The organism is Microbulbifer sp. ARAS458-1, assembly GCF_045348205.1.
Lineage (GTDB): Bacteria > Pseudomonadota > Gammaproteobacteria > Pseudomonadales > Cellvibrionaceae > Microbulbifer.
This window is the reverse complement of the sequence record NZ_CP155838.1, coordinates 2,535,157-2,592,827: the sequence shown is the minus strand read 5'-3', so window position 1 is coordinate 2,592,827 and position 57,671 is coordinate 2,535,157. Positions and strand designations below refer to the sequence as shown.

The following is a 57,671-nucleotide window of genomic DNA, read 5'->3' as shown; positions in this document are numbered from 1 at the left end:
GAAATACCCGGCCATGGGGTTACCGGTATCTTCGGGCCATCGGGCTCAGGAAAAACCACGCTTCTGCGCTGTATCGCCGGCCTGCAGCCCTGTGAAAATGCCAGTCTTTTGGTGAACGGCACCTGCTGGCAGTCACCGGATAGCCGCGACAGCAGGCTTGCGGTTCACCGGCGTCCACTGGGATATGTATTTCAGCAACCCAGCCTCTTCCCACACCTCACCGCCGAAGGCAATCTGTCATTCGCCCGCAAGCGTGCCGCGCAGACGGTCACCGACCAAGAATTCGATGAAATCGTGGCACTGATGGGGATAGCACCATTACTTTCCCAACGACCAGATGCCCTGTCTGGCGGTGAGCAGCAACGGGTTGCCATTGCCCGCGCACTACTGGTAAAACCCGAGCTTCTGCTGATGGATGAGCCGCTTGCGGCACTGGATCAGGCCCGCAAGCGGGAAATTTTGCCTTACCTGGAAAAGCTGCATCGCTCCCTCGACATACCCATTCTCTATGTCAGTCACTCCATCGAGGAAATTGCCCGTCTTGCCGACCACTTACTGCTTCTGGAGAACGGCCGAATCCAGTGCGCGGGTGCGGCCACCGAATTGCTGTCGCGCACGGATTTCCCGGTGCAGGTAGGCGATGACCTGGGGGTATTGCTGGGTGCAGAAGTCATGGACCGAAACCCTGAGTGGAATTTGATGCGCGCAAGATTTGGAGGCGGCGAGCTGTGGCTACGAGACAGTGGTGAGTCCGTTGGTGAGCAGCTTCGCGTTCGAATCCTCGCGCGGGATGTAAGCCTGACCCTGGAGGAAGATCAGCAATCCAGCATCCTGAACCGGCTACCAATGTGTGTGGATGAAGTATCCGCAGATTCAGACCCGGCGATGGTGTTGGTGCGACTGCGCCCCCGCAACATAACGGGCAGTGAAAAGCATTCCTGTGTTATTGCGCGGATTACCCGGCGATCATCTCACCTGCTTGAACTTGAAAAAGGCACTGCCGTGTGGGCCCAGATCAAATCTGTGGCGATCGTACGTTGAGCAAGACGTAACTGCCGAACACAAAAAAGGCCGGGCTGCTTTCGCGATGCCCGGCCAAAGGTTTACAGACTTAACATCGGTCTACGCGGGTTCTGAGCGTCGCTCGGCGCGCTCCGCTTCGATCCCGAGCTTACCGACAAAATTTTCGCCTTCGGTGCTCGCCACCGTTTTGCCGAACAACTTCTGTACCACAACAAAAAATAGCGGGATAAAGAATATACCCAGCAGTGTGCCCACAATCATGCCACCGAGCACGCCGGTACCGATGGCCTGCTGCGCACCCGAGCCCGCGCCGGACGCAATTGCCAACGGCAACACACCAAGACCAAAGGCCAGCGAGGTCATAATGATCGGGCGCAGACGGTCGCGTACCGCCGCCATTGTGGCTTCAATCAGCTCCATACCGGCTTCCAGGTTCTGCTTGGCAAATTCCACGATCAAAATAGCGTTTTTACTGGTAAGCCCCACGGTCGTGAGCATCGCCACCTGAAAATAGATATCGCGTTCGAAACCGCGCAGGTTACTGGCGACGATCGCACCGAGAATACCCAATGGCGCCACCAGCAGCACGGCGGTGGGCACCGTCCAGCTTTCGTAGAGTGCCGCCAGGCACAGGAATACGATCAATACCGACAGCGCGTACAACAACGTGGTCTGCGACCCGGCCTGCTGCTCCTGATAAGACAGTGCGGTCCATTCAAGGCCGAAGCCTTCCGGCAACTGGCTGACCAGACGCTCCATCTCTGCCATGGCGTCACCGGAGCTCACCCCAGGTGCACCCTGCCCCTGAATCTGCACAGCGGGCACGCCGTTATAGCGTTCAAGACGCGGCGAACCGTAATCCCAGTCAAACGTCGCGAAGGAAGACACCGGGACCATCTCACCGTTACTGTTGCGCACTGACCATAGACGGAAGTCTTCCGGGTTCATACGGAACGGCGCATCGGCCTGTATGTACACGCGCTTGATCCGGCCGCGATCGATAAAATCATCGATATATTGGCCACCCCAGGCAACCCCAAGGGTGTTGTTGATATCACCAATGGACACGCCGAGCGACGCCGCTTTGGCATTGTTAACCTTCAACTTGAATTGGGGCGTATCTTCCTGACCATTCGGGCGCACACCGGCCAGCAGAGGACTCTGGGCAGCCATACCCAGCAGCTGGTTGCGGGCATTGATCAGCGCCTCATGCCCCTGGTTCGCGTTATCCTTCAGATACATGGCGAAGCCGGCCGAGGTGCCCAATTCCGGCAAAGCGGGTGGAGAGAACGCATAGGCAATGGCGTCCTTGATCTGACTCAGGGCACCCATACCGCGCATGGCGACGGCACCAGCCTGCTCCGATTCCTCCTCACGCTCGTCCCAGTCCTTCAGTTTGATAAACGCCATGGCGTTATTCTGGCCACTTCCGGCAAAGCTGAAGCCCTGCACCGAGAAAACAGATTCAACCAGATCGGACTCATTATCGAGAAAATGGTTTTCCAATTTCTCAACCGATTCCATAGTGCGTTCCTGGGTCGCGCCCACCGGTGTCTGTACCAGTGAGAAAAGCACACCCTGGTCTTCTTCCGGCAGGAAGGAACTCGGCGAGCGAACAAACAGAAACACCATCAACGCGCTCAGTAGTGCGAAGATCACCATGAAGCGCCCACTGCGAGCAAGAATGCCCCGCACACCGCGCTGATAGGATGCCGCGCTGCGATCGAAGTTGCGGTTAAACCAGCCGAAGAAGCCCTTTTTGGTACCGTGGTCACCGGGCTTCAACATGGTGGCGCAGAGCGCTGGGGTAAGTACGATGGCGACGATGACCGAGAAGGTCATGGCGGCGACAATCGTGGCAGAGAACTGGCGATAAATAATACCCGTCGAGCCATCCATAAACGCCATGGGTACGAATACCGCGGACAACACAACACCAATGCCGATCAGAGCACCGGTAATCTGTTTCATGGATTTCTTGGTGGCTTCCTTCGCCGACAGCTTTTCTTCGTGCATCACACGTTCGACGTTTTCCACCACCACGATGGCGTCATCGACCAGCAGGCCGATCGCCAGCACCATCGCAAACATGGTGAGCATATTCACCGAGAAACCGAGTACCGACAGAACGCCAAAAGTACCCAGCAGCACGACGGGAACCGCGATCGTGGGAATAATGGTAGCGCGCAGGTTCTGCAGGAACAGCAACATCACCAGGAACACCAGAATAACCGCCTCAACCAGTGTCTGGATAACACCCTTGATAGACACCTCAACAAACGGCGTGGTGTCGAAAGGAATAACCGTCTTCAGGCCCGTGGGGAAATTCGGCTCCAGTTCTGCCAGCTTTTGCTTTACCGCTTCGGCTGTTTCCAGCGCATTGGCACCGGTCGCCAGGGAGATGGCCACACCGGTAGCGGGCGCGCGGTTGTAGCGGGTCAGGAAGTCGTAGCTTTCGGTACCCATTTCAACCCGCGCGACATCCCCCAGGCGCAATACCGATCCATCGGAGTTTGCCCGCAACACGACATTGCGAAACTCTTCCGGTGTCTGCATGCGGCTTTGCGCGGTGATACTTGCGGTGAGTTGCTGCCCCTCTACTGCCGGTGTCCCACCCAGGCTACCAATCGCAACTTGCGAGTTCTGGTTTTGTACCGAGGCGATGATGTCCGTAGGTGTCAGTTTATAAGCATCCAACTTGTTCGGGTCCAGCCAGATGCGCATGGCGTATTTGGACCCAAACACCTGAATGCTGCCCACACCAGGCACCCGGCTGAGGGGGTCTACCAGATTGGATACCACATAATCGGCGATATCCTCTTTCTTCATACTGCCGTCAGTGGACACGAAACCCGCCACCATCAGGAAGCCCGCCCGGCCCTTGCCGACGGTGAGCCCCTGCCGCTGTACGATTTCCGGCAACAGCGGCATCGCCAGCTGCAGCTTGTTCTGAACCTGTACCTGGGCAATATCTGGGTCGGTACCATTGGCAAACGTCAGAGTCACTTCCGCAGTACCAATAGACTGACTGGTAGCCGACATGTACAGAAGGCCATCAAGGCCTTTCATGTTCTGCTCGATTACCTGAGTCACCGAGTCTTCGATGACTTTCGCCGAGGCACCGGGATAGGCACCAGTAATGGAGACCACCGGTGGCGCAATATCCGGGTATCGCTCTACCGGCAATTTACTGATCGCGAGACTGCCAAACAGCATCACGACGATGGCGATCACCCAGGCAAAAATCGGGCGATCGATAAAGAAACCTGCCATTTCAATTACCCCTTGCTGGCGTCGTTCTGCGGCTTACCTGCAGTTTCATTTTTGGGCGCCGGCAGATCCACCGGTGCGGGGGCTGCCGCCTCTCCCGGATTTACCACCACCCCCGGGCGGATTTTCTGCAGACCTTCGACGATCACCCGATCACCGGCCTTCAAACCACTCTCCACCAACCAGTTGCTGCCAACGGTCTGGGAAACCTGAACCGGACGCACTTCCACAGTGTTGCCTTCGCCGACCACCATGGCAGTGGTATTACCCTTCGGATCCCGCGCAATACCCTGCTGTGGAACCAGTACCGCGTTGTCGCGCTGACCACTACCTACCGATGCGCGCACGTACATGCCGGGCAACAGCAGGTTATCCGGGTTCGGCACCACTACCCGCAGGCGCACGCTGCCGGTGCTCGGGTCCACACTCACTTCAGAGAATGCGAGTTTTCCAGCGTGGGGATAGGGACTGCCGTCTTCCAGCAGAATGGTTACGGGCAGGTCGTCGGTTTCCTGCATACTGCCCGTGGCCAGTGCCTTGCGTAGATTCAGCAATTCGCTGACCGACTGGGTGAGATCCACATAAATCGGGTCCAGCTGCTGGATTGTTGCCAACGGTGCCGCCTGATTGGTTGTCACCAGTGCGCCCTGAGTCACTGAGGAAATCCCGATGCGGCCGCTTATCGGTGCACTGATACGGGCAAAATCCAGCATCACCTTGGCGCGCTGAACCGCGGCTTTCGCCGATGCGACATCTGCTCTCGCCTGTTGCAGTGCAGCAATGGCGGAGTCGTTGTCCTGCTTGCTCACTGCACCGGTCTTTACCAGTTCTTGGGTGCGATCTGCCTGCAGCTTCGAGACACTCAGTGTGGCCTGGGCACGCTCCAGAGAGGCTTTGGCACTGTCATAATCCGCCTGGTAGCGGGCATCATCCAGCTGATACAGAGCACTGCCGGCTTCCACCAGCCCTCCTTCCTTGAACAGCTGATCCTTGACGATGCCATCCACCTGGGGACGAACTTCCGCCACCTTGAAGGCACTGGTGCGACCGGGAAGCTGTCGGGTCAATGTGACTGGCTGCGTATCCAGCGTGACGACGGTGACCTGCGGCGTGTGTCCCTGCATGGCGGGCTGTTTTTCTCCGCAGGCTGCTAGCAGCGCTACGGCAAGCAACAGACTGCCGGAGATCAACGACTTCTTTTTGTGCAACATGACGACCTCTTGATTGCGTCCATACCGGTGCCACATGGCACCACCGCGATTGATAACAGGAAAAACGGCGCCCCTCAGGCGAACCTGAGCGGCGGTCGTAGAAGAGCGTGACGGGGTGACTGAAAGACCCGCTCAGTGTATTGGCCCCATAGGGGCAAGTATGAAAAACCCTTGCCGGACTGACCTGACTTTCAGCGACAGTCCGGCAACTGAGGCGATTTAAATACATTCATGAATGAATATCAACTATTTATTCATTCATGAATGTAAAGTAAGATCGGCCATCTTAGCGATGCGCCAGAACCCCGTCGCGCAGTACCTTTCATCAGGATTCGATATGGCCAAACGAAGCAAAGAAGACGCCCTGGAAACCCGCGAAAAGATTCTGGATGCAGCGGTGGTAGTCTTCGACCGCAGGGGCGTTTCTCGCCCCTCCCTAACCGAGATCGCCGAACTCGCGGGCGTTACCCGCGGCGCAGTCTATGGCCACTTCCAGAACAAGGCGGACCTGTTCAGCGCCCTCGCCGACCGCATTCAGCTGCCGGACGAGTCCCTGTGTCAGGCGCCCCATCAATCCTGCGATCCGCTGGGGGAACTGAGGAACCGCTGCCTGTTCATGTACCGGGAGGTTATGTCGAACGAGCAATGGCACCGCATATTCGCCATCATTCTGCTGCGCTGCGAATGGGTCCCGGAAAATGGTGAGATTCACCAGCGCTGCAGCGAGGGTCACGCAGAAGGCACCGAGCGCTTGCGCACCCTGATCCAGGGGGCGGTGACTGTGGGGCAACTGCCCTCAGACCTGGATGTGGAGGTCGCGGTTCCGCTGGTACATGCCGGAATTATCGGTTTACTGCAGGAGTGGTTGATGAAGCCGGAGGCATTCAACATTGCCGAAGTCGGTGCCCGTCATGTAGAAGCGATGCTGGAAATGCTGAAAAATTCCGCCCACCTGAGGAAGAATCCCGCTGCGGCACCCTCAGAGTTGGCAGAAGCAAAGGTTGAATCTGAGTAATTTTTCACCATGCCAACGCGGCTGGCGGGAAATTCCTCCCTCCCATTGCCTTGAGCCAGGAACCTTTCGCCTCGTTCAAGAAGCATTTCATGCCTTTCGGAGCTTTCAGCCTTTATACTTGTCCTAAGCTATAAGTCGCCACTGCTCCGGAAGCCCCCTTTCGGGAAAATGACAGTGGGACGCCTTGAAGTAGGACGTATAAAGAGACTCCTTATGCTTAGCAATCGAATAGCCGCGCTGATTTCCGGCCTTTCCCTCTCTCTCCTGGTAATGACTTCACCGGCCGCCCTGGCCGCTGACACCGAAGAGCTCAAACCCCACGAAGACCAGGGTGGAACCGCCCGCGAGATTGTCAGCAAGCTCGAGATGCTGCATTACAACAAACTGAAAGTCGGTGATGAGATGTCTGCCGGCCTGTGGGACGAATACATTGACAGCCTCGACCCCACCCGAAGCTACTTCCTGTCCTCAGACATCGATGAATTCCGCCAGTGGCGCACCAAGCTCGACGACGATTTACGCGCGGGCAACGTGGACCGCGGTTTTGATATCTACAACCGCTACCGCCTGCGCATATCAGACCGCCTGAACAATATCGTGTCGCAGCTGGAAAATGGCTTGCCCGAATTCGACTTTACCAAGGATGAATCCCTGGAGCTCGACCGGGAAAAAAGCGAGTGGCCCCAGTCCATCAGTGCAGCAGACGACCTATGGCGCAAGCGTCTCAAGAGCAGCGTGCTGAATCTGCGTCTCACCGACAAAAGCGATGATGAAATCGCCGATTTGCTCAAGCGCCGCTACAAAGGCCAGCTGAAGCGCCTCAGCCAACAGAACAGCGACGACGTGTTCGAGCTCTACATGAACTCGCTCACCCGTTTATACGACCCCCACAGCAATTACCTGTCTCCCCGCTCCCTGGAGAACTTCAATATGAGCATGTCCCTCTCGCTGGAGGGTATCGGTGCCGTATTACAGATGGAAGATGAGTACACCAAGGTCGCACGCCTGGTCGCCGGCGGTCCGGCTGACCGCACCGGTAAAATCAAGCCGAACGACAAGATCGTCGCCGTCGGCCAGGATCAGAATGGTGAAATGGTCGATGTTGTGGGCTGGCGCCTGGACGATGTGGTGGACCTGATTCGTGGCTCCGCAGGTACCTATGTACGCCTCGAAACCATCCCCACAGGCGGCGACGGCAGCCACCGCACCATCACGATCAAACGCAGCAAGGTGAAACTGGAAGACCAGGCAGCCAAGAAAGCGATTTTCGAGTTTTCCGACGGTGAGCAGAATTACAAGGTAGGGGTCATTAACCTGCCCACATTCTATATCGACTTTGAAGCCTACCGTCGCCGCGATCCGAACTACAAAAGTACCACTCGTGATGTAGCACGCCTGCTGGACGAACTGCAGAAGGAAGGCGTGGACGGTGTCATTCTGGACCTGCGTAACAACGGCGGCGGCTCACTACAGGAAGCCACCATGCTCACCGACCTGTTCATTGATCAGGGTCCGGTTGTACAGATTCGCCACGCTAATGAGCAGATTTCCCGCCATAACCGCTCGCGCTCACGCGCCATGTACCGCGGCCCACTCGTGGTTTTGATCAATCGTCTCTCGGCTTCCGCTTCGGAAATTTTTGCCGGTGCGATCCAGGACTACAACCGCGGTCTGGTGGTAGGAAACCAGTCTTTCGGTAAAGGCACCGTGCAGACCATGGCGCCCCTGAAAGAAGGTCAGCTGAAAATCACGCAGTCGAAGTTCTACCGGGTCTCTGGCGACAGCACTCAGCACGCTGGCGTAATGCCCGATATCGCCATGCCACAGCTGATTGACAGCGAACAGGTGGGTGAAAGTGCCTACGATACCGCCCTGCCCTGGGATCGTATCCACGCTGTGCGTCACGCCAAGTACTTTAATCTGAAAGACATGGTACCGGCGCTCTCGAAAAAACACGAAAAGCGCACCGCGGCCGACCCCGACTTCGTCTTCCTGCGCAAACAGTTCGAATATCAATCCGAGCGTGCCGATCGCAAAACGGTATCCCTCAATGAGCAAGCGCGCATTCAAGAGCGGGAGAACCTGAATCAGGAAATTCTCGCCATGGAAAACGAGCGCCGCAAAGCGAAGGGACTGGAGCCCTACGAAAGCTTTGAAGCCTACGAGAAGAGTGAGTCAGACGACACTGCGCCAGTAGGTGGCCCTACTGAAATCACCCTGGAAGATGATCCGGTACTGAATGAAGCCGGCTACATCATGGCCGATTTTATCGGCCTGAAGAAACACGCGAACTCGCCGCAAGTAGCCAACTTCGACTGAGTCGGGTTCGCCCCAACCAAAGTGGCCTGAGACCGCTGTAAGAAAGGTGGCCAGGCTGAGAAAAACATTACCAAGCCCGCGGCTCATATCGAGCCGCGGGCTTTGGCTTTTTGACCGCTTAATAAAACTGATCGGGGGAGGGAAAAGTGAAAGTTGTATCCTTTAACGTAAACAGTATCCGTGCACGCCTGCACCAGATGGAAGCACTGGTAAAAACCCAGTCACCGGACATCATCGGCCTGCAAGAAACCAAGGTTACCGACGAGGATTTTCCGGAAGATGTGATTCGCGACCTCGGCTACGAGGTGATTTACTTCGGCCAGAAAACCCATTACGGCGTTGCCCTTCTCTCCCGTTATCCATTTATCAAAAAGCAATACGGTTTCCCCACCGACACCGATGACGCGCAACGCCGCCTGGTGGCTGGCCAGTTTGATATCGGTGCAGAGCAACCGCTCACGGTTATCAACGGGTACTTCCCCCAGGGCGAAAATCGTGAGCATCCGGTTAAATTCCCGGCCAAGCGCAAGTATTACGCGGACCTGGATGCCTATCTGAACAAAAGTTGCGACAACCAGGCGCCGGTACTGGTGATCGGCGACATGAATATCTCGCCGACCGACCTGGATATCGGCATTGGTGAGCCCAATCGCAAACGTTGGTTACGTGACGGCAAATGCAGCTTCCTGCCGGAGGAGCGGGAATGGCTGGAGAAGATTCACAACTGGGGGCTGGTAGACACCTTCCGCGCGCAGAATCCGGAGACCAATGACCTGTTCAGCTGGTTCGACTATCGCAGCCGAGGGTTTGACCGCGAACCCCGCCGCGGACTGCGTATCGACCTGATTCTGGCGACGCGGATGCTTGCCGAGCGCTGCGTTAATACCGGTATCGACTACGATATTCGCGGTATGGAACGCCCCTCCGATCACGCACCAGTTTGGGCGGAATTTGATATCTGACCAAACGGACACAAGTGCGCACCAGCCTGCCTGGTGCGCCTTACCTCCCCCTCCAGCAGCATCCCCGCGCCCTCCTCCCAGCACGTTCATTCCAGCGGGTAGATTCAGGCATTAATATATGCCTTTGCATATATATGCTATTTCGAATATCCTACCTGCAATCCGCATAGAAGCCCCCCCCAGGGGCCTGGAGTACCCGATGAACCCGGTATCCGTTTTTAAATGTCTGGCCGATGACACTCGGCTGCGCAGCCTTTTGCTGATCGCCAGTGAGGGAGAGCTGTGCGTCTGTGAGTTGATGTGCGCACTGAACCAGAGCCAGCCCAAGATCTCTCGCCACCTGGCACAGCTCCGCAACTGCGAATTGCTGCGGGATGAACGTCGCGGCCAGTGGGTGTATTACCGTCTGGCGCCGGATCTTCCGCGCTGGGTAACGGAGGTTCTACAGCAGACGCTAAGCGGGAACACCGGCTTTATCCAACCTAACCAACAGGCATTGAACGAAATGCAGGACCGTCCCAGTGGTGCAAACAACTGCTGCTGACCGGTCAAACGAGTGTCCACGATTTTAATCTGACTGCGAAAGTCACCGCACTGAATATCCACTGACCTTCTCTACTAAGAGTACAACCGATGAAAATTCTCTATATCTGCACCCACAATCGCTGCCGCAGCATTCTGAGCGAAGCGGTTACCAATCACCTCGGCCAGGGTCGCATCGAAGCCCGTAGCGCGGGCAGCCAGCCCAGTGGTGAGGTACACCCACTTTCCCTCAAATACCTCGCCGAGCAGGGTATTTCGACAGATGGCCTGAAAAGTCAGTCCTGGGACGAATTTGAAAGCTGGGTTCCAGACCTTGTAGTAACGGTATGCGACAGCGCTGCCGGTGAAGCCTGCCCGATCTGGCTGGGGGAATCGACCAAGGTCCATTGGGGGCTGGAAGATCCGTCAAAGCTTGAGGGCAGCGAAGAAGAGCTGGCACAGGCATTCAATCAGACGATCGATATTATCCAGAAACGGGTAGAAAGAATGCTCGAGCAGAACCTGGACAAAAAGTATGGCTCAGAACTTCGTGACGCCGCCCAGGCATTGATTCAAGGCGAAGAGTGAGCAACTGGCAGTAACCATCAGGAGAGCAGAAAATGGGAATTTTTGAACGCTACCTGTCCCTATGGGTTGGATTGTGCATTCTCGCCGGCCTTATTCTGGGAAACATGGCCCCGGGGTTGTTCCAGCAAATCGCGGGCATGGAAATCGCACACGTCAATCTACCTGTGGCAGTGTTTATCTGGGTCATGATCTACCCGATGATGGTGCAGGTGGACTTCTCATCCATCAAACATGTGGGTGATAAACCCAAGGGCCTTGCCCTTACCCTGGTCATCAACTGGTTGATCAAACCGTTTACTATGGCCGCGCTTGGCTGGCTGTTCTTTCGCGTCCTATTTGCCGATCTCGTCGATCCGCAAACCGCATCGGAATACATTGCCGGCATGATTCTGCTGGGTGTCGCACCCTGCACCGCCATGGTATTCGTTTGGAGCCAGCTCACTCGTGGCGATGCGAATTACACCCTGGTGCAGGTTTCCGTCAACGACGTAATCATGATTTTCGCATTTGCACCGATCGCCGCACTGCTGCTTGGTGTCAGTGATATCACCGTACCCTGGGACACACTGATTCTGTCCGTGGTGCTGTATGTGCTACTACCGTTGATCGCCGGAATACTCACTCGCCGCGCCCTGGACAAGGCGAATGATCACAGCCGACTCAACAATTTTCTGCAGCGGGTAAAACCTATCTCCGTGGCCGGATTGCTCGCCACCGTCGTTCTCCTGTTCGGCTTTCAGGCCGAAACCATTATCGATAATCCGCTAGCCATTCTGCTGATTGCCATTCCACTGCTCATCCAGACCTATGGCATTTTTGCCATCAGCTACGCTGCCGCGCATAAAATGAAGCTGCCCCATAACATCGCCGCGCCCGCGTGTATGATCGGTACATCAAACTTTTTTGAACTGGCCGTGGCCGTAGCCATCTCGCTATTTGGCCTACACTCCGGCGCAGCACTCGCAACCGTTGTTGGGGTACTGGTAGAAGTGCCGGTCATGCTGTCTCTGGTAGCAATTGCCAACCGCACCCGGCACTGGTTCGACGGGAATGCCGATGTTCCTGCAGCGACAAAAGTGGGAGAGGAAGTATGACCAAGCCAATACAGGATATGCCCAATGTGGTAACTGAGTGCTTTCAGGATACCGACAAAAGTCAACTAACCGCGCCGATTGAAGAGTCGGCGCCAAAGATATTGCTGCTCTACGGTTCACTCCGAGAGCGCTCTTTCTCCCGGCTTGCCGCGGAGGAAGCAGCACGAATCCTCAATCGCCTGGGCGCAGAGACCCGTATGTTCAACCCTTCCGGGTTGCCGCTGCCGGATGATACGGATGCTGACCACCCCAAGGTGCAGGAGCTGCGCGAGCTCGCCAGTTGGTGCGACGGGATGGTGTGGTCATCGCCAGAGCGGCACGGTGCCATGACCGGAATCATGAAAGCCCAGATTGACTGGATTCCACTGGCCATGCAAGGCGTGAGACCCACCCAGGGAAAAACTCTCGCCGTGATGCAGGTGTGTGGAGGCTCTCAGTCTTTTAACGCGGTCAATCAAATGCGCATCCTCGGCCGCTGGATGCGTATGGTCACCATCCCCAATCAGTCATCGGTGGCCAAAGCCTGGATGGAATTTGATGACAACGACCGTATGAAACCTTCCTCGTATTACGACCGTATAGTGGACGTAATGGAAGAGCTGATGAAGTTTACCTACCTGCTAAAAGACAAGCGGGACTACTTTACCGATCGCTACTCCGAGCGGAAGGAAACCAGCGAAGAGTTTCGCAAGCGGATCGATCAGCGGTCCATGTAAGCGCAAGCCATCTGCATTGTGGCGCAGCGCGCGGCACCGACCTCAGGCCCTGTTGCGTATGGAAGCGCACAGGGCGACACCCTCGGAACTCTACCCTTCACGAATTACACTCTCCAACGGCTCAAAATGATCCTGATCTGCCGCCCTGCCCTGCATGGCCAGCGCCTACCTCAACATCGGACATAGCTCGGACATCATTGCACTTTTATTTCCAGGTAATTTGCTCCACCAATTGCGCCGATAGATAGAGAGTATCTGTCACCCGTTTGCGACAATTCGGAAATATTTTCTTCACTCCACTGCAAGACTTCTCCACAACAATGGGCGCGCCGAATGTTCGGCCGGCTGCATTGCAGGCCGCGACTTTTATGAACGAGATACACATACAGGCCCACGGGAAAAATGCCGAGGATACGGTGCGCCCGTACGGCAATCAGAAGTACACATTAGGAGAGTTCCATGATCAGTTCCGTAAAACGCAACGCCTTTCCCGTTGCGCTACTATCCGCAGCGGTAATCTCCGCACTGGGAATCGCACCGACCGCCAGCGCGCAACAGACGACTTCGGCCATTCGTGGCGTAGTTACCAGCGATGGGGGGAAACCCGTCGAAAATGCCAAGCTCACCATCATTCACCAGCCCTCCAATACCCAGAGCGTTATTGAAAGTGGCAATGCTGGCCGCTTCAATGCATCCGGCCTGCGTGTAGGTGGTCCTTATACCGTGCGCGTTGAGTCCGATTTTGGTGATGAGACGGTTAACGGCATTTATCTTTCCCTGGGCAATCCCTTAGTCCTCCCCATCGACCTCGATAGCGATGACGTGGAAGTGAATGAACTTGAAGAGGTTGTAGTGACGGCAGAGGCGCTGCTGTCGAAGAACCGCGGTTCCAGCAGTGTTTTCGGTGAAGACCAGATTTCCTCCGCTGCAACCTTCAATCGCGATCTCAAGGAAGTCATCCGGGCCAACCCACTGGCGGTGGTCAGCCCCGATGGCACCGAGCTGAGCATCGCGGGCTCCAACCCGAAATACAACGCGTTCACCATCGACAGCGTGGGTATCAACGATACTTTCGGCCTGCAGTCCAACGGTTACCCGACCAACCGCCCACCAATCTCCCTGGATGCGGTTGAGCAAATCTCCGTGGATTTCGCACCATTCGATGCCCGTATCGGCAAGTTTGGCGGCGGTAACATTAACGCTGTGACCAAATCCGGTACCAACGAATATCACGGCAGCATCTATGTCGAAAATACGCCGTGGACTGGCACTGCCAAGGACGACCGACTGCCCACCGATGGCTCGGTGACCGAGATCGATATCGAGAACGAAGAAGAGACTTACGGTGCAACCTTCAGCGGCGCGCTGGTCCAGGACAAACTGTTTTTCTTCTCTTCCTATGAGAAGTGGGAAGAAGAAGTCGCGTTTGATTACGACCTGAACACCCTCGCCAATCACGATGTCACCCCAGCGGAGCGCGACCGTGCCCTGGCGATTCTTCAGGATGTATACGGCCTGGGTGACACCGCCGGATCTGCGCCAGCCCCCGACAGTGATGAAAAGGTTCTGGTAAAACTGGACTGGAATATCGCCGATAACCAGCGCGCCGACTTCACCTACAGCACCCAGGAAACCCGCTCTGCGCGCAACTATACCGACGACAGCGACATCCTGAACCTGGGCTCCAACCTGTGGACCATGGCCCAGGACACCACCTACTACACCGCGCACCTGTTCTCGGACTGGAGCGATGTATTCAGCACCGAGGTGAACCTGTCCTACAAGGACTATGAGCAGGCTTCCCTGACCAGCTCCAGCTGGGGGGAAATCAACATCCGGACCGAAGACGGTTACATTGTCGCCGGTGCAGACGAAAACCGTCACGCCAACGTGCTGGCCAATGAAGTATGGAACTTCGGCGTACACGGCACCTACCTGGCCGGGGACGTTCAGTATCGCTTCGGTGCAGAACTGGAGGACACCTGGAACTACAACCTCTACGGCCGCGATGCACGGGGCACCTGGACCTTTGACGACCTCGACGCGTTTGAAAACCGCGAAGTCGCCAGCCTCGAGTACAGCAACGCCTACACCAACAACATCAATGATATTGCCTACGATGTAAATGGCACCACCTACTCCCTTTACGGTGAAGCCACCTTCGAGCCATTCGCCGGATTTGAGCTTGTGGCCGGCCTGCGCTACGAAACCCTGAGTATCGACAGCGCCCCCAACCAGAACGATAATTTTGTGGAAACCTATGGTTTCAGCAACACTGAAAACCTGGATGGACGCGACATCTTCCTGCCGCGCATCGGCTTTAACTGGGCGGTTCAGGATGACCTGACCCTGCGCGGTGGCGTCGGACGCTTCAGCGGCGGCATGCCGCTGGTGTGGGTATCCAATGCCTACACCAACGACGGCACCACCAAGGATTCTTACTACAGCACCGATGTTGACCCTTCCGACGTCGATTTCACCGGTGTCCCTCAGGCGGCGTTGGACGCCCTGGAACCCGGTGCCGGCAGCACCAACACCATCGATCCAGACTTCGAGCTTCCTTCCGACTGGCGCTACCAGCTGGCTGCGGACTATGTGTTTGCAATTCCGGGCGTGGGTGATGACTTCAGCTGGAGCACCGAAGTCATGTACGTCGATCGTGAAAATGCGGTGTACTGGCGCGACCTGTCGCGGGTCGATAACGGCAAGCGTATCGGCGACCGCATTATCTGGGACAGCATCTATGATGGCACCGAGTTCGAAGGCAACTACGACCTGGAGCTGACCAACGTCGACAATGGTGGCCGCAGTATCATTTGGTCCACCGCCCTGGACAAAGCCTTTGACAACGGCCTCTCCTTCAACCTGTCCTACACCAATCAGGACATTACCGAAGTGAATCCGGGTACCAGCTCCACGGCGGAATCCAACTTCCAGTACGAAGTGACCGAAAACCGCAACCAGCCCTTGGAAGGCACTGCCTACTACGAAATCGAGCATCGCTTCGTTCTGAATCTGGGCTACCGCGCCGAGTTCATCCAGGGCTACGCCACCAACTTCAACCTGTTCATGGAGCGCCGCTCTGGTCGTCCGTTCTCCTGGACCCTGGACTCCTACCGCGATGCACACTTCGGCGATCAGGCCAGTTTCGACGACTCCGATGTGTACCTGGCCTATATCCCGTCCGGCGCGGATGACCCCAACGTGGACTTTGAGAATGGTCTGAGCTACGCGGAAATCATGGAAATGGCCCGTGCCGCCGGTGTCGATGGTTATGCCGGTGGGTTTGTAGACAAATACTCCGACAACATGCCCTGGGTAACCACCATGGATCTGGCAATCAGCCAGGAAGTCCCAGGCTTTATGCCGGAGCACCGCGGCCTGGTGTACCTGACCATCGATAACTTTGCCAATCTGCTGAATGACGATTGGGGTAAGGTATACGATCTGGAGTTCCCGCAGAACAAACTGTTCGATTTCGAAGTCAATGAAGACGGGCAGTACGTTTACGACGAACCGTTCGGCGGATTTGATTCGCGCAACTACAGCCGTTTCGAGGCCGCTGAGTCTACCTGGCGTGTGAAGCTGGGCCTGAAATACAACTTCTGATCCAGCCCCTGCAGAGCCGGAAAGTTACGGCTCCGCAAAACAAAAAATGGCCTGTCAATGACAGGCCATTTTTTTAACTGCTTCGCGATGAGCTTATTCGCCGAGCCAACGTTCCAGTGTCTCCGCCAGACTGTCTTTACTCAGCGGCTTGGTAAGGAAATCGTCCATTCCCGCTGCCAGACAACGTCCCTCAAACTGCTCTTCCGTGGTACTGGTCAATGCAACAATCGGCAAGCGATCGTCGGTGGAATATTCGCTTTCCCACAACCGCAGCTGCTCGATAATCTCCGCGCTGTGACCAGTGTTCTGCTGGCAATCCACCAGTAACAGGTCAAAGTTGTTCTCCGGTAGCAACAGCAGTGCCTCTTCGACGGACGGAACCACCTGCACCTGATACCCCAATGCCTGCACCATTTCCTCGGTCACCCCCTGGTGCTGTCGAGACTCCTCGATCAGTAACAGGTTGTTTTTGCGGGGCACTGCAGATTGTTGGCTGACCACCCGCCGGCTGGCTTTTTTCTGACCACCGAACAATCGCAGTACCAACGCATCGTGAAACTCTTTGCGCGTCACCGGACGGGCCAGATATTGCGCCTCAGGGTCTGCCGCAGCCAGCGGTGAAAACTCCAGCTTGTGCCCATAACCTCCCAGACACAACAGGGGGAATTTGGTACCTTCCGCCTTATTTGAAGTAATCACCTGGGTTACGCCACTCAACATCTGCACATCCCCAGCCGCCGGTGCCAATACCACCAGCTGCCCGCGCTCCATAAACTGCAGCAGCTCATCCATGGGCGCGGTACTGCCGTCATCCCAGACTTCGCAGGACACCTCCATGCCAAACGACTTCAGTTGTTGCACGATACCACCCACGAACAGGCCGCGCTGATGCAGTAGCAGAATCTCGGTATCCTGGAGACGCCGGTCTGGCTGCAGGTAAATACGCTGGTTCGGCTCGATTTCGAATTTGATCACCGCCTGGTAACGATTGCCCTCGTCAGATGAGTGCAGCTGCAGGTAACCCCCCATGGCCTCCGCCAGGCCCTTGGCGATATTCAGCCCGAGTCCAGTGGTCACCTGGGTGGTGTCCATACGGGAGAATGCACCGAACAGTTCCGACTCGTCCGGCAGGATTTCACCGCGACCGTTGTCCACCAGCTTGAGGGTCAACTGTCCTTCCTCGGTCCCCACCTGCTCAAACAGGACTTCCCCCCACAGCTCACCGCTTTCGGCGATTACCGTCGCGGAGTCAACCAGGTTGCGAATCAGCTGTGCGGTCTTGCGGTTGTCGCCGGTCACCATGACCGGCAGCTCATCACTGATCTGAAAATTGAACTCGAGGCGCTGACGCTGGGCAGCGCGCGCGGCGAACTTGAAGGCTTTCTCTATGGTTCGGACAAGATTGAACGGCGCGCGTCGCAGGTGAATGTCTTTGCGGGCCACTCGGGTAAACATACCGACATTATCAACCAGCTTTAGCTGTTGATTGCAGGCGTTCTTGGCCAGTCGCACCCACTCCCGTTGCCGCTCGGAAAGACGATCCCCCTCCAGCAAAGCCAGGGCTCCCAAAGAGTCTGACAGCTGACTGCGAAATTCCTGCCCGACATTGGCGAGAAATTCATTAGTCACCTCTACCGCGGCCTCGGAATGCTTACGCGCGGCGGCGAGGTTGCTCGCTTTCTGCTGCAATGCCTGCATGGCTGCCACGCGATCCCAGTAATTCTCCGACTCGCGCCTAGCCTGGTGCGCCATCAGCCACACAAAGGCCAGCGTTAACGCGCCATAAATAGCCCCGAGAATATCCGCAGTCATAAACCCCTGAAGGGCCGCGGGTACCAATGAGCCGGCCAGAAACCAGGTCAAAAAACGGTGATAGGGGGAAAACACCGAGGCCACACTGGCGCAGAACACCACTGTATAAAGCCAGAGGAATTGGGTGGCCGGTGAGAAGCCGAGAAGGAATACATGGCTCAGCAGGATAACGCCCCACCACATAGCACCGAGTGTTGAGGCCAGGAAATAGCGATGGCGCCAGCGTTTGGGGCCCGTGGCGTAAATATTATCGAAGCGAAAAACGTAATAGGCACGGAACAGCGTGACCAGTACCAATACGATCGCCAGGGAAAGTACCAATTTGGGCGCGATGGTTCTCAGCTCACCAATGGCGACGGCAATAGCAAACGCCACCATGGTGAACAGCATTCCACGGCGACTGTACTTGGCTATCCGGGTATCCGTATTGCGGCATACACGGCGATCTTTCTGGACTTTGAGTTCCGGGTGATCAAATAACGGCATAGCGATTTCCGGCGAACGCTCCCTGTGACGGAAATGTCGAGGCGTTGCAATGGCCTGTTACTGGCCGAGGCCCATGACTTCGACCAATACGGTTTTTACGAGGAAGCCCAGCAAGCCTAGCCCAAGTGCGGTGAAGAGAATAAAGGTGCCAAAGCGCCCGGCCTTGGACTCCTTCGCCAGATTCCAGACGATAAACACCATAAACAGAATCAGGCCCCCGATACCTACAATCAGGGAGTACTCTTCAAACAGCTCGAAGCTCATGACACCTCTTCCACGCGTAATTCCCAGTCGCGGCCGGGTTACCACTTATCCCGGCGTGTTACCGGCGAAAAATTGGCGCGTATTGTATAGGAGGTCGCAACGCTTAACCATGTACCTTTCGGGCAGATCGAACGCGGGCCCCAAGAGCGGATACCCCGTTTTCAGGGTGCACTTTACGCGCCCTGATAATAGTCGCTATCGTCGACACGGGTGCCACATTTCACACGGCGGACCTCGCGGTCCCGATACCGGCTGTCTTGCCAGCAACGCGGCAGTGACTCCCCCGACAAAAAGCGTAACTGCTCTTTATCAAACACTTCTGGATCCTGAATCTCCTCGCCCCACAGGTATCGACCGACAACGGTCAGTTCGTACGGATTGGTCAGGGTGACCACGTCGGCCACATCAATCAGGTGGTTGCCTTCGGCATTTCTCAACAACATGCTTGACCTCTATTTCTTCTCAATACCCATCAGTATAGAGAGAAAATGGCGCCATCCGGGAGCAAATCCATCAGCCGATACAAAACTGCAGCCCATCCAGGATTCCAGATAATCGACAAAAAAAGTGAAAACCAGGCAAAAACCAACAGAAAAAAAAGAAGTGTCGCCCAAAATGCATACAGCACCTGGGCGAATAGTCAAAATAAAGGAAGGTATCAGCGCTCCAGGGTCAGGCGGGCAGAGACCATGCCCTCCTCAGCCAACGCATCGACACTGACAGAGCGAATGGTAAAGCGCTGCTGCAGCAGAGTATTCAACCACGGCTGCAGATCCTGATAGCGCGCCTCATCCACCCACAGACGAATACGTCGATCGCCCTCTGGTTCAAACCGCTTGATGGTGACTTTGTGATTGTCGGCCGCCGCAGTTACCCGCTGCAATAAGGTCCCTCGCCCCTCAGATTGGCCACCACCGGCGCGCTGCACCCGTTCCAGCTGCGGTCGCTGGCGCTCAATCCATTGCACCAGCTCCTGCGCCGCCTCGGCATCGGCCCGCGCGTTATCGAAATAGGACTGGGCGGGCCTGAACAGCCCGAACACAATGATCATCAGCCCGAGAAACAGCCCCAGAATTCCCAGCGCGCGCTGATCCCCGGGCGGCAAAGCGAGCCACTTCAGTCGCCATTGTTCCAATGTTTGCTTCATATTCGCTCTTCGTGATCGCGGTTAACGCAGACGAATCCGGCCGGATACGCCCTCTTCCAGCTCGTTGGCAGCCAGTAGCTCAGCCTTGAACTGCCCCTGCCCCAACTTGCTGACGACGGAGTCCAACTGGCCCAAATTGGCAGCGCGCAGCTGCAGTACCAGCTCCCCGCGATTGCCGTCAAAGCGCAGCGACTGCAGTTTGAGTTCGCCACTCTTGGCACCGCCCCAAACCGAACTCAACTGCTGTAACTGACCGGCGAACTCGCCGCCGCCACCGCTGGACTGATTAAGGTAACCGGTTATCTGACGGCGCAGATCCGCACTGGGAGAATCATCGGGGAAGATCTCGGAAAACAGGTCCCGTGCAGCGGCCTCTGCGTTCGCTGCTTTGATTTTGAAATAGGTGCCCGCACCGACGAAAAAGACCAGTTGCAATACAAAACATGCGGCCAACGCAATTGCCGGCTTCTTCCACCAGGGGCCTTCGGCAGATTGCAACGCCACCTGATAAGGGCCTGAGAGCAGATTTCCGGGTACGGATGTGCCCAGGGTACCCACAAACTGGTCTTCCGGAGCTTCATCCACCACGTTCGCGGTGCCGAGCTGCTCCAGGGTGGCACGCTCCAACTCCGTTGCATCACCCATCACGCGCAGCGGCAAAGAATCTGAAGCTTCTATGGCAAGCTCAGCCCCACCACTATCAGCGCCCGGGGCAGTAGCATCGGCGACGAACAGGCTTTCTGCAATCACGCCCGCCAGCGGCCGGTTTACCGATAGCCCGCGCCCACTGACGTGCCAGAAATGCACCCTCTCTCCATCAAACCATACTGCCGACTCAGCGCCCGTATTCGCCAGCAGACGGTACTCCGGGATGGCAACGGTGACCGGCCATCCGAGCCGCTCGAACTGCGACTTCAGAATTGCCAGCTTGAGGCTTGCCACCGCCATCACGCTGCACAGCTCACCCTGCACCGGTTCGCACACAAAATGGAGATCTTCGACGTCCTCGGCCAGCTGCTCCTCGACCATATAGCCCACAGCCTGACTCTGCCGGCGGGCAGCGCGGGGTACCGTTTCGAGCCCATTCCAGACCCAGGTGCCGGGAACCAGCAGAACACCGCGCTCACCCGGCTCAAACTCCAGCGATAGACCCGGAGCCGGCTCGGCTTCGGGTACCGTAACCTGCGCGTCGACACTACCCGCTACCACTGGCTCCGCCTCGCTGGCGAACGCCTGCACAAAGTCCTCATCAACGGCTACGGGTTGCCACTGCTTCTGGTGCCAGTACTCAAGCACAACGGCCCCGGAGCCCAGCACCTGGTCACCGCTATGGGCCCCGGCACCGGGCTCCCGCAGCCGCAATAGTTTTACTTCCTGGCTCAATTAGACCCCCAATAATTCCTGCAAAAACTGCCCGGAGAATTCGCGCCGCTGGCGCTGTATGACTTTTATTTTTCCTGTGGTGGTGTCGAGTTTCAGAATCGACTCCCAATACTGGCGATGCTCGGTGCCCATCTCCAGGCCCAGCTGCACTGCGATATGCGCAACATAATACGCGCTGTTGAAATCCAGATCCCCCCCACCGGAGATGTTGAACGGGGAAAGCTCGGACATTTGCGTGAACATCACACCGGATTCCCGCTGCGTAATAAGACTCGCGATATCGGCGGAGGGAAACATTGCCGATAACAGCTCGGCAGACGCTGTGTTCACGTTAACGGGAGTCCCGGCCTCCGGCAGCGCACAGAGCTCGCGCTGCAGTTGATGCCACACTTCAGGCTCCATACCCTGCACGGCAGTCAGTTCGGAAACATCGGTAATCAGGGTATCCGGTGTGCGATAGGCCAGTTCCAAGCCGAGGTAGCCGGTATCTTCCCCCCCGGAAGCCAGTGGTGTGTCACCGGGGTCAAGCCAATCCTCGATGGCCAGTGCCATATCTGCCTGCCCGCCCAGATTACTCACCAGGCGCCGCAATACCGGCCCGGGGCCACTGCCCGCGGTACCACTCCCGCCGGACCCGGAACTGCTTGAGCTCGCGGGAACCGTCAAATTATTTACATTAAAACACCCCTGTAAGTCTTTGATTAATATGCGAATTTTACCGTTTCCAGGATTGAACTCGGTCTGATGCTGAGCCCAGAGCTCATGTAGATTGTCACTGGCATTAGCGGCTTCGCGATCCTCTTCAAAGTCTTTCTCGAGAGTCACTTTCGCCCAGGCTTCGGCGCCGTGTACGAACTCCGCCAACTGGGTGTTGGCGAGAATGGCACTGGTACGGGAAATCGCCAGGCGGTTACGAGTCACCGCGTGCGTCACTGCCGCCACTGCAATAACCATCACCAGAAGTACGGTAATCAGCGCCACACCCCGCTGATCGCGCAGCAGCCCTCTGGAAAGTCGGTGGCGAGTGTTTTCAGAATAGGAAGAGGGTTTCACTGGCGCTCCTCGTCCGAACCATCACCGCTGTCACTGCCGCGGTCGTCATCACCACTACCGGAGCTGTCATCATCGTCGCCACCCCCGGAACTGCCACCGCTGCTACCGGTTGCGGAAACAACGGTATATTCCGGAAGGGAAAACAGTCGACGCATCTCACCGCCGGTCCGGGTCAACAGCGTAACCTCGATGGCCTGAGGTAATCGGAGATCCACCGCACCGGGTGTGGTGCCCGACGAAGCCGGTGGCCACTGGGCCAACCAGGTCTGGGTATCCCGATCAAAATATCGCACATTCAACTCGATAATACCGTCCAATACCGGCTCGGCTACCGGCTCGGAATCCGGGCCGCGATCAAGGATTCGCCAGCGGCTGCGCAGCAGCAGCGCGGTATCGTCTTCCGCCTGCTCGTACCGGTCATCATCCTCGTCCGCATAGCCGATGCCGTAATGGAGCCGCTGCAGATTGCCACGGGGATCGCCGGTGAGGTTCGCGGCGCCAAGGCGGGTGAACTCGAATTCGTTACTCAGCCCCAGAAACGCCGGCTCGTAACCGCTGTAGCCATTCTTCACCGGCCGCGCGGTAAACTGTCGCAGGTCATCATCCAGCCGATACATGGCCATGGACAGGCGGCGCATTTCGTCGGCACGGGCGTTCAACGCGCGGTCAGTGGTAAAAAAAGTTTCCAACAGGGAATAGGAGCCGATGCCGATGATGGAGACGATCACCAGCACTACCGTAACCTCAATCAGGGTAAAGCCTGACTGGGTCCGATTCGACAGCTTGTGGGGATTGGTTGGGAGCCGCATAGTGATGTTACTCCGCCACCCAGGAATCGATGGTAAGCAGCGGCGATTTGTCCGGCCACCCCACCTGAACGATGATGTGCCGCATGCGCGGTTCACTGGTTGACTTGACCTCCGCGGTGACCTCCCACTCCCGCTCCGCCAGTAATACCCGCTCGGTTTTCTTACCCAAGGGAGGCCAGTCGGTGCGTAGGCGAATCTCTGCCAGCGCCTGCTGCGCCACCAGATTCGCGGTAAGGCGCTCTTCCAGTGCAGCCTGTTGTCGCACGCTATCCTGCATGGTTTTCAGTACGCTCGCGGCGATCACCCCAAAAATCACCAGGGCAACCAGCACCTCTACCAGGGTAAATCCACGCGCGGATTCAGACCGGGCTCGCAGCGTGGGCCGCTTAGTAGTCATCGGTCCGCCACTCCAGCTGCATACCGTAGAGACTGCTATAGGAAATGACCGCGCCGCGAGCCACGTCGCCATCGCGCATCAGAAAGAATGCCACTTCCACCGGCAATACTTCACCACTGGACAGGGCCGCGAACTGAGGCTTTACCTCTTTTTCTTTATCGTCTTTGTCGCTATTAGAGCGGCCGCTGGGCGTAAAACTGCTGTTTCTGTCCGCACCGGGAAGTTCTGCCTGCGAGAGCACTTCAAGACGCATATTGGATGGCAGCTCATGGGACATAAACCGACCGGCACTGGAGGTCTTGGCCACACCGGCGACATCGATTTCCTGCCATCTCAGCGCGGAGGAGTCATAGCGGACAACCTGATAGCGATCATCTTCGAATACCACACCGTAGTGGGATTTATCGATCAATGCGCGGTCAGCCACCAACTGCAGCAGATTTGCCAGCCGCTGGACCTCTCCGGTCCAATTTCGACTATCGGTACTGCGAAGTGAGAGCGTCGCCATGCCCGCCAGGGTAGCGATTATGAAAATCACCACCAGCAACTCGATCAGGGTAAACCCCCGTTGGCGGCGGGACGGCACACGCATAACGAAATCAGTCTCCGGGCTTACAGCTCGGAAGCAAACAGATCCGCGGCCTCACCTTCACCGCCCGGCTTGCCGTCGGCACCCAGGCTGAACAGATCGTAGGGACCGCTGCTGCCTGGGCTGATGTACTGGTACTCGTTGCCCCACGGATCCTTGGGCACGCGCTTCAGGTAGGGTTCAACCCAGTTTTTGGCCTCGGGAAAACCGGATGGTTTGGTTACCAGTGCTTCTAGGCCCTGATCGGAGCTTGGATAGACAAAGTTATCCATGCGGTACAGGTCCAGCTGGGAGGAGATGGCACGCAAATCAACGGTGGCCGCCTTGATTCGAGCCTCCCCGGTACGCCCCATGATATTGGGCACGACCAGCGCACCCAATACGCCGAGGATCACGATCACCACCATGATCTCAATCAGGGTAAATCCCTGGCTCTTACGCAAATTTTTCATTTCTCACCTCGCGTGTTCAAAATCCGTTGGCACCACTGTTCCGCTTCGGAAGCAAATCAGACCACCAACTGGTTCATGTTCATAATCGGCATCATGATTGCCATTACGATAAACAAAACAATCCCAGCCATCACCAGCAACATCAGCGGTTCAAACAGGCTGACAAACGCGGTAACCGCACCCTGCAGATCCCGCTCCTGGTTCTCCGCGGCGCGCTCCAGCATTTCATCCAGTGTCCCGGAGGACTCACCACTGGCAATCATATAGGTCATCATCGGCGGGAAGTACTCCACGTCCTCCAGTGCCCGCCGCAGGCTGCCACCTTCGCGTACAAACTTCTGTGCCGTCTGCAGTCTTTCCTTCAGAAAATCGTTGCCCATGACCCCGCTGGCAATACCCATGGCCTGCACCAGCGGCACACTACTGCCGGTCAGAATCGCCAGAGTACCGACATAACGCGCGCTCTGGCCGCCGCGCACCAGCCAGCCGATCACCGGCATTTCCAGCAACCGGTGGTGATAGCGATAACGGAAACCCGGCTGGCGCAGAAGCAGTAGCCAGCCCACCACCAGCAACACGAGCACCGGAGGAATAATCCAGCCCCAGGAGGAAATAAAATCGCTGATCGAAACCAGGATACGCGTTGCCATTGGCAGCTGTTGCCCGGTACCGGTGAATACTTCGATCACATCGGGAACCACGTACACCATCAGGCCGGTTACCACGAGCACACAGATCACCACCAGTACGATGGGGTAAATCAGTGCCAGCTGCACTTTTTGTCGAAACTGCTGCTGACTCTCGGTGTAATCCGCCAACCGCTCCAGCACATCGTCCAGGTGCCCGGAGTGTTCCCCCGCCTCGACGGTCGCGCGATAGAGTTTGGGAAACGCCCGCGGGAAACTGCCCAGCGCCTGGGCAAGACTGTGACCTTCCAGCACCTTGGCACGAATCGCCAGCACTATGCGGCGCACCTTCTGGTTACGGGTCTGGTTAGCGATAGCGCTGAGGGTTTCTTCCAGCGGAATGCCGGCGCGCAGCAGGGTTGCGATCTGCCGGGTCAGCAGGGCTAATGGCTTGATACCAAGCCCGGGGCTACCACTGAGAAAACTGCCCGTGGACTGTTGAGAGGAGTCACCCGCTGCGGTGACCTCCAGGGGAATCAGGCCTTTCGCGCGCAATTGCTGGCGCGCGGCCTTTGCACTGTCCGCTTCGAGTGTGCCGCGATTTTTGCGCCCGCCACTATTGAGTGCCGTGTACTCAAATGCCCCCATGTCAGGACTCCTGGGTTACCCGCAGCACTTCTTCCAGTGAAGTGATTCCAGCCAACACCTTGGCCATACCATCATCGCGAATACTGGGGCCGAGTTTACGAGCCTCACTCACCAGCGCACTTTCCGAATCACGATCGTGAATCATCTGCCGCAAACGCTCGTTGACCGGTACCAGCTCATAAATACCGACTCGGCCGAGGTAGCCACTGTGATTACACTTTTCACAGCCACCGGGCCGATATATGGTCGCCTCCCCATCTTCCGGAATACCGAGCATTCTCAGCTCAAAGGCATCCGCCGCATGAGGCTGTCGGCAATCCGGGCACAACACCCGCACCAGACGCTGGGCCAAGACGCCGATAATACTCGAAGAGAGCAGGAACGGTTCGATCCCCATATCCACCAATCGGGTGACCGCACCCAGAGCGGTATTGGTATGCAGGGTGGAAAGCACCAGGTGACCGGTCAAACTGGCCTGAATGGCAATCTGCATGGTTTCCAGGTCGCGGATCTCACCCACCATCACTACGTCCGGGTCCTGACGCAAAATGGCACGCAAACCACGGGCAAAGGTCATATCCGCCTTGGTGTTTACCTGGGTCTGGCCAACCCCTTCCAGGTTGTATTCCACCGGGTCTTCCACGGTGAGAATATTCTTTTCCCGATTATTGATACTGGCGAGGCCGGCATACAAAGTGGTGGTTTTACCGGAACCCGTTGGGCCGGTAACAAGCAGAATGCCATGCGGCCGGCTCAACAGCTCGGTGATAACCTTCAGGTCACGCTCGGCCATGCCCAGCTGACGCATATCCATTTTACCGGCCTGCTTGTCCAGCAGACGCATTACCACCCGCTCACCGGCAGATGACGGCATGGTAGATACACGCACGTCCACTTCCCTGCCGCCCATCAATAGGGAAATCCGGCCGTCCTGAGGAACACGCTTTTCGGCGATATCCAGCTTCGCCATTACCTTGATCCGCGAAACCAGCAATGGTGCAAGTGCGCGACGCGGTTGCAGTACTTCCCGCAGGACGCCATCCACGCGGAAGCGCACCACCAGGCGTTTTTCAAAGGTTTCGATATGGATGTCCGAAGCCCCCTGCTTGAGGGATTCGGCAAAAATGGCATTGATCAGCTTGACGATGGGCGCATCGTCTTCCTGCTCCAGCAGGTCCTCGGTCTCCGGCAGGGAGTCGGCGACTGCCGCAAGATCCAGGTCCTCGCCCAGCCCTTCGACATCGGATAGGTTACCGCCTTCGCGGTTTTCATATTCCCGCTGCAGCGACTGCTGGAATGTTTCCAGGTCAACCGGGGCTACCCCGAGCGGCACTTCACATAGTCGCTGCACTTCCGCCAGCACTGAAGGGTTCAGCGGCGCTACATACTGACAGACCGGAGTGCCCTCAACGTCCGCCAGCAGCACCTGATGCCGCTTGGCAAACGCATATGGGAGGCGTTTCAGTACCACTTCCGCCATTACTTGACGCCCTCAGGCTCCACCGGAACAGGCTCCTGAGATTCCTGCTCGTAACTTGCTGCAGGTGGCAGCAGGTCAGGCAGCACATCGCCCCGATTCCAGTCCCAGATACGGCTGGTATCATCACGCATACGCAGCTGCTTCTCCTGCATATCGCGGTAGCGGCGACGGGTTTCCTCGTAACCGGCAATCTGATTACTGAGAATACGCGGGCGGATAAACACCATCAGGTTGGTTTTGCTTACATCTTTTTGGGCATTCCGGAACAGGCGACCAATCCCGGGAATATCCCCCAACAACGGAACTTTATTCTTTAGTTCAGTGACATTGTCTTCAATAAGACCACCCAGCACGAGAATAGCACCATCATCAATCAACACTTTGGTGCGGATTTCACGCTTACTGGTAATAATGTCGACGGCTTCACCGGAAGCTGTCGCTGCTGGGGCGATGTTTTCAACCTTTTGTTCGATTTCCAAAGTAACCGAGTTGTTGTTATTCACTCGCGGGGTCACCTTGAGGATGGTACCGATATCCTGACGCTGGACAGTCTGAAAGGGGTCGTTATTGCTGCCAGTGGTCAACTGTGACCCGGTAATAAACGGCACGTTCTGGCCCACCAGAATCTCCGCCTCTTCATTGTCCAGCGCCATGATTTGCGGCGTCGACAGAATATTCGCGTTAGATTCGCTGGCAATTGCGTTTATCGCCACGCGAACATCGGTGCCACTCAGGAACCCAAGGTTCAACCCGCTTCCAACAAGGTTTAATGGGTCCAAAGACCCCGGGTTGATAGGAATTCCGTCGACTTCAATGGTGTTGTCCCCATCCGGATCGCCAATCGCCACATCGTTATTGAATCCGGCAAAAATATCGTCGTTATTACCTGCCAACCATTTGATTCCCAGCTGGTTACCAGTGCCTTCCGTCACCTCGACGATAATCGCCTCAATCAAAACCTGTGCCCGACGCACATCCAGTTTGGCAATTACCCCTTTCATCGTTTCCAGCAGCGATGGGGGCGCGGTAAGAATCAGCGCATTCAGTTCCTCATTCACCTGAATGCTGACCTCGACATCCGCCACCTGCTGATCTTTTTCGGTTTTCTGGATACTGCCGCTCATCCCTTCGAGAATGGGTTTCAGATCCACCGCGCTGGCGTACTGCACATAGACCACGGCGGTATTACCCTCGCCGGCCAGCGGCTGGTCGAGGCGCTGGATGACCTTCTTGAGCTGGGTGCGGGTGACCGGGTCGCCGGTCAGAAGAATGCTGTTGGAACGCTCGTCTACGGCGATACGCAACGGTTGCACATCGTTACCGGCCTGCTTACCACCGCCCTGCAACAATTCGTTCAACACCTGCTTGACCTCTTTGGCGGAGGCAAATTCCAGAGCAACCAGCTCAATATCGATAGCCCCCGCACGGTCCAACTGTTTGATAAGCCGTACTATCTGGTCGATATTTGCGGCCCGGTCGGCGACGATCAGCGTGTTGGTATCCGCGTAGGCCGCCAGGTGGCCGGTCTGTGGGATCAACGGCCGCAGCATGGCGATCAGCTGTGCAGCGGAGATATTCTCCACCTTGACCGTGCGCACCACCAGCGCCTCACCGGGCGCCCGGGTCTGCTCATCAATAACCGGAATGGCCTGTTGCTTGGCCAGTGCGTCGGGCACGACCTTCCAGGCATCCCCCTGCTCCACCAGGCTGAAGCCGTTCACCTGCAGCACAGACATAAAAACGTCGAAGGCCTGGGCGTGGGTCATGGGATCACCCGCAACCACGGTCACTTTGCCCTTTACATTGGGGTGAACAATGATGTTTTTGCCAGTGAAATCCGCAGCCCAGTTAATCAGGTCGCGAATATCGGCGTTGTCGAGAGAAAGTGTCACTCTCTCCGGAGAAGACTGAGCCAGCACCGAAAAAGACAACAAAAAACCCATGGCGACTGCAACCAGTCGTCGGTGTAACACGCTCATCATTATGAATCTGACTCTAATTCTTATCTGGTCGTTAAATGGTTAGGTCTTGAAAGCAAAGCGAATACCCAAATCCCCATTCGCTCACCGGTTCGCTGGCGAAGTCGTCAGCGGCTTGATTGCGCCCCCTGACGCTCCCGAGCCATTTCACGCAACTGCTCAAGGCGTTCGCGAATGGACTGCTGCTTATCCGCCTGACTACCACTGGAGTTGGCACTGATCACCTTGGCCGCCTGGCGGGCATAGTTGGCGTACTGTTTGGGAACAGTCGGGCGACCTTCCGCATCTGGGTAGGTCAATTTTTCCATCTGCCCGTTACGGCGAAGGATAATATGGTCGACTTCAACGGAGTAGACCTCGGCGCCCCCCGGCAAGGTCTGTCCTACAAAAACACGCTCAGCGGGTTTCCCCCTTTCCGCAATCAAGGCACTGGCGTGCTCGTTGACGCTGCTGCTCAGCACGCCAGATAACACCAGATTCAATTGGGTGATGGGAATATTGGCCAGGTCGATCTCAGGCTCTTCCGCCTTTTTGACCGGAGCGACACCAAAAAATGCCGTTGAGGGAAGAGTTGTGGTGGCATTTTGCGCCACAGAGCGGGTGGTCCGCTCGACTAACAGGCTGTCCGAACCGTCATCGGGGACCGCGAGGTGCCCGTAGGCCATCAGATTCACGGCAAACCAGCCGCCGACCACCGCCACAGTAGCGAGTAGCCCTCTCTTGGCACTACTTCCGGGAGCCCCCGGATTCTGTAGTGCGGACGATAATGTGCGCTTGACCAATGACATGATGAAACCCGTCACAAACAGCATGATTCTAATTATTGGGCGCCTATTCTCGGGGCTTCCCCCCAGAAAGGCAATGTTCCAGACTGCATAGGCTAAGGAATAACCAACAGGCAAGTAAAGCATTACTGGCCGCAAAATCCGGCACAGTGTCCCAACATTCACACAAAATAAGAAAGGCGGCCTGTGGCCGCCCTTCTTATTTTGGAGTGAAGTATATGAACTGATTGTTACAGTTTGGTTTCCAGCTCCGGCACCGCATCGAACAGGTCGGCCACCAAGCCGTAATCCGCTACGGAGAAGATCGGCGCTTCTTCATCCTTGTTAATCGCCACGATTACCTTGGAGTCTTTCATGCCCGCCAAGTGCTGAATCGCGCCAGAAATACCTACCGCAATATACAGGTCCGGCGCCACAATCTTGCCGGTCTGACCGACCTGCATATCGTTCGGCACAAAGCCTGCGTCAACCGCGGCGCGGGATGCACCAACAGCAGCCCCCAGCTTGTCTGCCACTTTATACAGCAGCTCAAAGTTGTCACCATTCTGCATGCCGCGACCGCCGGAGATGACTACGCGCGCCGCGGTCAGCTCCGGACGATCGGATTCCGCCAGCTCTTCACCGACAAACTTGGAAACCGCCGCGTCGTCAACGATATCCACGGACTCTACGGAAGCACTGCCACCTTCAGCCGAAACCGGATCAAATGCGGTAGCGCGCACAGACGCCACCTTGATGGCATCGGAGCTCTGAACCGTGGCAATAACGTTGCCTGCGTAAATCGGGCGCTTGAAGGTATCGGCGCTTTCTACGGCAATGATGTCAGAGATGGGCTGCACATCCAGCAATGCTGCGGCACGCGGCAGCATATTCTTGCCAGTCGTTGTCGCCGGAGCCAGTACGTGGCTGTAGTTTTTACCAAGATCTGCCACCAGCTTGGCGACGTTTTCCGCCAGCTGGTGCTCATATGCAGCATTGTCCGCCACCAGCACCTTGGCCACACCCTCAACCTTGGCTGCCGCCTCGCCGACAGCGGCACAGTTATTGCCCGCCACCAGCACATCAATGTCACCACCAATGGCTTTGGCCGCAGCGATGGTGTTCAGCGTGGCGCCTTTCAGTTCCGCATTATCGTGTTCTGCAATTACAAGAATACTCATCAGATTACCTTCGCCTCGCTCTTCAGTTTTTCCACCAGTTCCGCAACATCGGCAACCTTGATGCCCGCCTGACGTTCTGCTGGCGGCTCAACTTTCAGGGTTTTGGTGCGCGGGGCGATATCCACACCCAGCTCTTCCGGATTGGTCACATCCAGAGGCTTTTTCTTGGCTTTCATGATGTTGGGCAGGGAGGCGTAGCGGGGCTCGTTCAAGCGCAGGTCGGTGGTCACCACCGCCGGAAGGGTCAACTCGACAGTCTGCAGGCCACCGTCGATTTCACGGGTCACCTTGACGGCGCCTTCTTCAACATTGACTTCAGAGGCAAACGTGCCCTGCCCCATACCTGTCAGTGCAGCCAGCATCTGACCAGTCTGATTGTTGTCTCCATCGATGGACTGCTTGCCCAGGATAACCAGCTGGGGCTCTTCCTTTTCCACCAGCGCCTTCAGGCACTTGGCCACTGCCAGCGGTTGCAGCTCAGCATCGGTTTCTACCTGAATGCCACGATCGGCACCCAGAGCCAAGGCGGTACGAATCTGTTCCTGACACTGCTTCGGGCCCATGGATACAGCGACTATCTCGCTAACCACACCCTTCTCCTTCAGGCGAACCGCTTCTTCTACAGCGATCTCACAGAAGGGGTTGATGGACATCTTGACGTTGGCAGTGTCCACATCTGAACCGTCCGCCTTAGGGCGAACTTTCACGTTGTAATCGACAACGCGCTTCACGGCTACAAGAACTTTCATGAAAATCCCGTCTCAGTAGTCTACATAAAGGCCACAGCCTGCTGCCGTAACGGCGCTGACCTGCGGCATGGGTAACTCGCGCAGCCTCGCGGCTGAGTGTTTCAGCGGCCCTGCCAAACCACCCGGAGCGAGTGTTTTAAGGCACCTGCGAGCCAGCCTCCAGTTCAAACAAGCGTTTGAGCGGCGTGTATGTTGGCCCTTTCACAGACCAAAATCAATAGTCGAATAGTAAGCCTAGCAGCCATTCACAAGATCAATTTCAAGCCATAAACACGCCCAATCCCCAGGGTGCAACAACCCGAAAATACGCCAGTATTTGCCAGCAGAAATGAAAATTTACGCAATTGGTGGGGGTGTGCGATGCCCGATATAATCCGCCTACCTATAAATTGCCTGCCATAATTCGGCGGGTGAATAATTAAACCTGTTTGAGGAGAGACCTGTGGAACGCGAGTCAATGGAATACGACGTCGTCATCGTCGGCGCGGGCCCTGCCGGACTTGCCGCCGCAATCAAGCTGCGTCAGATCAACGAAGACATCGCCGTGTGTGTTGTAGAAAAAGGCTCTGAAGTCGGTGCGCACATTCTCTCCGGCGCTGTATTCGAACCCACCGCCCTCAATGAGCTCTTCCCCGACTGGAAAGAGCGTGGTGCGCCACTGGAAACCGCCGTCAATGGCGACGATATATATGTACTGCGCGGACCGGAAAGCGCCTTAAAGGTGCCCGGCATGCTGGTCCCCAGCACCATGCACAACGAAGGCAATTACATTATCAGTCTCGGCAACCTGTGCCGCTGGCTCGCCGAACAGGCCGAGGCCCTGGGGGTCGAGATCTTCCCGGGCTTTGCCGCAGCCGAAGTGCTGTATAACGAAGACGGCTCGGTAAAAGGCATCGCTACCGGCGATATGGGTGTTGGCATGAACGGTGAGGAGAAAGACTCCTACATGCCAGGTATGGAACTGCATGCGAAATACACCCTGTTTGCCGAAGGCTGTCGTGGGCACCTGGGTAAACAGCTGATCGCCAAGTTCTCCCTCGATGCGGACCGCGACCCGCAGCACTACGGCATCGGCATCAAGGAAATCTGGAAAGTAGACAGCGACAAGCACCAGCAGGGCCTTGTCGTACACACCGCCGGCTGGCCCCTGGACGAGTCCGGCTCTGCCGGTGGTGGCTTCCTGTATCACCTGGAAGATAGCCAGGTGGTTGTGGGCCTGATTACCGACCTCTCCTACAGCAACCCCCATGTCAGTCCGTTTGATGAATTCCAGCGCTACAAACACCACCCGGTGATCAAGCAGTACCTGGAGGGCGGCCAACGCGTGGCCTACGGTGCCCGCGCCATTGTCAAAGGTGGCCTGCAGTCCCAGCCGAAAATGACCTTCCCCGGCGGCCTGCTGATCGGCGACGACGCCGGCACCCTGAACTTCGCCAAGATCAAGGGCAACCACACCGCCATGAAGTCCGGCATGCTGGCGGCGGAGTCCGTGGCGGAAGCACTGGCTGCGGAACGCACCAGCGACGAGCTGACCGATTACAGCGAACGCTACAAAAACAGCTGGGCCTGGAAGGAATTGCACATGCAGCGCAACTTCGGGCCCGCGCAGCACAAGTGGGGCAACATTCTCGGTTCGGCCTACGCCTTTATTGATATCAACCTGTTCAAGGGCAAGCTGCCCTGGACCCTGAGCGATAGCAAAGCCGACCACGCCCAGCTGAAGCCAGCCGCGGACTGCAAGAAAATTGACTACCCGAAGCCGGACGGCATACTCAGCTTTGACAAGCTGTCTTCGGTGTTCATCTCCAACACCAACCACGAAGAAGACCAGCCCTGTCACCTGACCCTGAAAGACAGCGACATCCCGCTGAATCACAACCTGCCGATCTACGATGAGCCGGCACAACGCTACTGTCCTGCCGGCGTGTACGAAGTGATCGAGGAAGGTGACAGCAAGCGCTTCCAGATCAATGCGCAGAACTGCGTGCACTGTAAGACCTGCGACATCAAAGACCCGACGCAGAACATTGTGTGGATCGCACCGGAAGGTGGCGGTGGTCCGAACTACCCGAATATGTAATCAGCTGATCACATTACCTATGGGGGCGTCTCTGGCGCCCCTTTTTTATGCCTGAAAACCGGAAAACTCCTGGGTACACAACGAAAAAAGCCGGGCGCTGTTTCCAGCGCCCGGCTTATCAAGCATTCCCTGTTGGTTTATTACCGCTACAACTTCCAGGTTGCTCGTGGTTTCTTCTATTTCAGATCAGAACTGGTATTGCGCACTCAGGGCGAAAGATTGACCGGGCTTCTGCTCAAAGACAATCACGTCCGCACGCTCGATCTCAATCGCCTCATCCAACAGATTCTGAACCTTCGCCTTTACCGTAATTTCCGCAGTGGGGTACCAGGAATAAGTCAGGTCCAGAGAATGGAATGGCTGCTCGTATGCATCCGGCGCGCCATTGCGGCCAGCCAAGTACAGACGATCGCCGAAAACGTTGTAACCCAGGGTTGCGGAGTGCATACCATCGGGGGAATCGAAGCCCACCAACATGTTCACGACGTAGTCGGATGCACCAGTCATTTCACGAACCGGACTGGTTGGTGCATCGGCTTCGGTACCGGCAACCAGCTCAGTTTCCTGAACGGTGACATTGCCCTGCAGGAAGAAGCTGTCCATCACCTCCCCCATAAACCCGAGACTCTTCAAACCTTCGATTTCAATACCGGTGATCTCACCAGACTCCGCATTTACGATCTCACGGGCGATGTTGGTATCACTGGAAGCGAACTCGAAGAACTCGATCGGGTCAACGATATCTTTGTAGAACGCAGAGATCGTCAGATTATCGCCGTTGTCAAAGTACCACTCACCGCGAACGTCGAGGTTGGTAATCTCTGATGGGCGCGCGTTCGGGTTACCCTGAATCTGCTCATCGGTAATCGGATCGATGTAGATCGCATCGGTGATTTCACGCAAGTCCGGACGAACCGCGGTTTTACTGGCGCCAAAACGCAGTTGGAAAGTATCCGCCCACAGCGCACCCATGTAAGTCAGAGACAACGATGGGTACACCGCATCCTCTGCGTAGGTTGCCTGCTCAAGCTCTTCCGGATCTGTGGTGATCTGCGGATCGTCCAGGCTGTAACCATAGGGGTTCCAGTCCAAAGCCACCTGATTGTACTCTTCCCAGCGCGCGCCGGCAGACAGGCGCCAGGTCTCGTTCCAGGTCCAGTCCATCTTACCGAAGGCAGCATCGGTCAGAGTCGCAGCGATGTAGCTCTGGTTATTGGCACCCGCGCGGTCAAAAACAAAATTATTTTCGGCATCGTCAATATTGGCATCGCCAAATACGTCGTCCAAGTTGCCGCTCAGGGAATCGGAATCACCACCCAAGGAACCAAGGCGGAACTCGGTCTGCTTGTAGGAGCGCGCTTTCTCGGTGCGGGCAAAACCACCACTCAGCTCCAGAGTTGATGTGGAGAACTCCAGCGGCAGCGTGGTGCTCCAGCCATAGTTGATCACCTGGTCTTCCAATTCAGTAAAACGGAAGCCTGAGCTGTTCACACCAGTACTTACGCTGGAGGCAACGGTTTCACCCTGGGTATTGGTGACCGTGTCAGCACTGACTGAAACTTCATTCGGAATATCGGTCTCGGCAGTAGCGTCAGAGTAGAACCAGTCAACCACCAGTTCGTCCGGCGCCCAGTTCAGCAGACCACCCGGCACCAGCGCCTTAGTCGCTGGACCAGCAAGGTGACTACCCTTGACCTGATTCACCAGCATATTGCGCTCTTCGTACTTCAGGGTGTACTCACGGAAACCACGGCCGTCGGAAACCTGGCGGTTCTCATTGAAGAAATCCCGCACAGAAGTATCGTCGTCGGTGTTGCGCAGATACAGACTGGTAAGGGTAACCTCCTGCTCGTCCGCGTAGCGGATACCCACATTCAGATTACCAGTAAGGTCCACAGAGTAGGTTGAAGTCTGCTCGGTATCGATACGCTCTTCCGGGAAGCCATAGCTGCGCTTGAGCGTTTCTTCTTCACGCCAGCGGCTCTTGTAGGAGCCACCGGCCAAGAAGCCCACTTCCCAGTCATCACTGATGTAAAAGCGGTTGCCGATGCTACCTTTTACATCCATGTCCGGATTGCTGGAATCTTCCTCGATGGCGATGTCACGATTGAGGCTTTTGGCCAGCTGACGGTTGATATCTTGTGCCGCAGCAATGGCTTCAGATGCGGAGCCGTACTCATTACCTTCCTGCTCCAGGACATTGCGGATGTCCTGAACACCAAGACGGCCCTTGAAGCGCCGAAGGGCTTCCGTCAGCTCGGTCGGCAGCGCGCGGGTGCCGTCGTCGGTACCAAAGCTGTCATCGTCGCCTCCGCGATAGGACAATACGTCACCGTCGGTTTCGGAGTTCATGCCGCTACCCAGCTCTACAGAGAAGGTCAGCGCATCGGGGATCCCCTTGGTGCGGATGTCAACATTACCACCACCAAAAGTCGCCGCCTGATCAGCGGAGTAGGATTTCTGTACCGCTAGGGAATCCACTACCGAGGTGGGGAAAATATCCAGCGGAATCACACTTCGGGTCAGGTCTGGCGACGGCACCGTCGCCCCGTTCAGCGTTGTGCTCGAGTAGCGCTCACCCAGACCGCGCACGTATACAAATTTATCGTTGACCAGAGTCAGGCCGGACACCCGGCGCAGCGCTGCAGCAACGGTAGAGTCCCCTACCCGGCCAATCATTTCGGAACCGAGAATATCGGTTACCACTTCTTCTTCCAGGCGTTCGCTGACCAGCATTTCTGCCGAGTCTTTCAGGCGGCCCTGCACCATCACTTCTTCAATTTGCTGCGCCTGCGGGCCAGCAACATTATCCATTTCTACCTGCGCAAACGCGTTAGGAGCAATGACTGAGGCCGTGGCGATAGCCAATACCAGCGGCGCTCTCTGAAACGTGTCGTTCTTTTTCATTTCCCAGGCCTCTTATCGTTCCTGAACTCTTAATCAAACAGGGCGCCGACTCCAGAATGTGAAGGCGGCGCCCTTCAGGTCAGGAATTAACTTCCCGACCGGCTAAGCACTTACTGCTGCTCGAACCACAGCGCCTGAGCGCGGCTGCCTTCGTGCAGACCGTAGGTCCAGCCAACAGTCCAGTCAGTACCACCGGCACTCAGGGCACCGAAGTACGCGCGGGCAACAGGATCATCAGAGCCGTCGGTGGCACCAACTACCGGGCTGATCGCGATAGCAGCGTCGTTAACCATCATGCTCTCGGCATCGATAGAGAACACAGACAGAGGGCCTTCCAGCAGTTGCAGACCGGTGTCGGCAGCGGCAGTCGGGTTCAGGGCAGCGTCAGCAGCAACGTTTGCGAAGGTGTTGCCATTGGCTTCGGCCCACTCTGCCAGGTCTACGCCGCCGATTTGCTCGCCTTTGGTCTTGTCGGCACAGGCAAAGATATTGCCTTCGATCTGAGCTTCACCGCTTTCCAGAGCAGCTGCAGTTTCAACGCTGTCTACGCGCAGGCAGTAGTTGTTACCATCCGCACCGCTTTCATCCGCAGCGAAGGAACCAACAACCATGGAGTTGGTGATCATCGGGAAGATGCCTTCACGGAAACGCCAGCCAGCGCCCGGATCGTGAGTACCTTCGGCCTGAGCAGAGATGATGCAGGTCAGCCCGTCGATTTTCGGGCGGCTGTTCAGGCCAGCGGCGATCAGCGCGGAGTAGTCATTTTCACCGTCATAAGAACCGATACCATCAGACTCGATACAGTGGTTACCATCGGTTTCGCTCTGAATAACCAGGGCGTTGGTGATGGAACCACTCCAACCTTCGTCGATGTCGATGGAGTCGTCGCGCACGTACATGGCCAGGTAGTTCTCGAAGCTCACCGCACCACCGAACATTTCGATGCCGTCATCGTAAGTGGAGTAAACCTGCAGATTTTTAACGATGGTGCCGGCACCTACAGAGCTGAAAGTAATACCGTTCAGCTCGTCGCCGTTGGCAACCTCAGCACCGGTGTGCTTGACGCGAACGTATTCCATGTGACCAGAGCTATCGTCGTTGTTATCGCCACCGTAGTTGGACTGGTCTTTACCGGCAGCGCCTTCAGCCAGTACGTGACATTCAGAGGTTTTCAGTTCGGCGTCGTAGGCACACTTGTTGGTGATACCGAAACCATTGATCACCATGCCGCCCCACTGCTGTACGTCTTCGGCACCTACAGTGCCTTCAACGTCAGACAGAGAAGTAAACGTGATCGGGTCTTGCGCGGTACCCACAGCATTCAGCTGAGAACCACGGTTGATTACCATGAATTTGGTGCTGTTCGGGAAAGCAACAGTAGCGCCGGCTTGTACAGTCAGCTTCGCGCCGTCGCCACCTTCAGCGATACCAGCGGCAGCCATGGTGGTGTCGTCATCGTAGTTGTTACCTACGAACAGGCTGCCTTCAAAAACGTGCGCACCACCGTTATCCAGCTTGGAGATAACCAGATCGACAGTCAGCGGGTTACCAGAGTCAACGAACGCTGCGCTATAGGTACAGTTACCAGTTTCCGCATCAAATTCGCCCTGCTTAACAGAACCGGCTTTCTCGTAGGAAGCGCAAGGGTTGTCGGAGGGGGTAGTCGGAGTACCGGTACCTGGGTTGGTCACGGAATTGTCGTTATTTTCCGGAGCAATGGTGATACCGCCGCTGTCACAACCAGCCAGCACAGCAGAAATCGCAGCTGCCAGCAGCAGCTTGTTGGATGCAAGTTTCATGGATCCCCCTAACAAGGATGAAGTGAATTAATCCGAGATTTAAAAATTCTTATCGGCCAAAGCATTTTGGACGAGGGGGAGTCTAGGAATGGAGTGTTGCGAAATTGTTACGAATGAAAGACGCGAAGAAAAAAAGCGGCAAATCAATTCAAAAACATTGCAATGTTAAACTTATGTTTCCGCAATATTTCTGTTTGATTTCATAGATATTTCAAAGAGATCTCGAGGGAGCAAAAAACGTACAACAACGAGTCTGAAAAAGTGACAGCCGGTACACAGGTTCCAGGTTTCACTGTTGATAAAACCGCTAGTACTGGCCGAGAAGAAATTCCTCGCCCTTACTTAGCAACCACAACTGGCACAGTTTTGCCGGTGGTTCATTGGGCTGGCGCGGCTCGGCCCAGTCGATCAATTGATAGTAAACATCCCGTGACATTCGCCCCTGAAGCCCATTGCGGACCTCCACGTATGGAACCGGTTGCGGAGGGTCGCCATAAGGTTTAAGCGAGAGTGGGTGTTCTTTGTCCAGCGGTATAACGTCTGCGGTATTGGTGGTGAGCAATATTTGGCCATCGACCCCTTCACCTTCCCGCGCCGCCTGAGTAATCAGAAAAGGCACATCTTCGACGCGGATACGCCACTTTTCCACGGGTGTGACAAGGTAATAGTGGCGCCCCTCCTTCTTAAGGATACTGGCAAACAGCTTCACCAATGGTTGGCGCTGTATCTCGGTCCCTTCGTGAATCCAACGGCCGTCCGCCCGGATCAACATGTCCATATCGCCACAGAGATCAGGGTCCCAGGAGGACACCGGTGGGTGCCCCTGGAATTCGTCCTGCAGTTTCTGCAGCTGCTGGAAGAGCGGTTCAGCCAAAACTGCTCCCCGGGGTACTCGGGGTGCTCTGTGCCGGCTCGGAGGCCTGGGTTCCGCTGAGGTGACGGCGATTGGAGATATCACCAATATGGACACCCACATCCATGATGAACTCCATCAGTCCCTCGCGATCTTCGATAACGTCGGCGAAAGACTTGGAGTGGTAGAGCTCAACGGCGCCCTGTACCAGCGCCCAATAGGTAGAGTAGTAATAGTAGGCGGGCACCTTCTTCAGAACCCCCTGCTCCATACGACGCTCAAACACCCGGTTAAGGGCGGAGGCATTGGAATTTCGCAGAGCATGCAGCTCGGCGATCATCTCAGGCGCCAGGTTCAGGGCGATGATTTTCTCTTCCAGGCGCTGGAACAGGCGGTCGCGCGCCGGATCGGCCATACGAGACTCAAAATAGGCACGGGCCGGAGCGGTAATATCGCCCTGCTCGGCGGTGGCAACGGCGCTTTTCAGGCGTTCGGTGAGGGATTTCTCGTAGTCCATCAACAAGCGCATATAGATCTCGGTTTTGGAGATGAAATGCTTGTAGATGGTGCCTTTGCCGATATCGACCCGTTCAGCGATCTGCTCGACGGTAACCTTCTCTTCACCATGCTCGAGCAGCAGCTCCAACGCCGCATCCAGGATACGTTGCTCCCGCGCGCGGAACCGCTGAACCTTCTCTTTTGCCTTATCCATACTTCCGACCTTAGCTGTCCGTGAATGTGGAGACTGAAATTGACTATTCATTCATGAATGATAGGCAATTCCCCCGGAATGGAAAAGGATTTCCCAAATTCTACAAGGGACTTTGCGCCTAATTGACAGGAAAAACCCGCGCCAGTAGCACATTTTCCGCAGTTTGGCGGGTATCACACGGTGCCACTCCCGTTTCCTCTCATTAAATTTAGCGCTTATAGTTCAGTCACACTGATCTTTTTTCGTTCAAAACCGATGAATCGCCGGTGGCCCGGCACGATAACGGAGCAGGTGCCGACAGGGAAAATCCGTAAGACAAGGAAATCAATTTTGATCAGTTCGGCAATGGCCATTCTGGACGCAATTGCTAATATTTCCGGTCTGCCAATTGCGAGAGCACTAGGCGACACATCAAACAACCCCATTCAGACAGGCAGTAACCGCCCATGTTGGAAAAGTTAAGCAAGCTCCTTGATGTCGAACAACTGGATACCAATCTGTTCCGTAGCCGGGAGCATGTCGAAAACTACCGCAAAGTGTTATTCGGTGGCCAGGTACTCGGGCAGGCACTGATGGCGGCCGCGCGGACCGTTGAGGATCGCCTACCTCACTCTTTACACGCCTACTTTCTGCGGCCGGGCAGTAGTGAGAAGCCTGTCATATACGACGTCGATCCCATCCGCGACGGCGGTAGCTTTACCACTCGCCGAATAGTTGCCCGCCAGAACGGCAAAGCCATCTTTAATATGTCCGCCTCCTTCCAGATCGAAGAACCGGGATTTGATCACCAGGCGGATATGCCCATTGATGGACTGGTTCAGCCGGAAGAGCTGAAGAACACCCAGCAGCTTGCAGAAGAGGCCGGCATGCAAGGCGCCGCCCAGAACCAACGCAGGTACATGGTGGACTTTCGCCCTATCGACCCAATGAGCTATTTTGACAATGCCGTGCGAGAGCCTCGCTGTATGTTCTGGTTCAAAGTGGATAGCGAGTTGACCGATAGCCCCATCGAGCACCGCAGCGCCCTATGCTACGCCTCAGATATGGCGCTGTTAGGCACCGCTCTGCAGCCACACCCTATCAGCCTGTTCGATCCGCACCTGATGCCCGCCAGTCTGGATCACGCGATGTGGTTCCACCGTCCCTTTCGCGCGGACGACTGGCTCCTCTACGTAACCGACAGCCCCTCTGCCAGCGGCGCCCGTGGTTACTGCCGCGGCCAGATATTCTCGCGGGACGGAAAGCTAGTTGCGTCTACCACCCAGGAAGGGTTGATCCGCAAGATCAATAAGTAAAATCACCGGTGGTGCCGGAGCGCCACTGGGAGTTAAAATTAAGTGAAATCAGTGGTTTACAGAAGCGGATCGGCTGTTATAATGCCGCCCGCTTCTGCAGGAAGCCGCAGCGGATTCCGCAACGGAGTCACACAATGCTGTACAAGTCGGTGAGTAGCGCAGCCTGGTAGCGCACTTCGTTCGGGACGAAGGGGTCGGAGGTTCGAATCCTCTCTCACCGACCATTTTACCTCCCTCTTTCAATTCCCCATCTTTTTAGCTGCACAATCCTGTACCACCGGTTTGCCATTGTGCCCACGCCATTAGGCGTCTGCGCATTTTCAATTGACGAATCCCGGGAATTTTAATGTCAGTGTTAGCTTGATTTGAAATTTGTGCGCAGGGTCGCGTCCGGGAAGATTGCGCGCTACCCTCGGGCACTGTTTGCAGGATGCACTGTCATATCAGCAAATTCACCCAAGACTTTTCAACAGAGCCAGAACGTATTCATGCATCATTTTTGGAACACCTGCTCTTCTCCTAGATACGCATTTTTGGGCGTAATGGCCCTATTTCTCAGCATTTTCATACCTGTTGCGCATTCGGCAGCCGAATCAATTTACGATGTTCGGTATGAAGTCGAGCTGAAGCCGGGTGAGGATTTCGCACATGTCCGGATCGCGGTTTCCGGCGACGCACTCCCCAGTCAGCTGACCCTGCACCTCAACCCGGAGCGCCATTCGAAAATCGCCGGGGATAGTGTGACTCTGGATGGTGACAAAGCCATCTGGAAACCTGGCAAAGATCACAGTGAAATCGAGTACCGCTTCAAAATTGACGGAAAAAAATCGTCCGGTAATTACGACTCCTTAATGACCGAGAAGTGGACGATCCTGCGCAGCGACAAGTTGATCCCGCCGATCTCCGCGCGCGCGCCCAAGTCCCTTCAGTCACGGGCGACGCTTCAGGTAAACACTCCGGAGAACTGGAATACACTCGCGCCCTACGCCAAAGACGACAATGGCAATTTCCAGCTGAAAGACCCTGGACGACGCTTTATTCGCCCTAAAGGCTGGATGATCTCAGGGCGGATCGGCAGCCGACAGGACATTATCGATGGTACCGACACCGTGATCGCCGGCCCCCTCGGCATAGGCCTTCGTCGCCAGGACACACTCGCGTTTTTGGGCTGGACGCTGCCCGAGCTCAAAAAGGTGTTCCCGGAGTTCCCAAACAAACTGTTGATCGTCATGGCGGATGATCCCATGTGGCGCGGCGGCCTATCAGGGACTCGCTCCCTCTTTATGCACGCAGACCGACCTCTGATTTCCGGAAACCGTACGAGCAGCATGCTGCACGAGCTGGTCCATGTGGGTACCGGTATCCGCGGGGACCAGGAAAGCGACTGGATCGTGGAAGGTATTGCCGAGTACTACTCCCTCGAGACACTGCGCCGCACCGGCGGCATCAGTGAACGGCGCTACCAGGAGGCCCTCGAAGAACTGGCGGAATGGGGCGAAGAATCCCCCAATCTACTGGTCAAGCGCTCTTCCGGACCTATCACTGCTCGGGCCACGGTGGTGCTCCACCAGATCGATCAACAGATACAGAAATCCAGCAGGGGCAAACGTAATCTCGATGAAGTCGTCACCGCACTGGCCGCCGAGCGCGGAGAGATAAGTTTGGAAAAATTCCGCAAGCTGGTGGAACAGGCCGCAGGTGAGCCCGTGCCGCAGTTGGACCGGACATTTCTTACAGGCAAAAAAAAGCCCTGACGACGGGGGGGGGGAGAGCGTCAGGGCCAAGACCATTAGGAGTGAAACTTGGAGGATTTCATCCTTACAACACACTGGGTGTCCGTATGGGGGCAGACACCCGGCCGGCACTACTAAACACGACGTGGGGGGGAGATGTGTGCTAGCCAGCTACTCTCAGTATTGGCCAGGTCCGGTGGATTGCCAGCGGGATGGCCAATTAATTTAGAACAATTGGCAATAGATAGCGCCGATCCATTTCATCCAGTTATTACGCACCGCATTAGCGGCGCAAAACTAGTCCACAGGTCACTATGTAAACAGTTTTCACGAGATCGTGAAATGGCCTTGACTAATCGCGGGCAAACCATAGAATAGCGCCCTCTTACACGCCCTGGCGCGCGTAAGTATCAGAAAACGCTGGGATTTTTGCTCTCATTCCGCTAGAATCCGCGACGTTTTCATCGCTTCAAGCGACACCTATGGCTAGGTGGCAGAGTGGTCATGCAGCGGACTGCAACTCCGTGTACGCCGGTTCGATTCCGACCCTAGCCTCCATTTTCCTCCGGTCTGATTTTCAGACTGATCCAATCGGCAGACTTCCTCCACATCTGTCGATCGCCCTATCTGCCCGGATGGTGGAATTGGTAGACACAGGAGACTTAAAATCTCCCGTCCTTTGGGACGTGCCGGTTCAAGTCCGGCTCTGGGCACCACCTTCCGTTTTCTCCTAAGCTTCACAGGCAACCTTGTTCATCGCAACCTGCTGTGGCGGCACGCCTTTCGGAAGCAAATGATATTTATACTTTTCTGCGCAGTCGCGATCATTGCGGCTACCGCCCTGCTCTTCGGGCTTCAGAACCCGGAAACAAAAATATCACAATTGCTGCGACTGCCCGGCGATGCCATCTATACCTTACTGCACATGAGTGCCAAACTGGCGTGCTCCGCTCACCATATCTCGGGATTTACACCTCAGCGTATCCACCGTGACCTGCGGAATTACTCACCGCTGTTCGCACTGGTATCCATTGATCAGAGTCGAGACATTACTTGCGCAAAAATTGGTAACCTCATCAGTGTCAAAGCCTGCTTTCACCCACTTCAGGGTTGCAGATTGATTCACCAGCAAAGTCCCGCGCAACTCATAGAGCCCCCGTCGCACCGAGATCACTACCCCAAACAATCCGAGAATGAATGTGGTTACCAATGGAAGGCAAGCAATCCTGCCCTGCAGGAACTGCTGGATAGCCAACTACACCACGATCACGAGTCAGGGCTGGATACCCGCGCTCTCCTGGTAATTCAGGGTGGGCAATTGCAGGCGGAAGCCTACGGGCTGGGTATTTCCGCGCACACACCGCTACTGGGCTGGTCCATGAGTAAAAGCCTGCTGGCAATACTGTTCGGGCGCCTGGAGACGCTCGGTCTCGCAGACTCCACCTCTTTAAGCCTGTTTCCGGAATGGCAGAACGACCGCCGTAGCGAGATAACCCTCCAACACCTTCTGCAAATGTGCGACGGGCTCGCCTTCGACGAAACCTACCGCCCCGGCAGCGATGCCACTCGCATGCTGTTTGGCACCCTGCCAGCTTCCCGCTACGCCCTGGAACGACCGTTGCTGCATACACCGGGACGCCACTTTTCCTACTCATCGGGCAGCACCAACCTGCTGGCACGCTGGATACATCGAGCGCTCGGTGGTACAGAAGCGACCCTACATTTCTGGAAAAAAGAGTTTGTGGAGCCGCTCGGCCTCACCAGCGCGATACTGGAACTTGATAATGACGGGGTTTTTATCGCGAGCTCTTATGGGTACGCCACTGCGCGGGATTGGGCAAAAATTGGCGGCACATTATTGAAGGGTTTAGAGAACGCGTACGGCTCACAACCATTTCTGGACCCGATGTGGCTTTCCCATGCGCTAAGCCCTAACCGGAGTGACAATGACCCGCGCTACGGCTTTCAGCTGTGGCTGAACAACCGCACCAATCGGCTCCCACCGCTGTACCCGCAATTACCTGAAGACAGCGCGTTTATGCTCGGCAACCGGGAACAGAAACTGATGATCGCGCCCTCCCACAATGCAGTTGTGGTCAGGCTTGGATGGTCTGCCTCCCCCTACCCCATCGAAGACCGCTTCGGTGAGATTCTAGAGGTACTGCCAAATTAACCCCGGTGAGAGTCCTCCAGCATTGCCAGAAAAAGTCGGGACTCCTGAGGGCTTGCCTGAAGCCCGTATTTCTCCGCAACGGCCATAAACCGTCGCAGGTAGTATTGCCGCACGGGGCCATAGGGCGGCATCCACTGGTCCGGTCCTTTATGCCCCTTGCTCTGGTTGCGTCCATCATCCACCAGCCACAGGTTATCCGGGTCCTCGGCAAAGGCACGTTTCTTTTCACGGGGCCAATGGGCGCCGCCACGCTCATGCGCCCATTTAAGCGGCACAATGTGCTCGACATCGAGATCTGACGCCAACTCAAAGAAATTCCCGGTATAGGGGTCCATCCATAAGCCACTGGCCACTTTGCACCCGCGATCATCGGTATAAGCGATGGGCGCAAGGGAATAGCGGATCAGCAGCTCATGCCGGGTATCCTGGCAGTCCCGGTCGGCATCGGACCACCGGGGAAGCCATTCGCTGCGGCGATACTTGCCTTCGCTGGCAGAGACCATCGCACTGGCACACAGCAAACCGGGTAACAGAAAAAGGCAGGCGATAAGGGAACAGGAAGAAGCGAAAGCTTGAGGACGCGGCACAACAACTCCATTGGCGTATAAAAGCTCGAATGGAACTATCGTACCCGAAGATATGAGGCGCGAAAATTAGCGCCAGTACTGTAAAGTGAAATTTGTGACCGCCTCGACCCGGACACTTCCGGGCGAGGCGAAAGCCACTCAGGATCTGGTGGTTTCGTCGCCACTTAATGCGGGCCAGGCGGCACGCAGATAAACCACCATGGTCCACAGCGTGAGGGCCGCGGCAACGTATAGCAGGATGTAGCCAATGGTTTCCATAACGGGGAATTCCTGTACATCGAAAGCGAGCAGCACGATGATCGCGGCCATCTGCGCCGTAGTTTTGATCTTGCCGATATAGTTTACCGCCACACTACTGCGCAGCCCCAACTCCGCCATCCACTCTCGCAGAGCAGACACAGCGATCTCACGGCCAATAATCACGGCAGCGGCAATGGTAAACAGACGATGATTGTGCAGATCCACCAGCAGCACCAGTGCAGTGGCCACCATCAGCTTGTCGGCCACCGGGTCCAGGAAGGCCCCAAACGGCGTGCTCTGGTTCATTTTGCGAGCGATATATCCATCCAGCCAGTCTGTTGCGGCGGCAATGGAGAAGATCAGCGCAGAGGCAATATAGCTCCACTTGTAGGGAAGATAGAAAACCAGCACAAATACCGGAATCAGCGCTACGCGCAGCAGGGTCAATTGATTGGCAAGGGTCATGCTGGTCCTTTTACATTCGCTGAACACACTTCGTCGGCAGTGCGTAACTTAGCAATCCGCATCCAAAAAATAAACGCCAAGAGGTTTCTTTACATTACTCATTGTGCAGAGTGGAGTAAATTTCCTGGGCAAGCTTGCGGCTGACCCCCTCCACACTGGCCAGCTGGTTGACCGATGCGCGCATTACTTCCTGCAATCCACCAAAGTGGTGCAGCAATGCACGCCTGCGCGCAGGCCCGACACCGGGAATCCCCTCTAGGGGTGACTCGCGACGCTTCTTGTCCCGCCGTTGGCGGTGGCCGGTAATCGCAAACCGGTGCGCCTCATCCCGCACCTGCTGAATCAAGTGGAGAGCCGGGGAATCGGACTCCAGCACCAGCTCGCGATTCTGGGACACCACGTGCAGCGTCTCAAACCCCGCTTTGCGGGTGGTGCCTTTGGCGACACCAATAATCTGGACACCTGTGACCCCCAGCTCATTGAGTGTATCAATGGCCTGCCGTACCTGCCCCTTACCGCCGTCGATCAGCAATATATTCGGGAAGCGGCCCTCCCCCTTTGATAATCGCGCGTACCGCCGTTGCAGCGCCTGCCCCATGGCCGCGTAATCATCCCCCGCAGTGATATTTTCAATATTGAATCGCCGATAATCCGATTTGACCGGTCCGCCGGTATCAAACACCACGCAGGATGCCACCGTCGCTTCGCCACTGGAGTGACTGATATCGAAGCACTCGAGGCGCTCGGGCAACTCCCCCAACCGCAACACCTCCTGCAAGTTCTCAAACCGGTCCTGCAGCTTCTGTTGCGACGCGGTACGACTTTGCAGGTTCTGGCTGGCGGCCTGCTGAGCCATTTCCACCCAGGAGGCACGATTACCGCGCAGCTTGTGTACCAACTGAACATCTTTGCCAGACTGCTCTGACAGCGCCTGCTGGAGCGCATCGCCATCTTCCAGCGATTCGGACATCAGGATCTGACGGGGAATCTCGCGGTTCGCACCGAGGTAAAACTGCGGGATAAACGCGGAGAGCAATTCCGAAGATTCCAGACCGAGCTTTTCACTGGGATAGTAGCTACGGCTGCCAAGAATCCTCCCCTGCCGAATAAACAGGACATGCACACAGCACAGGCCACCAGAAGTCGCCGCCCCGAGCACATCCACATCGCCACCGGCACTTTCTGCAATCTGGTCCGACTGCAAACGACGCAATGCGACGATCTGATCGCGCAGGCGCGCGGCTTTTTCAAACTCCAGCGCAGCTGAGGCCCGTTCCATGGAATCGGCCAGCTCGCGGATAATCGTGTCGCTTTTACCGGCAAGGAACATCTGCGCGTGGCGCACATCGGCTTGGTAGTCTTCCGCCGATATAAAATCGACGCAGGGCGCCGTGCAGCGCTCAATCTGATATTGGAGGCACGGGCGCGAGCGGTTGGCGAAGACACTGTCTTCACAGGAGCGAATACGGAAGGTTTTCTGCAGAAAGTTCAGACTGTCACGCACCGACGATGCGTTGGGGAAAGGCCCAAAATAGTCACCTTTCTTACGTTTTGAACCGCGGTGAAACGCAATGCGCGGAAAGGTATCTTTGCTCGACAAAAAGATGTAAGGGTACCCCTTATCATCCTTAAGCATCACATTGTAGGGCGGCCGCTGGGATTTGATCAGGCTCTGCTCAAGCACCAGCGCTTCCGTCTCACTGCGGGTAACCGTCACTTCGATATCCGCAATTTTCTCCACCAGTGCCATGGTTTTTGCGGTGAGCCCGGTGGCCCGGAAATAGCTGCCCAGACGATTGCGCAGATTCTTCGCCTTGCCGACATACAGGACCTTTCCCTGGCTATCAAACATCTGATAGACGCCAGGTTTACGGGTTACTGTCGATAAAAATCGCTTACTGTCGAACATGCAAAATTTACTACCACCCAAACAGAACAGGGGCCGGAAAGGCCCCTGTTCTAACAACACACCATGATGCACCGATTCTATCTGCTCGCGCTAAACGCTTCCGCTGCCAAATACCTGCTGCCGCTACACAGCCTCTTCCGGGTCCAGCACATTGTGTTTGACCGCGAGCAGGGTCAACTCCACATCGGAATGCAGGCCCAGTTTTTCAAATATCCGGTAGCGATAGGTGTTGACGGTTTTCGGACTGACCGCAAGGGTTTCGGCAATTTCTGCCACCTTGTTACCGTTGACGATCATGACCGCCGTTTGCAACTCCCGCTCGGAAAGATCTTCGAAGGGTGATGAGCCACCGCTGACACTGCGCAGGGCCAGTTTGGTCGCCATTGACGAACTGATATAGGTTTCGCCGGCGACTACCGAGCGAATAGCCCGCACCATTTCTTCCAGATCCGCGCCCTTGGTGACGTAACCGGAGGCCCCCGCCTGAATCAGCCGGCTGGGGAAAAGGTCGTCGTCCAGTGCGCTGACCGCAATGACTTTCGCCTTGGGAAAGCGGGGAATCAATTTACGGGTAGCCTCGAGGCCCCCCATTCCGGGCATTCGTACATCCATCAAAATGACGTCCACTTCCGTCTCGCGGACAAATGCCAGTGCGTCTTCACCACTTTTGGCTTCGCCGACAACCTGAATGTCATCGACATCTCCCAGCATGCGGGAAATACCCATACGCACCAAGTCGTGATCGTCTACCACTAAGACTTTTATCAAATTAGCCCCAACCACGGATTATCAGCCGATTCTGCGCAAAATTTTCCTACTGAAATCAGCTAGCACAAAATCGAATTTTTTGTTATTGCTCAGCGAGTTATGTCCCGCAAAGATCCATCCACAGAGCCCTCAGAAAACATACCAGACTAGTGTCTCATTGCAAAGCAAGTGGTACGCAACTAAACGCGAAGTTATCTATTGTTTTAACCCACACAAACAGCAGAAAATTTCCCATGCCGCTCCAAGGCCGGCATTTCCCACTGCGGAACCCCTGCACCCCCCGTACTACTATTCATTTAACGTAGCTGAGGGCGAAGGTGACGATATCGGGTGCGGTCTTGTGAGACCTTCACCGCCAGGGATGGCGGTGCAGAGCCCCAGGGATGGGTTTACGGCGTGTCTCGCAAGACCGCATCCGGTAGCGGCGCCGCCACAAAATTACTTAAGTGAGCGGCATTGCTGCGATCCCCCGGGCTCTACGGGTAAAACCGCGGCTCCGGCTCCAGGGTCACCCCGAACTTGACTTGAATGTCTTCGGCGATATCACGGGCCAGATCGACTACCTGCTGCCCTGCCCGGTGCCCCGGATTCACCAGCACCAGTGCCTGGCGGTCATGCACCCCGACCCCATCACGCCGAAAGCCACGCCAGCCGGCCTGATCGATGAGCCAGCCTGCGGCCAGTTTCCATCCGTTCCCGGCTGCATAAGCGACGACGTTCGGGTATGTTTTTTTGATGGCCGTGTATTGAGCCTCGGACACCACGGGATTTTTAAAGAAGCTACCGGTATTCGGTATTTCTAGCGGATTCGGAAGCTTACTGTTACGGATATCAATCACCGCTTCCGCGACCTGCTGCGGGGTCAAGGATTCAAGGCTGGTCTCGTGCGCCTCAAAGTGTTGCTGAAGGGCGGGGTAATCAATCCGCGGCTGCCAGCCACGGTGCAATTTGAGCACTACCTCGCAAATCAGGTAGCGATCTTTGGCCTCCCCCTTGAACAGGCTGTCACGGTAACCAAAAGCGCATTCGCGCGCGGTGAAGGTCACCAGCTCGCCCGTTGCGATCTCCATGGCGGTAAGCTGCTCAAAGTGATCTTTCAGCTCCACTCCGTAAGCGCCAATATTCTGAATAGGTGCCGCACCGATGTTCCCGGGAATCAACGCCAGGTTTTCCAGTCCGCCATACCCGGATTCGACAGTACGCATTACCAGCTGGTGCCAGTTTTCCCCTGCCGCTGCACGTACTCGCACCCCATCCTCAGTATCCCTAAGGTCTACTCCGAGCATGCCAAGATGCAATGCGAGGCCGGGGAAGTCCCCGGTAAGTACAATATTGCTGCCGCCACCGAGGGGCAGTATCGGAAGCTGCCTATCGCGGGCAAACCGCAGAGCGTCACGCAACTGCTCTAGAGAGGTCACCGAGCAGAAGTAACGGGCCTGCGCGGCGATCGTCATGGTATTAAAAGGCTGCAGGTCGATATCAGATTGAATCATGCACTACCAGAATATGAATTGACCGTACCGGCGAAATCTTTTTGCGGAGGTACCGAGCGGTATACGTGCGCTTGACGCAGGCAACGCTTAGCGGAACAGACTGCGCATCCGCGCCAGGTCATGCTCTGTATCCACTCCCCCGGGCACGGCCTCACAGGCGTCCGCCACATGTATCGGCTGTCCATTAAAGAGGAAGCGCAACTGCTCCAGTGCCTCGATCCGCTCCAACGGTGCCATGGGCCAGCCTACAAACAAATTTAACAGGGCCGCACGGTAAGCATAGATGCCAATATGACGACGGGGGGTCAGCCCCTCAGGCAGCACAGACCTGTCCGCGGCAAATGCGTCCCGGGGCCAGGGTATGGGCGCACGGGAAAAGTAGCGTGCCAGACCACTTTCCTCACACACCAGCTTGACGATATTTGGGTTGACGAAGTCCTCGACGGATTCGATAGGCTCCGCCAGGGTAGCCACACCAGCAGTGGTGTTATCCGCCAGGTTGCGCGCAACCTGGTTGATGACCGCAGGCGGAATCAGCGGTTCATCCCCCTGCACATTCACCAGAATCCGCTCCTCCGCGAGCCCCAACTTGACCGCCACTTCCTGCAGGCGGTCGGTACCGGAGGCATGATCGGAGCTGGTCATACACACCTGACCACCAAAAGCGGCCACCGCCTCGGCCACGCGATCATCATCGGTCGCGACGATTACCCGCTCTGCCGCACTTTCACTGGCACGCTCGTAAACGCGCTGCACCATGGACTTCCCGGCAATTTCAGCCAGTGGTTTTCCGGGCAGCCTGCTGGACCCATAGCGGGCGGGGATAATGACGTCAAAACTCAGGTCATCGGCGATACGGCTCATGGGGCGTCAGAACTCTCGAGGTGTTGGTGTATGCGTTGATAGAACAGATCGGGAAGCTGCGCCCGTGCCTCCAGCGCCCACCAGTGGGTCTGCCAGAAATCGCGACATTTCACCGCATCCTTCATGGTCATTATGACCGGTGTTACACCGTCGAGCTGCAGCTCCTGCTGGCAGAACTGATGATGATCCGGGAAAGGCATCTCCATCACAGTGAAACCGATCGCACGCAGGGCGTTAAAGAAGCGCTGGGGGTTGCCGATCGCCGCCACTCCGTGGCACGGGCCCACTTCCGGGCCGGATTCCAGCTTGAGAGTGGAGGTCTGGTCCAGGTTGAACTGATGCCAGCGCGCCGGCTCCAGGTGCATGGTGAAATCGACCTTGTCGCCACACTGGGACTCCGCCAGGGTACCGGCGGTACCATTGACGACCACCATATCCACACTGGACAGGCGCTCGATCGACTCCCGCAGGGGCCCGCGCGGCAACAGGTGCCCGTTGCCGAGCCCCCGGTGTCCGTCCACCACACAGATTTCCATGCTGCGCCACAGGCCGTAGTGCTGTAGCCCATCGTCGGAAAGGATCACATCACAACCGTGCTGCTCAACCAGCGCCTCCGCCGCCTCAACCCGCTTTGGTGACACCATAACCGGCAGACCGGTCATCAGGTGCAGCATCAGCGGCTCATCACCGGACTCGAGGGGATGAGATTGGGCGGTGACATCATAGGGGTAATGCTTGGCGCGACCACCGTAGCCGCGGCTGATAATCCCGGGCTTACGGCCGCGTTCCTTCAGCCAGCGGCCGAGTTCGGCCACCAGTGGTGTTTTGCCGGCGCCGCCCACGGTGATGTTGCCAACCACAATCACCGGCACCGGTAGCGGCGCCGGTTTATTGCGCTGCTTGCGCCAGCGGCTACCGTGGCGAAACGCCAGTTCCAGCGGTGCCAGCAGTGGCAACTGGGTGCCGTTATCGTCGCCACCTTCAGTGGCCGGGTACCAGCGTTTGTTTAACCAGTCTTCAAGCGACATTGCGCTCTGCGCCCCCTATCCCTGATGCGATGTATTCAACAATTTGGTGGCGTTCAACCCGCGCCCTGCATATTCTGCTGTTGCAGCAGGAGTGCGTAGCGCCCGCCCTGGGCAAGCAGCTCGCTGTGGCTGCCCTGCTCCACAATGCGCCCCTGATCCATGACCAGAATGCAATCTGCGTTCTCAATAGTACTGAGCCGGTGGGCGATCACAAAGGTGGTACGGTCTTTCATCACCTCTGCAAGCGCGGCCTGGATATGCCGCTCGGAAGTGTTGTCGAGGGCCGAGGTGGCCTCGTCCAGAATCAACAGTGGCGAATCCTTCAGCAGCGCCCGCGCGATAGCCAGTCGCTGGCGCTGACCGCCGGACAGAATCTGAGCGTTGTCACCAAGAACCGTCTGCAGCCCCTGTGGCAACTCCTCGATAAAACTGCGCGCGTGGGCCTGGTCCACAGCCCGCTGCACCTCGGCATCCGACTTCGATTCCAGCTCCCCGTACGCGATATTGCGGTACACGGTGTCATTGAACAGCACGATATTCTGGGAAACCAGGCTGACTTGTGCGCGCAGATTAGCCAGCGGCAAGCGCGTGATATCGACCCCGTCCAGTAGTATCCGGCCGCTGGTCGGTTCGTAAAACCGCGACAATAGGCTGACCAGCGTGGTCTTGCCCGAACCGGATGCCCCCACAAGGGCCACCGTCTGCCCCGCGCGCACAGTGAAATTAATGTCCGAAAGCACTTCGGGGCCGTCTTCGCTGTAGCGGAAACCGAGATGCTCAAATGTCACCTCTCCGGTCACCGGTTGCGGCAGTACCGCGTCGCCTTCGGCCGGCTCTTTGGGGGCATCGAACACCTCGAAAATACTTTCTGCGGCGGCGATCCCCTTCTGGATTTCCGCGTACACCTCGGACAGGTTTCGGATCGGCTTGGCCAGGGACGCCGCCGCACCGATGTATGAGGCAAACACGCCGGCGGTCATGGATTCCACCATCCCCGGGGCCAGCGCAAACCAGACCAGCACCGCTGTGGCAAGCCCCACAAGAATCTGAATCACCGACACACTTGCGTTATCCGCAACCACCAGTTTCATAAACTGCTGACGATTGGCATTGCTCGCCGCCTGAAAGCGCGCGTTTTCATACTTCTGCCCACCGTACATACGCACCACCTCATAGCCGTTGATGGCTTCCTGGGTAACGTGGGTAACGTCCCCCATGGTGTTTTGGATGCGATGACTGAGCTTGCGAAAACGCTTGCCCACAATGCCGACAATGGCCGCAATAATCGGCACAAACAGAAAGAAGGTCAGCGTGAGCTTCCAGTTCACCATCAGAAGGTAGGTGAGCAATCCGATCGCGGTAAACGAGGAGCGAAAGATCGTCTTGAGCGATTTGGTAATGGAGTTGGTGACCTGCTCGACGTTATACGCCACCTTGGAAATCAGGAAAGCGCCGGTATAGCGGTCGTAATAGCTGCTTGGCAACCGGCCGATACTTTCGAACAGCTCGGAACGCAGCTGGTGGATCACCGCACGTGCGACATACGCCAGACCATAGCTGCCCACAAAATTACCTACCGCGCGCAGTACAATAATGATGAGCATCCCCATCGGTACCAACCAGCGAGCAGTCTCCTGTGGCATTTGGCCATTGGGGAAATAAGAGGCAACGTATTTGGAGAGGAAGCCACGGCCGGTATCGATGCCAGCACCCACCGCATCCAGCAGCAATTCCGTCACCGCAATCAGGGCAACTTCCATGGTGGAGAACAGCAGGAAACCGAAGACGGCGACCACAAACACCGCCCAGTGTGGTGCGGCATACGAGAGCAGGCGACGGTAGGTCCTGGCTCCATTTTTCGGTGTACGGGCCGGTTGCGGAGATTTTTCCATAAACAATCAGGTCGTGTGTTTGCCGCCCCATCAAACGACGCCGCCCGCAGATTGCGGGCGGGTCGTTACGAAAGGGCTAGCGGAGCGTCGTAGTCGCCGCCCCGCATCAACACTTATAGATTACTGTTCGTCAGGCTGCCGCGTGGTAATGCTGAGATGCACAAATCCCAGCTGACCAGCAGCATCCATGGCGCGAACCACTGACTGGTGTTCGGCAGTGGCATCCGCGGTAATGATCAGCGGGCGATTGTACTCGCCAGCAGAAACTTCCGACAGTGCCGATTTGAGAGTAACCAACTTCTTGTTGATCAGCGCCTGCCCATCCACTGAGTAAGAACCGTCCGCATTGATCAGAATTTCAATGGTGGATGGCGGCACTTCCGCCTGGGGCCCTGCAGCCTCGGGAAGGTTCAGTTTCAGGTGGCTTTCCTTGGTAAAGGTGGTAGACACCATAAAGAAGATCAGCAGCAGGAACACCACATCGATCAGTGGTGTGAGGTTGACCCCATCCTGCTCTTGGCTTTGGCGACGGAATTGCATCGAGCGCTCCTGAATGTCTGGCTATGGGCTCAGGCGGCTTCGATACGACGGTCACTGTGCAGCGCGTCCACCAGCTTGACGGCTTCCTGCTCCATGGTGACCACAATGCTATCCAGGCGGCGTTGAAAGTAGCGGTGCGCCATCAGCGCCGGAATCGCCACACTCAGGCCAGCGGCCGTCGTGATCAATGCCTGGGAGATACCACCGGCAAGGACACCCGCGTTTCCGGTGCCTTCCAGCATGATGGCGGTAAACACCTGGATCATCCCCACAACGGTACCGAGCAGACCGATCAAGGGGGCAACGGCAGCGATGGTGCCCAGCACATTCAGGAACCGCTCCAGGTCGTGCACCACCTGACTGGCGGCCTCCTGAATACTGTCCTTCATGACCTCACGGCCGTGCTTGGAATTGGACAGTCCCGCAGCAAAGATGCGCCCCAGCGGGCTGGAATCGCGCAGTTCCTTGATCTTCTCTGTGGTCAACTCGTTGTTTCGCAGACTGCCCCATACATCCCCCAACAGGGTCCGCGGCGCAATCTTGCGCTCATTCAGCGTCCACAGGCGCTCGATAAAGATGGCGATAACGGCAACGGAACAAAGCAGGATTGGCAGCATCAGCCAGCCGCCGGATTTGATGATTTCTAACACGTTTGTGCCCCAGACTGCGTACGGGATTCTTATGGTTTATCGAGAGCTTTACAGAGAAATCCCCTGCAAACTCCGGTGCCAGGCCGAGCCATTCGGCACTCGTTCAGCACTACAGCGCCAAACTCTACCACAGCTATTGGCGGTGGCTAAGTATCTGATTGTTATCTTTTTTGTCGCTGTGATGCTGATACCAAAAGCGCCCCCCCTGCCGCGCCCGTGTAATCTCCAGCCCACCAGTATCATCCCATTGGAACTGAATGGCTCCTTCCTGCGCGGTGTTGAAGAGAGTTGCACCGGCCGCCCGGTACCTCGCAGTCACATCCGGATGCGGATGTCCAAACCGGTGTTTGTAGCCGGCACTGAACACCACGAGGGACGGCTGCGCCCACGCGATCAGCGCCGCTGAGGAGGAGGTACGCGAGCCGTGGTGCGGTGCAATGAGAAGATCGACTGCCGGCAGATCGGGGTATAGCGCAGCCAATTGCATCTCTACCCGGCTGGGAATATCACCGGTTAGCAGGATACGCACATGATTCCACTGCAATAGACCGACGCAGCTGTGGTCATTCTCCTCACCATTCACCGATGTTGTGCGCGGCCACAACCAGTGAATTGAGAAACTGCCATATTGAGCGGTGTGCCCGGCGCGGCAAGAACGCGACCCAGGCTTCGCCAGCAAGCGCTGGCCGAGACTGCCCGGCGCGACCACATTATCCACCTCCAATTGCTCCAGCACCCCGCCTACACCACCGGCATGATCGCGATCCCCGTGACTGACAATTAGCGCATCGACCTTTTGCCGGCCCTGTGCCTGGAGGTAGGGCGCAACGATGCTCGAGCCCGCGCTCCACCCGCTAGCGGAACTCGCACCGGTATCAAAGATAACCGTATGCGCCCCGCTGACAGCGGTAACCGCAAGGCCCTGCCCCACATCCAGTACCGTCAGCTCGAAAGAGTCCGGCAGCGGCCGCTGCCAGCCGGTGCCGCCAACGGCAATGGCTGGAATCAAAAGCCAGCCAAGCCCCCGCCCCGGAACACCCGGCGGCATGACCAGCAGCACCCCACCAACGGCCGCCAGCAATATGACCCAGGGCCCGGGCACCGGGAGCACATACCAGCCGGGGGCAACTCGGTCTGCGGATTCGAGAAAGGCAACCAGCCAGCCCAACTGTAAGTCGGCCAGCGCCCATATTCCCGCCGCCAGCGGCTCCACTGGACACAGAGCACCCACCAGAATCAGAGGCAAGATCAACAGGCCAACCCAGGGAATCGCGAACAGGTTGACCACAAGCCCGCTCAGACTTACCCCATGAAAAATCAACACTGAGGGTATCAACATACCAATGACAATGGCCCATTGGCTGTGGACACCACTCACCAGCCAGGTACGCCACCTTGTACCGAGCGACAAGCAGCCTGTGGAGGGCATCGGCCGATCGTCTACCCGCACCCTGCCCTGAAAACGTAACAGCAAGGCGCCGACTGCGATAAACGACAGCCAGAATCCAGCATTGAGTACCGCCAGTGGCTGCCAG

General features: G+C 56.5%; 46 protein-coding genes and 3 tRNA genes (2 of these 49 only partly in view). 16 read left to right on the top strand and 33 right to left on the bottom strand.

Features of this window, described 5'->3' with window-relative positions:
* Positions 1-1,041: the 3' portion of a molybdenum ABC transporter ATP-binding protein gene (modC, locus tag AAFH99_RS10655; protein ID WP_081847900.1), read on the top strand. 105 nt of this gene lie to the left of the window's left edge; the window shows 1,041 of its 1,146 coding nt (coding positions 106-1,146); its start codon lies beyond the left edge, outside the window; the stop codon is at positions 1,039-1,041.
* 81 nt (positions 1,042-1,122) lie between these two features.
* Here the strand turns inward: modC and AAFH99_RS10650 are convergent, their stop codons facing one another.
* Both AAFH99_RS10650 and AAFH99_RS10645 read right to left on the bottom strand, forming a co-directional pair.
* Positions 1,123-4,296, bottom strand: a complete 3,174-nt coding sequence (locus AAFH99_RS10650; protein ID WP_043316332.1) for an efflux RND transporter permease subunit — start codon at positions 4,294-4,296, stop codon at positions 1,123-1,125.
* Positions 4,297-4,301: 5 nt separating this feature from the next.
* The gene (locus tag AAFH99_RS10645; protein ID WP_406827710.1) at positions 4,302-5,504 is read right to left on the bottom strand and encodes an efflux RND transporter periplasmic adaptor subunit; all 1,203 of its coding nucleotides are present in this window, start codon (positions 5,502-5,504) and stop codon (positions 4,302-4,304) included.
* 337 nt (positions 5,505-5,841) lie between these two features.
* Between AAFH99_RS10645 and AAFH99_RS10640 the strand changes: the two genes are divergently transcribed.
* The 8 genes from AAFH99_RS10640 (at position 5,842) to AAFH99_RS10605 (ending at position 16,329) form a co-directional block, all read left to right on the top strand.
* The gene (locus AAFH99_RS10640) at positions 5,842-6,519 is read left to right on the top strand and encodes a TetR family transcriptional regulator (RefSeq protein ID WP_051686895.1); all 678 of its coding nucleotides are present in this window, start codon (positions 5,842-5,844) and stop codon (positions 6,517-6,519) included.
* Positions 6,520-6,732: 213 nt separating this feature from the next.
* The gene (locus tag AAFH99_RS10635) at positions 6,733-8,838 is read left to right on the top strand and encodes a carboxy terminal-processing peptidase (RefSeq protein WP_051686896.1); all 2,106 of its coding nucleotides are present in this window, start codon (positions 6,733-6,735) and stop codon (positions 8,836-8,838) included.
* Between the two features lie 146 nt (positions 8,839-8,984).
* Positions 8,985-9,800: an exodeoxyribonuclease III gene (gene xthA, locus AAFH99_RS10630; protein WP_406827709.1), complete on the top strand. Its 816-nt coding sequence runs from the start codon at positions 8,985-8,987 to the stop codon at positions 9,798-9,800.
* A gap of 199 nt (positions 9,801-9,999) precedes the next feature.
* Positions 10,000-10,344, top strand: a complete 345-nt coding sequence (locus tag AAFH99_RS10625; RefSeq protein ID WP_406827708.1) for a metalloregulator ArsR/SmtB family transcription factor — start codon at positions 10,000-10,002, stop codon at positions 10,342-10,344.
* Positions 10,345-10,433: 89 nt separating this feature from the next.
* On the top strand, positions 10,434-10,910 hold the full coding sequence (locus AAFH99_RS10620; protein WP_043316336.1) for an arsenate reductase ArsC: 477 nt from the start codon (positions 10,434-10,436) through the stop codon (positions 10,908-10,910).
* Positions 10,911-10,942: 32 nt separating this feature from the next.
* The gene (arsB, locus tag AAFH99_RS10615) at positions 10,943-12,004 is read left to right on the top strand and encodes an ACR3 family arsenite efflux transporter (protein WP_051686897.1); all 1,062 of its coding nucleotides are present in this window, start codon (positions 10,943-10,945) and stop codon (positions 12,002-12,004) included.
* Positions 12,001-12,720, top strand: a complete 720-nt coding sequence (gene arsH, locus AAFH99_RS10610; protein ID WP_406827707.1) for an arsenical resistance protein ArsH — start codon at positions 12,001-12,003, stop codon at positions 12,718-12,720. Before arsB ends, arsH begins: the two co-directional genes overlap by 4 nt.
* A 459-nt stretch (positions 12,721-13,179) precedes the next feature.
* Positions 13,180-16,329 carry a TonB-dependent receptor domain-containing protein gene (locus AAFH99_RS10605; RefSeq protein WP_406827706.1) on the top strand — a complete coding sequence of 1,050 codons (3,150 nt, stop codon included), beginning with the start codon at positions 13,180-13,182 and terminating at the stop codon, positions 16,327-16,329.
* Between the two features lie 93 nt (positions 16,330-16,422).
* On the opposite strand, the gene AAFH99_RS10600 is transcribed toward AAFH99_RS10605, so the two are convergent.
* The 16 genes from AAFH99_RS10600 to AAFH99_RS10525 form a co-directional block, all read right to left on the bottom strand.
* Positions 16,423-18,627, bottom strand: a complete 2,205-nt coding sequence (locus tag AAFH99_RS10600) for a response regulator (RefSeq protein WP_043316340.1) — start codon at positions 18,625-18,627, stop codon at positions 16,423-16,425.
* A gap of 57 nt (positions 18,628-18,684) precedes the next feature.
* On the bottom strand, positions 18,685-18,891 hold the full coding sequence (locus tag AAFH99_RS10595; protein WP_043316341.1) for a DUF2788 domain-containing protein: 207 nt from the start codon (positions 18,889-18,891) through the stop codon (positions 18,685-18,687).
* Between the two features lie 173 nt (positions 18,892-19,064).
* Positions 19,065-19,334, bottom strand: a complete 270-nt coding sequence (locus tag AAFH99_RS10590; RefSeq protein ID WP_043316342.1) for a hypothetical protein — start codon at positions 19,332-19,334, stop codon at positions 19,065-19,067.
* A 215-nt stretch (positions 19,335-19,549) separates the two neighbouring features.
* Positions 19,550-20,038 carry a type II secretion system protein GspM gene (gspM, locus tag AAFH99_RS10585; RefSeq protein ID WP_043316343.1) on the bottom strand — a complete coding sequence of 163 codons (489 nt, stop codon included), beginning with the start codon at positions 20,036-20,038 and terminating at the stop codon, positions 19,550-19,552.
* A 21-nt stretch (positions 20,039-20,059) separates the two neighbouring features.
* Positions 20,060-21,421, bottom strand: a complete 1,362-nt coding sequence (gene gspL / locus AAFH99_RS10580) for a type II secretion system protein GspL (RefSeq protein WP_406827705.1) — start codon at positions 21,419-21,421, stop codon at positions 20,060-20,062.
* Positions 21,422-22,474 carry a type II secretion system minor pseudopilin GspK gene (gene gspK, locus AAFH99_RS10575; RefSeq protein ID WP_231491511.1) on the bottom strand — a complete coding sequence of 351 codons (1,053 nt, stop codon included), beginning with the start codon at positions 22,472-22,474 and terminating at the stop codon, positions 21,422-21,424. It lies immediately after the preceding gene.
* Positions 22,471-23,283 (bottom strand): type II secretion system minor pseudopilin GspJ, encoded by an 813-nt coding sequence (gene gspJ / locus AAFH99_RS10570; protein WP_051686898.1) that lies wholly within the window; start codon positions 23,281-23,283, stop codon positions 22,471-22,473. The genes gspK and gspJ overlap by 4 nt, the downstream gene beginning before the upstream one ends.
* Positions 23,284-23,290: 7 nt before the next feature.
* Positions 23,291-23,680 (bottom strand): type II secretion system minor pseudopilin GspI, encoded by a 390-nt coding sequence (gene gspI, locus AAFH99_RS10565; RefSeq protein WP_051686899.1) that lies wholly within the window; start codon positions 23,678-23,680, stop codon positions 23,291-23,293.
* The gene (gene gspH / locus AAFH99_RS10560) at positions 23,670-24,272 is read right to left on the bottom strand and encodes a type II secretion system minor pseudopilin GspH (RefSeq protein ID WP_406827704.1); all 603 of its coding nucleotides are present in this window, start codon (positions 24,270-24,272) and stop codon (positions 23,670-23,672) included. The genes gspI and gspH overlap by 11 nt, the downstream gene beginning before the upstream one ends.
* Positions 24,273-24,292: 20 nt before the next feature.
* A complete protein-coding gene (gene gspG, locus AAFH99_RS10555) occupies positions 24,293-24,721 on the bottom strand; it encodes a type II secretion system major pseudopilin GspG (RefSeq protein ID WP_043316346.1) in 429 nt (142 codons plus the stop codon).
* A 56-nt stretch (positions 24,722-24,777) separates the two neighbouring features.
* Positions 24,778-25,995, bottom strand: coding sequence for a type II secretion system inner membrane protein GspF (gene gspF / locus AAFH99_RS10550; RefSeq protein ID WP_043316347.1), 1,218 nt, complete (start codon positions 25,993-25,995; stop codon positions 24,778-24,780).
* Position 25,996: 1 nt separating this feature from the next.
* Positions 25,997-27,475, bottom strand: coding sequence for a type II secretion system ATPase GspE (gene gspE, locus AAFH99_RS10545; RefSeq protein ID WP_043316348.1), 1,479 nt, complete (start codon positions 27,473-27,475; stop codon positions 25,997-25,999).
* Positions 27,475-29,457 (bottom strand): type II secretion system secretin GspD, encoded by a 1,983-nt coding sequence (gene gspD / locus AAFH99_RS10540; RefSeq protein ID WP_081847901.1) that lies wholly within the window; start codon positions 29,455-29,457, stop codon positions 27,475-27,477. The genes gspE and gspD overlap by 1 nt, the downstream gene beginning before the upstream one ends.
* A gap of 104 nt (positions 29,458-29,561) precedes the next feature.
* The gene (locus AAFH99_RS10535; protein ID WP_406827703.1) at positions 29,562-30,242 is read right to left on the bottom strand and encodes a type II secretion system protein N; all 681 of its coding nucleotides are present in this window, start codon (positions 30,240-30,242) and stop codon (positions 29,562-29,564) included.
* A 227-nt stretch (positions 30,243-30,469) separates the two neighbouring features.
* Entirely contained in the window at positions 30,470-31,399 is a 930-nt protein-coding gene (locus tag AAFH99_RS10530) for an electron transfer flavoprotein subunit alpha/FixB family protein (RefSeq protein WP_043316350.1), read from the bottom strand.
* The gene (locus AAFH99_RS10525) at positions 31,399-32,148 is read right to left on the bottom strand and encodes an electron transfer flavoprotein subunit beta/FixA family protein (RefSeq protein WP_043316351.1); all 750 of its coding nucleotides are present in this window, start codon (positions 32,146-32,148) and stop codon (positions 31,399-31,401) included. The genes AAFH99_RS10530 and AAFH99_RS10525 overlap by 1 nt, the downstream gene beginning before the upstream one ends.
* Positions 32,149-32,590: 442 nt before the next feature.
* On the opposite strand from AAFH99_RS10525, the gene AAFH99_RS10520 reads away from it, so the two are divergent.
* Positions 32,591-34,228, top strand: coding sequence for an electron transfer flavoprotein-ubiquinone oxidoreductase (locus tag AAFH99_RS10520; protein WP_406827702.1), 1,638 nt, complete (start codon positions 32,591-32,593; stop codon positions 34,226-34,228).
* Positions 34,229-34,414: 186 nt separating this feature from the next.
* Here AAFH99_RS10520 and AAFH99_RS10515 read toward each other — a convergent pair whose 3' ends face one another.
* From AAFH99_RS10515 to AAFH99_RS10500, 4 genes are all read right to left on the bottom strand, one after another.
* Positions 34,415-37,135: a TonB-dependent receptor domain-containing protein gene (locus AAFH99_RS10515; protein WP_406827701.1), complete on the bottom strand. Its 2,721-nt coding sequence runs from the start codon at positions 37,133-37,135 to the stop codon at positions 34,415-34,417.
* A 110-nt stretch (positions 37,136-37,245) separates the two neighbouring features.
* A complete protein-coding gene (locus AAFH99_RS10510; protein WP_043316357.1) occupies positions 37,246-38,934 on the bottom strand; it encodes a hypothetical protein in 1,689 nt (562 codons plus the stop codon).
* Between the two features lie 307 nt (positions 38,935-39,241).
* Positions 39,242-39,808: a DUF1285 domain-containing protein gene (locus AAFH99_RS10505; RefSeq protein WP_051686900.1), complete on the bottom strand. Its 567-nt coding sequence runs from the start codon at positions 39,806-39,808 to the stop codon at positions 39,242-39,244.
* A complete protein-coding gene (locus AAFH99_RS10500; RefSeq protein ID WP_043316359.1) occupies positions 39,801-40,499 on the bottom strand; it encodes a TetR/AcrR family transcriptional regulator in 699 nt (232 codons plus the stop codon). Before AAFH99_RS10500 ends, AAFH99_RS10505 begins: the two co-directional genes overlap by 8 nt.
* Before the next feature lie 446 nt (positions 40,500-40,945).
* On the opposite strand from AAFH99_RS10500, the gene AAFH99_RS10495 reads away from it, so the two are divergent.
* The 6 genes from AAFH99_RS10495 (at position 40,946) to AAFH99_RS10470 (ending at position 45,700) form a co-directional block, all read left to right on the top strand.
* A complete protein-coding gene (locus AAFH99_RS10495) occupies positions 40,946-41,794 on the top strand; it encodes an acyl-CoA thioesterase II (RefSeq protein ID WP_043316361.1) in 849 nt (282 codons plus the stop codon).
* A 147-nt stretch (positions 41,795-41,941) separates the two neighbouring features.
* Positions 41,942-42,018 (top strand) — tRNA-Pro (locus tag AAFH99_RS10490).
* A gap of 318 nt (positions 42,019-42,336) precedes the next feature.
* Positions 42,337-43,548: a hypothetical protein gene (locus AAFH99_RS10485; RefSeq protein WP_406827700.1), complete on the top strand. Its 1,212-nt coding sequence runs from the start codon at positions 42,337-42,339 to the stop codon at positions 43,546-43,548.
* A gap of 463 nt (positions 43,549-44,011) precedes the next feature.
* Positions 44,012-44,085 (top strand) — tRNA-Cys (locus AAFH99_RS10480).
* A 71-nt stretch (positions 44,086-44,156) separates the two neighbouring features.
* Positions 44,157-44,243, top strand: a tRNA-Leu gene (locus AAFH99_RS10475).
* Positions 44,244-44,320: 77 nt separating this feature from the next.
* Positions 44,321-45,700, top strand: coding sequence for a serine hydrolase domain-containing protein (locus tag AAFH99_RS10470; RefSeq protein ID WP_406827699.1), 1,380 nt, complete (start codon positions 44,321-44,323; stop codon positions 45,698-45,700).
* On the opposite strand, the gene AAFH99_RS10465 is transcribed toward AAFH99_RS10470, so the two are convergent.
* The 11 genes from AAFH99_RS10465 to AAFH99_RS10415 all read right to left on the bottom strand — a co-directional run.
* Positions 45,697-46,287, bottom strand: coding sequence for an HNH endonuclease family protein (locus AAFH99_RS10465; RefSeq protein WP_231491513.1), 591 nt, complete (start codon positions 46,285-46,287; stop codon positions 45,697-45,699). The genes AAFH99_RS10470 and AAFH99_RS10465 overlap by 4 nt on opposite strands.
* A 138-nt stretch (positions 46,288-46,425) precedes the next feature.
* Positions 46,426-46,992, bottom strand: coding sequence for a CDP-diacylglycerol--glycerol-3-phosphate 3-phosphatidyltransferase (gene pgsA, locus AAFH99_RS10460; RefSeq protein ID WP_043316363.1), 567 nt, complete (start codon positions 46,990-46,992; stop codon positions 46,426-46,428).
* Positions 46,993-47,086: 94 nt separating this feature from the next.
* The gene (gene uvrC / locus AAFH99_RS10455; RefSeq protein ID WP_051686903.1) at positions 47,087-48,901 is read right to left on the bottom strand and encodes an excinuclease ABC subunit UvrC; all 1,815 of its coding nucleotides are present in this window, start codon (positions 48,899-48,901) and stop codon (positions 47,087-47,089) included.
* 123 nt (positions 48,902-49,024) lie between these two features.
* Complete coding sequence (locus AAFH99_RS10450; protein ID WP_043316364.1) at positions 49,025-49,669, bottom strand: response regulator; 645 nt, start codon at positions 49,667-49,669, stop codon at positions 49,025-49,027.
* A gap of 476 nt (positions 49,670-50,145) precedes the next feature.
* Entirely contained in the window at positions 50,146-51,162 is a 1,017-nt protein-coding gene (gene murB / locus AAFH99_RS10445) for a UDP-N-acetylmuramate dehydrogenase (protein ID WP_043316366.1), read from the bottom strand.
* Between the two features lie 87 nt (positions 51,163-51,249).
* Complete coding sequence (gene kdsB / locus AAFH99_RS10440; protein WP_197023794.1) at positions 51,250-52,005, bottom strand: 3-deoxy-manno-octulosonate cytidylyltransferase; 756 nt, start codon at positions 52,003-52,005, stop codon at positions 51,250-51,252.
* A gap of 17 nt (positions 52,006-52,022) precedes the next feature.
* Positions 52,023-53,054, bottom strand: coding sequence for a tetraacyldisaccharide 4'-kinase (lpxK, locus tag AAFH99_RS10435; protein ID WP_406827698.1), 1,032 nt, complete (start codon positions 53,052-53,054; stop codon positions 52,023-52,025).
* A gap of 53 nt (positions 53,055-53,107) precedes the next feature.
* Positions 53,108-54,946, bottom strand: coding sequence for a lipid A export permease/ATP-binding protein MsbA (msbA, locus tag AAFH99_RS10430; protein ID WP_043316373.1), 1,839 nt, complete (start codon positions 54,944-54,946; stop codon positions 53,108-53,110).
* A 120-nt stretch (positions 54,947-55,066) separates the two neighbouring features.
* Positions 55,067-55,486, bottom strand: a complete 420-nt coding sequence (locus AAFH99_RS10425; protein ID WP_043316375.1) for a biopolymer transporter ExbD — start codon at positions 55,484-55,486, stop codon at positions 55,067-55,069.
* Between the two features lie 29 nt (positions 55,487-55,515).
* On the bottom strand, positions 55,516-56,136 hold the full coding sequence (locus AAFH99_RS10420) for a MotA/TolQ/ExbB proton channel family protein (protein WP_043316377.1): 621 nt from the start codon (positions 56,134-56,136) through the stop codon (positions 55,516-55,518).
* A 133-nt stretch (positions 56,137-56,269) separates the two neighbouring features.
* A protein-coding gene (locus AAFH99_RS10415) for a DNA internalization-related competence protein ComEC/Rec2 (RefSeq protein ID WP_406827697.1) crosses the window boundary here: on the bottom strand, positions 56,270-57,671 show its 3' portion. 1,139 nt of this gene lie beyond the right edge of the window; 1,402 of the gene's 2,541 nt are visible here — the last part of the coding sequence; the start codon falls outside the window, past its right edge; the stop codon is at positions 56,270-56,272.

What these genes read in the sequence shown, in the direction of transcription:
- msbA (WP_043316373.1), bottom strand. Translation starts at nt 54,946, where the DNA reads ATGGAAAAATCTCCGCAACCGGCCCGTACACCGAAAAATGGAGCCAGG.
- gspM (WP_043316343.1), bottom strand. Translation starts at nt 20,038, where the DNA reads ATGAAGCAAACATTGGAACAATGGCGACTGAAGTGGCTCGCTTTGCCG.
- arsB (WP_051686897.1), top strand. Translation starts at nt 10,943, where the DNA reads ATGGGAATTTTTGAACGCTACCTGTCCCTATGGGTTGGATTGTGCATT.
- gspH (WP_406827704.1), bottom strand. Translation starts at nt 24,272, where the DNA reads ATGCGTGTGCCGTCCCGCCGCCAACGGGGGTTTACCCTGATCGAGTTG.
- AAFH99_RS10620 (WP_043316336.1), top strand. Translation starts at nt 10,434, where the DNA reads ATGAAAATTCTCTATATCTGCACCCACAATCGCTGCCGCAGCATTCTG.
- AAFH99_RS10605 (WP_406827706.1), top strand. Translation starts at nt 13,180, where the DNA reads ATGATCAGTTCCGTAAAACGCAACGCCTTTCCCGTTGCGCTACTATCC.
- AAFH99_RS10590 (WP_043316342.1), bottom strand. Translation starts at nt 19,334, where the DNA reads ATGTTGTTGAGAAATGCCGAAGGCAACCACCTGATTGATGTGGCCGAC.
- murB (WP_043316366.1), bottom strand. Translation starts at nt 51,162, where the DNA reads ATGATTCAATCTGATATCGACCTGCAGCCTTTTAATACCATGACGATC.
- gspJ (WP_051686898.1), bottom strand. Translation starts at nt 23,283, where the DNA reads ATGCGGCTCCCAACCAATCCCCACAAGCTGTCGAATCGGACCCAGTCA.
- AAFH99_RS10535 (WP_406827703.1), bottom strand. Translation starts at nt 30,242, where the DNA reads ATGTCATTGGTCAAGCGCACATTATCGTCCGCACTACAGAATCCGGGG.
- AAFH99_RS10595 (WP_043316341.1), bottom strand. Translation starts at nt 18,891, where the DNA reads ATGAGCTTCGAGCTGTTTGAAGAGTACTCCCTGATTGTAGGTATCGGG.
- gspD (WP_081847901.1), bottom strand. Translation starts at nt 29,457, where the DNA reads ATGATGAGCGTGTTACACCGACGACTGGTTGCAGTCGCCATGGGTTTT.
- AAFH99_RS10495 (WP_043316361.1), top strand. Translation starts at nt 40,946, where the DNA reads ATGTTGGAAAAGTTAAGCAAGCTCCTTGATGTCGAACAACTGGATACC.
- AAFH99_RS10515 (WP_406827701.1), bottom strand. Translation starts at nt 37,135, where the DNA reads ATGAAAAAGAACGACACGTTTCAGAGAGCGCCGCTGGTATTGGCTATC.
- pgsA (WP_043316363.1), bottom strand. Translation starts at nt 46,992, where the DNA reads ATGACCCTTGCCAATCAATTGACCCTGCTGCGCGTAGCGCTGATTCCG.
- AAFH99_RS10510 (WP_043316357.1), bottom strand. Translation starts at nt 38,934, where the DNA reads ATGAAACTTGCATCCAACAAGCTGCTGCTGGCAGCTGCGATTTCTGCT.
- uvrC (WP_051686903.1), bottom strand. Translation starts at nt 48,901, where the DNA reads ATGTTCGACAGTAAGCGATTTTTATCGACAGTAACCCGTAAACCTGGC.
- AAFH99_RS10470 (WP_406827699.1), top strand. Translation starts at nt 44,321, where the DNA reads ATGATATTTATACTTTTCTGCGCAGTCGCGATCATTGCGGCTACCGCC.
- lpxK (WP_406827698.1), bottom strand. Translation starts at nt 53,054, where the DNA reads ATGTCGCTTGAAGACTGGTTAAACAAACGCTGGTACCCGGCCACTGAA.
- gspI (WP_051686899.1), bottom strand. Translation starts at nt 23,680, where the DNA reads ATGACTACTAAGCGGCCCACGCTGCGAGCCCGGTCTGAATCCGCGCGT.
- AAFH99_RS10530 (WP_043316350.1), bottom strand. Translation starts at nt 31,399, where the DNA reads ATGAGTATTCTTGTAATTGCAGAACACGATAATGCGGAACTGAAAGGC.
- AAFH99_RS10640 (WP_051686895.1), top strand. Translation starts at nt 5,842, where the DNA reads ATGGCCAAACGAAGCAAAGAAGACGCCCTGGAAACCCGCGAAAAGATT.
- AAFH99_RS10500 (WP_043316359.1), bottom strand. Translation starts at nt 40,499, where the DNA reads ATGGATAAGGCAAAAGAGAAGGTTCAGCGGTTCCGCGCGCGGGAGCAA.
- AAFH99_RS10645 (WP_406827710.1), bottom strand. Translation starts at nt 5,504, where the DNA reads ATGTTGCACAAAAAGAAGTCGTTGATCTCCGGCAGTCTGTTGCTTGCC.
- gspG (WP_043316346.1), bottom strand. Translation starts at nt 24,721, where the DNA reads ATGAAAAATTTGCGTAAGAGCCAGGGATTTACCCTGATTGAGATCATG.
- AAFH99_RS10650 (WP_043316332.1), bottom strand. Translation starts at nt 4,296, where the DNA reads ATGGCAGGTTTCTTTATCGATCGCCCGATTTTTGCCTGGGTGATCGCC.
- AAFH99_RS10600 (WP_043316340.1), bottom strand. Translation starts at nt 18,627, where the DNA reads ATGCCGTTATTTGATCACCCGGAACTCAAAGTCCAGAAAGATCGCCGT.
- AAFH99_RS10635 (WP_051686896.1), top strand. Translation starts at nt 6,733, where the DNA reads ATGCTTAGCAATCGAATAGCCGCGCTGATTTCCGGCCTTTCCCTCTCT.
- AAFH99_RS10625 (WP_406827708.1), top strand. Translation starts at nt 10,000, where the DNA reads ATGAACCCGGTATCCGTTTTTAAATGTCTGGCCGATGACACTCGGCTG.
- arsH (WP_406827707.1), top strand. Translation starts at nt 12,001, where the DNA reads ATGACCAAGCCAATACAGGATATGCCCAATGTGGTAACTGAGTGCTTT.
- AAFH99_RS10485 (WP_406827700.1), top strand. Translation starts at nt 42,337, where the DNA reads ATGGCCCTATTTCTCAGCATTTTCATACCTGTTGCGCATTCGGCAGCC.
- gspE (WP_043316348.1), bottom strand. Translation starts at nt 27,475, where the DNA reads ATGGCGGAAGTGGTACTGAAACGCCTCCCATATGCGTTTGCCAAGCGG.
- AAFH99_RS10525 (WP_043316351.1), bottom strand. Translation starts at nt 32,148, where the DNA reads ATGAAAGTTCTTGTAGCCGTGAAGCGCGTTGTCGATTACAACGTGAAA.
- AAFH99_RS10425 (WP_043316375.1), bottom strand. Translation starts at nt 55,486, where the DNA reads ATGCAATTCCGTCGCCAAAGCCAAGAGCAGGATGGGGTCAACCTCACA.
- gspF (WP_043316347.1), bottom strand. Translation starts at nt 25,995, where the DNA reads ATGGGGGCATTTGAGTACACGGCACTCAATAGTGGCGGGCGCAAAAAT.